Below are 56,156 nucleotides of genomic sequence, written 5' to 3' on the forward strand. Positions count from 1 at the left end.
CTCGGCAAGGTGGTCACCACCGGGGACGACGTCTCGCTGCTGCCGCAGGACGTGCTGCCGGACGCCGCCGTGCGCGGCCTCATCGAGGCCGCGCGGCGCAGTCTGGCGAGTTCCGTCGGGTACGCCTGGACGAGCACGCTGCTCACCGTCGTGTCGGCCGAACCGGCGGTCGGCGCGCTCGTCACCATGGACACGGTGGTGGGCTGGGAACACGGTCCCGCCACCCGCGGCTCCGGCCCGGCGTCCTCCGCCGCCACCGCACGCGTCTCCGCTCCCGCCACGCCGCCCGGGACGGAACCCGACGGGGATCTGCTCGGTCCGGAGGACGCGCCCGACGTGGACGAGCTGCCCGGCCTGCGCGCCCAGGCCGAGGAGCTGACCGAGCTGCTGGACCTGGGCTTCCACCACCGTGAGGTGCTGGGCCGGCTCGGCACCACCGTCTCGCTCGGTGTGCTGGTGGAGGGCCCGGCAGGCTCGGGCAAGTCCGCGCTGGTGCGTGCCGTCGCCGCCAGGGTCGGCGCGGGCGTACGGCCGCTCTGGGCGCCCGAGCTGGCCGCGCTCAGCAACGACGCGGCGGCCCGCCGGCTGCGCGAGGCGGCCTCGGCGGTACGCGCCGGCGGTCCAGCCGTGCTGCTGGTCACCGACGTGGAGTCGATCGCCCCGGCCGACGAGCCGGGCCCGCTGGCCACCGTGTTCCGCCAGGTGGTGGCCGAGACGCTGCGGGCCGGTGCCGCAGTGGTGTGCACCAGCGGACGCCCCGAGGCGGTCGATCCGGCGCTGCGCGGCCCGGACCTGCTCGCGCTGCGGATCACCGTGCCGCTGCCCGACGCGGCGCTGCGCCGGGAACAGTTGACGGTGCTGACCCGGGAGGTGCCGCTCGCCGGTGACGTCCGGCTGGACGAGGTGGCCGGCCGTACCCCCGGTTTCGTCGCGGCCGACCTGGCGGCGCTGGTCCGCGAAGCCGGGGTACGCGCGGCCCTGCGCCAGAAGACGGCGGAGACGCCGACGGTGGCGATGTCCGACTTCACCGCCGCGCTGGAGGTGGTCCGGCCGACCACGATGTCCGCGTCCACGCTGGAGCTGGCGTCGGTGACGCTGGACGACGTGGGCGGGCTGCACGAGGTCAAGCAGACGCTCACCGAGTCGGTGCTGTGGCCGCTCACCTACCCGGACACGTTCGCCCGGCTGGGCGTGACGCCGCCGCGCGGGGTGCTGCTCTACGGTCCGCCCGGCTGCGGCAAGACCTACCTGGTGACCGCGCTGGCGGGCTCCGGGCGGGCGAACGTGCTGTCGGTGAAGGGCGCGGAGCTGCTCTCGAAGTGGGTGGGTGAGAGCGAGCGGGCGGTCCGGGAGCTGTTCCGCCGCGCCCGCCAGGCCGCGCCCACGCTGGTGTTCCTCGACGAGGTGGACGCGCTGGCCCCGGTACGCGGGCAGGCCACCGACGGCGGTACGACCGACCGGGTGGTGGCGGCGCTGCTGACCGAACTGGACGGGGTTGAGGCGCTGCGCAACGTGGTGGTGGTCGGCGCGACGAACCGCCCGGAGCTGGTCGACCCGGCGCTGCTGCGTCCCGGCCGGCTGGAACGGCTGGTCTACGTGCCGCCGCCGGACGGTCCGGCCCGCACGGAGATCCTCCGCGCCTCGGCCCGGGACGTCCCGCTCGCGCCGGACGTGGACCTCGACGCGCTCGGCGCCGAGCTGGACGGCTTCTCCGCCGCCGACTGCGCCGCGCTGGTCCGGGAGGCGGCGCTGGCAGCCATGCGGGAGTCGCTGCAGGCGAGCACCGTGACCGCCGCGCACGTCGAGGCGGCCCGGAACCGCGTCCGCCCGTCCCTGGACCCGGTGCAGCTCGCGCACCTGGAGTCGTACGCCGCCGGCCGGTCCTGACCGGTCAGCGCTCGTCGCGGCGGCGGACGGCCGGGCGGCGGGGCCGCTCCGGGACACGGCGGCGGCGCTCGGGTTCGCGCTGCCCGCGTGCCGTCCGGCTGCGGCCTCGCTCCGGCTCGGTCAGGACCGGCTCGCCGGCGTACTCATCGTCGTCGAAGTCGTTGCCCTCGTCGTAGGCGGCGTACTCGTCGTCCGCCGGCCCGGCCTCTCCCCGCTCCTCCCGCAGCGCGGTCTCGTGGTCCTTGACCACCTGGGAGTCCTCGATCTCGCCGCGCCAGCCCTCGACCGCGTCCGGGTCGAGCACGGTCCGGGTCATCACGTGCCGGACGAAGTGCTTCAGCTCCAGCCGGACCCGGCGGCCCTGGGCCCGCCACAGGTTGCCGGTGTGCTCGAAGAAGCCCTGCGGGTGGTACTCCAGCACGACCAGGATGCGGGTCAGCTCCGGACCGACCTCGTGGAAGCTGACGGTGCCGTCGACCGAGCCCTTCTCGCCCTTCGACCGCCAGTGGATCAGCCGGTCCGGGATCTGCCGGACGATCGTCGACTCCCAGCTCCGGTGCGACCAGAGCACCTGCGCCTTCCAGGTCATCTTCTCGTCGGCGCCGCAGTCGGCCTGCTCGACCTTCTTCATGAAGCTCGGGAAGTCGCCGAACGTCGTCCACTGGTCGTAGGCGACCCGGACCGGCACGCCGACCTCGACCGTCTCGACGATGTTCGTGACCTTGAGCTTCTGGCCGCCGTCCCGGCCACGCCTGCGACCGAACGCCGCCATCAGCTTCTCCTTACCGCCGGCCAGGCCGGCCTTGACCATGGCAGTCACCGGCGAGGCACCCTCGGCGAGCCGTTGCGCACCGGTGGCGGCGGCGACCAGGCCCGGGTCGCCGCCCCGCTTCGCGTACTCGCTCAGGCGTCCGGTGGCGTCGGTGACCCGGTCGGTGACCACCTGCACGGCCCGTTCGCCGAGCGCGGTGGCGAGGTTGCGCAGCTCGCCGCCGATCTGGTCGCGGGCCCGGTCGGCCAGGCTGCCCGTCGCCACGGCTCACCGCCCCCGGTCGGCTCGGGCCGGCACCGGCGCGGCGGGCTGGTCGTCCAGTTCCTGCTCCTCGTCCGGCGCGGAACGCTCGGCGCCGGGCCTGGAACGGTCCTCGTGCGACGCGGCACGCTCGGCGTCCGGCCGGCTCGCGCCGGTCTTGCGGCGCAACGCGCCGGCGCCCTCCCGCAGTCTCCCGCCGATGGCGTCGATGCCGTTGCCGGCGGCGGCCGTCGCGGCCGCCCGGCCCGCGGCCACCAGCGGCGGTGCCAGCCCGCCGAGGTTGCGCAGCTGCGGGTTCGCGGCCATCAGGTCCGCGCCGAGCTGCTTCAGGCCGCCCGGGCGCCGGCTGGCCCGCCCGGCGGCGACCGCCGCCGCGAGCGTCAACGCGGTACGCATCTTCTTCCGGCGACCCAGCAGGTAACCGAACCCGACGGCCAGCGCCACCCGTGATCCGCTCTTCATCCGCTCTCCTCCGCGCTCCCCGGGAAGTCGGGTCCCGGAGACGCGGGCAGTACCCGTCACCCCCTCGGCAAAACACTTCCGCAGCAGCGCGAAACCGCCCACCGAGGCAGCTCTGGGCAGGAGAAACGTGGACCGGGGAGGAAACGGGTCAGCGGATCGGCAGGGCCGAGTCCAGGGACATCCGGGCGTGCAGTCGTCCGCCTTCGGTACGCAGTTCCGCGCCGCATTTGCGCAGCACCGAGATCGCGCCCGCGTTGTCCGGCGTGGTGTCCGCGACCACCGTGTGCATCCCGGCCGCGGCGGCGGCGTGCAGCAACTGCCGCAGCGCGGCGGCACCGAGGCCCCGGCCGCGCGCCGACCGGCCGAGCCACATGCCTGTCTCCACGGTCCCCGGCTCGTCCCGGCGGGTCATCCGCACCATGCCGACGACCTCACCGCCGGAGACGATCGCGTACATGGCGGTGCCGGTCGGGCCGTTCAGCCCGCCGAGGTTGGCGCGGTGGAACTCGCGGAACGCGTCACGGCGGGCCAGCGACCAGCCCGCCGGGGCGTCCACCGGAGGCATGACGTCCTCCGGTTCCGCCTCAGCCGCCGCTACGGAGAGCAACGGTTCCAGGTTCCGTTCGTCCACCGGCTCCAGCCGTACAGCACCCGTCACGTCGCGCAGTCTGCCGCGCGTGGTCCGGACCGTCCACCCCTTTGGGGAGGGATTGCCGCTATGGCCGACCGCCTCGTCCGGTCGTACCCCGGGGGTGTTCCCGCCTCACGCTGCGTTGTCATCCGACCGGACGTTCCGGCGTGAGCGTGGTCACGGCCGGCTGTCGAACTCGCAGAGCACGGCCGACGCGTCGTCGGTGCGCTTGCGTCGCCGCAGCCGGTCCGGGTGGTCCCGCTCTGCCACCCGGACCCGGTCGATCAGCCCGTCCGGGCCCTCCACCGTCAGCACCTCCAGCAGCCCGGCCCAGTCGAACAGGCCGAACTGGTCGACAGCGCAGGAGGCGCCGTCGCTGAGCAGCGCGGCCCGCCGCAGCGCACCCGGACCGCGCAGCGGAAGCGTCCCGGTCAGCGCGTGGTACGCCGCGTCCGGGTCGCTCGCCGCCGCCCAGTAGCCGTGGGTGCGGTTCATCCGGGTCCGCTGCACAGTCGTCGCGCGCCGGAACCGGGTCGCCGGGTCGGTCTCGCCGTCGGGCAGCGCGGCGGCGCTGCGACGCAGGTCCGCCACCGCGTCCGCGAGCCGATTGTCGGTGACCACCTCGATCCCGCGGTCGGTGTCGAGCACCAGCGGGCTGTCGCAGAGCACCAGGTAGTCGACCCGGTCGCCGCCGGCCCGCAGCAGGCAGACGGTGGACGACGGGGTGCCGGGATGGTCGAGGTCGCACGTCCCGCCGTGGTCGGCCCGTACCGCGAGGATCGCCGCCGCGAGGCTGCTCATCAGCGTGGCGGCGGGACGGGCCGCGACCGCCAGGCCGATCCGGGCGGCCAGGTGGCGGACGTACCAGGCGGGGCCGTGCGCGCAGCCGGTGTCGAAGCCCTCGGGCACCGTGGCCCCGTCGAGGACGCCGACGAGCGGGCCGAACCGGAAGACCACGTCCTCGTTCTCCGGCCGGCCGGGGGCCGGGTCGGAGGCCGAACGCACCCGCATCACCGGCGCCCGCGCGGCCGGGCGGGCCGGGCTGCTGCCGATCGCGTACCTGCGGTCTGGTGCCCCCATCGTCGGCCTCCGTTCGTCGTCGCCGGCCGCCTACCCGGACCGCGCCGGGTCATCCGCCGCCGACCCCGATCGCGGTAACCGTGCGTCATCTTCCCCGGACCTTCGGTAGCGTCGAACGCGACCGGGTCGGTCCCTGTGACAGGGGGTACGAGATGTTGGAGCGGTTGCACGAGGGCGGCATCCGGGCGGAGCACGCCTACCTCGCCGGATTCGTCAGCATCGGCCTCTCGGTCACCAGCTGGTTCCTCTCCAAGCACATGGAGCGCGCCGGGGTGGCGCGGGCGGACCGCTGGGGCATCTTCATCGGCGAGTGGGCGCCGACGTTCTTCGCCATCGGCAACGGGCTGCGCACCTACGAGAAGTGACGCCGGTCAGCGACGCCGGTTGCGGGCGCGCGACGACCGCAGCCGGCGCAGCCGGCCGATCAGCACCGGCTCGGAGGCGAGCGCGGCCGGGTGGTCGAGCAGGGCGTTGAGGAGTTGGTAGTAGCGGGTCGCGGAGAGCCCGAAGGTGTCCCGGATGGCCTGTTCCTTGGCGCCGGCGTGCTTCCACCACTGCGCCTCGAAGGCGAGGATCCGCTGCTCCCGCTCGGTGAGGCCGGCCGGCGTCGGGCCCGCACCGGCCGCGTCTGCCGCATCCGGACCGGCCTGCTCGACGGGCGCGGCGGACTCGACGGGCGCGGCGGACTCGACGGGCGCGGCGGACTCGACGGGCCGAGCGGACTCGACGGGCCGAGCGGACTCCGACGGCTCCAAGGGTGCCGTGGACTCGACGGGCGGAGCGGTGCGCGGTGGCGGAACGGTTCCGCCCGCGTGGCGCGTACCCGCTGCCGGGCCGGACCGGTCGACGGCGGCCCGCTGCGAGGCGTCGGCGGACATGGCGCTCCTCTCCGACGGCGGGTGACCGGCACGCGGAGCGCGCCGGCCGGGGGAGCCCCAGCGTAACCAGGGCCGCCCCCGGCCGCATCGGACGCGGGGTCCGCGCCGCCGGGGGGAGCCGGCGGCGCGGACCAGGTCAGGCGATGTCCCGACGCCGCATCGCCCAGAACGCGGCCACCACCGCGCCCAACAGCGCCACGCCGAACACCACCGCCGACTGCTGCCAGGTGACCACGTACGTCGCAGGCTCGCAGGCGCCCTGGGAGAACTGGCAGGTGTCGTAGTCGAACAGTTCCGCCTGCTTCAGGAACCACGACTGGGCGTACGTGGACAGCACGTACCGGTCACCGAACTGGACGCCGAGCACGGCCACCGCGATCCGGATGCCGATCTCGCTCACCGCGAAGATGCCCACCGCCGCGCCGAGCGCCATCGCCGTGTGCCGGCCGAGCGAAGCCAGCGCGAACCCGACCGCCGCCACGAGCAGCGTCATCCCCAGCGCCCGCAGACCGTCCAGCCCGATCGACTGCCACACTCCGGCGGTCATCTTCGCGGTGCTGCCGCGCTGGCTGGCGATCAGCCAGAACGCCGCCGTCCAGAGCGCGCCGAGCACCACGGTCAGGCCGAACACGGTGGTGAGCAGGGCGGCCAGCTTCGTGCCCAGCACGGTCAGCCGTTTCGGCCGCCAGAGCAGCAGGTTCATCATTCCGCCGGTGTTCCACTCGGCACCCACGAAGGAGGCGCCGACGATGAAGCCGAACAGCGCCACGGAGGCGGCGAACACGGCGATGAACAGGGGGAACTCGGCCCGGAAGTCGAACTGGTACGGCAGGTACCACTTCGCCTCGAACATGTCGGGCTGCGGCTGGTAGTCCTTGCCGCAGTTCGGGCCGTACCGTTCCTCGGTCTTCTCGCCGCGCGCCTGGGCCGCCTCGCACTCCGCGATGGTGCGCTTCCAGTCCGTCATCGCGGACTGGTAGTCGTTGTTCGCCTTGGCCTCGGCCTCGGCCACCACGACGGGCGAGAGCTTCTCGCTGGAGAAGCTGAACGCGGTCGCGACGGTGGCCAGGCCGAGCACCAGCAGCACGAGCATCAGCCGGGTCACCCGGCGCTTGCCGAGCCGGCGCAGCTCGGTGACGAACAGGCTCATGCGCCCCAACCTCCTGCGGTGCCGGTCTGGTCGACCTTGGCGGACTGATCGACCTGACGGTGCTGGCCGGGGACCGGCGCGGTGGCGGTCAGTTCGAGGAAGACGCTCTCCAGGTCGACAGCGACCGGGGTGAGCTCGCTGACGTACAGGCCCTGCTCGGCGAGCAGCCGGCTGACGGTGGCCGGCTTGTCCACGCCGGACAGCATCAGGTGGTCCGGCTCGGCGGCCACGTGGACCCCGGCCCGGGTGAGCGCGTCGGCGGCCTGCGGCAGGTCGCTGACCGCCTCCAGGCGTACCCGCACGGTGCCCTGGGAGTGGGCCGCGAGCACCTGGTCGACCGGCCCGAACGCGACCCGGCGGCCGAGCGAGATGATGGTGACCGAGTCGCAGATGAGCTGGATCTCGCCCAGGATGTGGCTGGAGAGCACCACTGTCATCCCGGCCTCGGACAGCTCCCGCATCAGCCCGCGCATCTCCCGGATGCCGCCCGGGTCGAGGCCGTTCGCCGGCTCGTCGAGGATCAGCAGCTTGGGGTTCTTGAGCAGCGCGGAGGCGACCGCGAGGCGCTGCTTCATGCCGAGCGAGTAGGTCTTGACCCGCTCGCCGGCCCGGTCGCGCAGCCCGACCAGCTCCAGCACCTCGTCCACGCGCTGCTTGGGCAGCTCACCGGCCTGGGCGAGCAGGCCGAGCGTGTCCCGCGCGGTGAAGTGCGGGAAGAACTGCGGACTCTCCACGATGGCGCCCACCTGACCGGCGACCGCCGGCAGCGCGTGCGGCAGCTCCTGGCCGAGGATGGCCATCCGGCCGCCGTTCGGCTTGATCAGGCCGAGCAGCGTCCGCAGCGTGGTGGTCTTGCCCGAACCGTTCGGGCCGAGGAAGCCGTGCACCTGGCCGGCTTCCACTCGCATGTCGAAGCCGTCGAGCGCGTGGCGAACCCCGCGTTTCCGGCTCCGGTACGTCTTGCGGAGACCTTCGATCTCCAGGACAGCCGACACAGCTGACCTCCCCCGATAAGTAGGCGTCAGCGACACCATACGCGGTATGCACCGGAAGGCAATACCCGGTATGCAGTGTCGGCGCGTTAAAAAGGGGCCCCTCCTCTACCGCAGGCGTCAAGAAGGGGCCCCTCCTTGCCCGTCAGGCGCAGACGACGTGGACGCCCGCCTCGCGGAACGCCGCCACCACGTCCGGCGACGCGCCGGAGTCGGTCACCAGCGTCTCGACCCGGTCCACCGGACAGATCCGGGCGAACGCGTGCCCGCCGAGCTTCGACGAGTCGGCTATCACGACGACCCGCTTGGCCCGGGCCACCATGAGGCTGTTCATGGCCGCCTCGCCCTCGTGGTGCGCGGCGGCGCCGAGCTGCGGGTCGATCGCGTCCACGCCGAGCAGCGCCACGTCCAGCGTGACCTCGCGCAGCAGCGCCCCGCCGAGCGGGCCGACCAGCTCGAACGACTTCGGCCGGACCACGCCGCCGGCCACCACCACCTTCATCCGCGAGCGCACCAGCAGCTCGTTTGCGATGTTCAGCGCGTTCGTGACCACTGTGAGCTGGGCGCCCTCGGCGCTGGTGTTGAGATCAGGGCGGACGGCGAGCGCCCGCGCCACCTCGGTGCTCGTGGTGCCGCCGTTGAGACCGACGACGGTGCCCGGCGACACGAGCGCGGCGGCGGCGGTGCCGATCCGCTGCTTCTCGGCCGAGTGCTTCGCGGTCTTGTAGCGCAGCGGCAGGTCGTAGGAGACACCGTTGGCGACCGCGCCACCCCGGGTACGGGTGATCATCTGCTGCTGGGCCAGCTGGTCGAAGTCGCGCCGGATGGTGGCCTGGGAGACGTCGAGCCGCCCGGCCGCCTCCTCGACGCTGACGCGGCCGCTGTCGGTCAGCATCTCCAGCAGCGCGTTCCAGCGCGCGTAGCGGTCCACCGCGGGGCCCTCCCCAGACTGTGCGTGAACGGTGATCGGTTGCGTGCACACTAGTGCGCGAAACTGGGTCCGCGCAAAACCCTGCTCTGCGCGAACGGGGAGACGGTTGCCACGACCACCAGGTTTCGCGCAGAATGACGCGCGAAAGGCGGCCGTATCGCGCCGTATTGCGCAAGGTCTCCCCTGGGGAGGAGTTGTCATGGCGTACGTGCACGCGGAGATCGCGAGCCAGCCCGACTGCTGGCGGGAGGCGGCGCGACTCGCCCCGACCGTCGCCGAGCACCTGCCGCGCCCCGGCGAGCGGGTCGCCGTGGTCGGTTGCGGCACGTCGTGGTTCATGGCGATGGCGTACGCCGGGCTGCGCGAGGCCGCCGGCCAGGGCGAGACCGACGCCTTCCAGGCCAGCGAGTTCCCGGCCGGCCGCCACTACGACCGGCTCATCGCGATCACCCGCTCCGGCACCACCACCGAGGTGCTCGACCTGCTCACCGCACTGCGCGGGCGGATCCCCACCACGGTCCTGGTCGGCGACCCGGACTCGGCCGCCGTCGCGCTCGCCGACGCCACAGTCGCGCTGCCCTTCGCCGACGAGCGGTCGGTGGTGCAGACCCGCTTCGCCACCACCGCGCTCGCGCTGCTGCGCGCCCACCTCGGCGAGGACCTCGGGCGACTGGCCGCCGACGCCGAGGTCGCCGTCCGCGCCCCGCTGCCGATCGACCCGGCCGGCATCGAGCAGGTCACCTTCCTCGGTCGCGGCTGGACCGTCGGGCTGGCCCAGGAGGCCGCGCTGAAGTGCCGCGAGGCGGCCACGTTCTGGGCCGAGGCGTACCCGGCGATGGACTACCGGCACGGCCCGATCTCGGTCGCCGCACCCGGCCGGCTGGTCTGGGCACTCGGCGAGATCCCGGACGGCCTGTCCGAGGACGTGGCCGCGACCGGCGCCGCGTTCGTGCACAGCCGCACGCACGGCTGGCGCACGGTGCTGACGAGCTGGTCGGCGGGCCGCAACCCGGTCGACCCGATGGCCGACCTGATCCTGGCCCAGCGCTTCGCGGTCGCGCTCGCCACCAGCCGCGGTCTCGACCCGGACGCGCCGCGTCACCTGACCCGGTCCGTGGTCCTGGCATGAGCGAACGCACCGAGCGCAGCGAGGGCCGTGAGCGCATGCCCAGCCGGCACCGCATGAGCGAACGCACCGAGCGCAGCGAGGGCCGTGAGCGCATGCCCAGCCGGCACCGCATGAGCGAACGCACCGAGCGCAGCGAGGGCCGTGAGCGCATGCCCAGCCGGCACCGCATGAGCGAACGCACCGAGCGCAGCGAGGGCCGTGAGCGCATGCCCAGCCGGCACCGCATGAGCGAACGCACCGAGCGCAGCGAGGGCCGTGAGCGCATGCCCAGCCGGCACCGCATGAGCGAGCGAAGCGAGCCCATGTCATGAGCGAACGCGACGAGGTCGTCGTCGCGCTGGACGTGGGCGGCACCGGGATGAAGTGCGCCCTGGTTCGGCCGGACGGCACGACTGTGCACACCGAACGGCACGCCACCGGTGCCCAGCGCGGCCCGGAGGCGGTGGTCGGCACGATCCTCGACGTGGCCGAAGGGCTCGCCGGCAAGGCCCGCGCCGACGGCCGTACGCCGGTGGCCTGCGGCATCGCCGTACCCGGAGTGGTCGACGAGGCGCGCGGCGTCGCGGTCTGGTCGGCGAACGTGGGCTTCCGGGACGTACCCCTGCGGGAGCTGGCGGGCACGCGGCTGGGACTGCCGGCGGCGCTCGGCCACGACGTGCGGGCGGGTGGCCTGGCCGAGGCGCGGCTCGGCGCCGGGCGGGACGCCGGCCATGTGCTGTTCGTCGCGATCGGCACCGGCATCGCCGCCGCCCACGTGGTCGACGGGTCGGCCGCCACCGGCGCGCACGGCGCCGCCGGGGAGATCGGCCACATCCTGGTACGCCCCGGCGGCCCGCGCTGCGGATGCGGGCGGACCGGCTGCCTGGAGGCGGTGTCGTCGGCCTCGGCGATCGGGCGCCGGTACGCCGAGCTGTCCGGTGCGCCCACCACCGCCGCCCAGGTGGCCGACCGCGCGGCGGCCGGTGAGCCGCTCGCCGTGGAGGTGTGGCAGGAGGCGGTCGAGGCGCTCGCCGACGGACTCGCCACCGGGCAGGCGCTCTACGATGTCTCGACAGTGGTGCTCGGCGGCGGGCTGGCCCAGGCCGGTCCCCGGCTGTTCGACCCGCTGCGGACGGCGTTGCGGGAGCGGCTGACGTTCCACCGCGAGCCGCGCCTGGTCGCGGCCGACCTCGGTGACGAGGCCGGCTGCCTGGGCGCCGCCCTGCTGGCCCTGGACACCCTGGCGAAGGAGAGTCGATGACCCGGCGCGTGACCGGCAAGGTGGTGACCCCGACCGGTGTCATCCGGCAGGGTTGCGTGGAGATCGCGGACGGGCGGATCACCGCCGTGGCCGAGTATCCGTCGGTGCGCGACGGCCACTGGATCGTGCCGGGCTTCGTGGACATGCACACCCACGGCGGCGGCGGGCACACGTTCACCACAGGCGACGCGGATTCGGCCCGGCAGGCCGCCGCGTTCCACCTCGGGCACGGCACCACCACACTGCTGGCGAGCCTGGTCAGTTCCCCGTTCGAGCTGATGCGCGATGCGACCGCCGCCTACCGTCCGCTGGTGGAGTCCGGCGTGCTCGCCGGCGTCCACTTCGAAGGCCCGTACCTGTCCGCCGACCGCTGCGGCGCGCAGAACCCGGAGTTCCTGCGCGATCCGTCGACCGCCGAGCTGACCGAGCTGATCGAGCTGGGCGGCGGCGCCGTACGCATGGTCACCATCGCTCCCGAGCGCGACGGCGCCACCAAGGCGATCGAGCTGCTGGTGTCGCACGGCGTGGTTGCGGCGGTCGGGCACACCGACGCCACCTGGGAGCAGACCCGGGCGGCGGTGGCGGCGGGCGCGACGGTCGGCACCCACCTGTTCAACGGGATGCGCCCGGTGCACCACCGCGAGCCCGGCCCGGTGGTGGCGCTGCTGGAGGCCCCGAACGTGGTGTGCGAACTGGTCGCCGACGGCGTACACCTGCACGACGGCATGCTCGGCTTCGCCACCTCGGTGGCCGGACCGGAGCGGGCCGCGCTGATCACCGACGCGATGGCCGCCGCCGGGATGCCGGACGGCGAGTACGAGCTGGGCGGCCAGGCGGTCACCGTGTCCGGCGGGGTCGCCCGGCTCAGCCGCGACGGCGCGATCGCCGGCAGCACGCTCACCATGGACGCGGCGCTGCGGCACGCGGTCGGCGCGGGCGTGGCCCTGCCGGACGCCTGCCGGATGGTCGCCACCACGCCGGCTCGGGCGATCGGCCTGGGCGACCGCGTGGGCGCGCTGCGCACCGGCCTGCGCGCCGACCTGGTGGTGCTGGACGACGACCTGAACGTGGTGCGGGTGATGCGCGGCGGCGACTGGGTGGAGTGATCCGCCCGGGCGTCAGACGGTGGGCACCTCGACGCCGAGCACCGCCTGCTCGTCGGGGCGGTGCACCAGCACGTCGGCCAGGTACGACTGCACCGCCCGGCGCATTCCGACGTCGCGGCCGGCCTGCTCGGAGAGCAGCCACTTGTGCTCGATGATCTGGGCGAACAACTCCTGCGGCTCCAGCTTGCGGCGCAGGTGCGCCGGCACCGCCCGGACCACCGGCTCGAAGACCTCGGTCAGCCAGCGGTGCGCCGCCTGCTGCTCGTCGGTCAGGTCGCTCTCCAGCCGGTAGGCGTCCAGGTCGTTGAGGAGCCTGCGGGCCTGGTTCTCCTCGGCGTCCAGACCGGTCAGGCGCAGCAGCCGCCGGGTGTGGTAGCCGGCGTCGACCACCTTCGGCCGGACCAGGTAGCGCCCGTTGTCGACTGTCGACATGGCCACCTCGGCCACGTCGAAGCCCAGTTCGTTGAGGCGGCGGATGCGCCCCTCGATGTCGTGCCGGGCCGTGCGCTCGACCTGCTGCTCGTAGGTGATCTCGTGCCAGAGCCGCTCGTAGCGCCGCACGACCTCCTCGCAGACCACCTCCGGGTCGATCGACTCGTGCAGCAGGCCGGCGGCCTGGAGGTCGAGCGCCTCGCCGAAGATGTTGACCCGGGCGATCTCCAGGTCCTCGCCGCGCTGGCCGTTCGACAGCGACGGGTACAGCGCCCCGGTCTCGGCGTCGACCAGGTAGGCGGCGAACGCGCCCGCGTCGCGCCGGAACAGCGTGTTGGACAGCGAGCAGTCGCCCCAGAAGAACCCGGTGAGGTGCATCCGCACGATCAGCGCGGCCAGCGCGTCCAGCAGCCGGTTCATCGTCTCCGGGCGCAGCGTGTTGGAGAACAGCGCCCGGTAGGGCAGCGAGAACTGGAGGTGCCGGGTGATCAGCACCGGGTCCAGCGGCTCCCCGTCGTCGGTCTGCCGGTCGGCGACGATCGCGATCGCCTCGACGGACGGGAAGTCGATCCGTTCCAGCGCCCGCAGCAGGTCGTACTCGCGCTCGGCGACCCGCTCGCCGGTCTCCTTCACCGCGTAGACGTACCCGCCGAGCCGGACGAACCGCACGATGTGCCGGGAGATGCCCTGCGGCAGCGCCACCAGGTGTTCGGCAGGCCACTGCTCCAGCGGGGTCGACCAGGGGAGGTCGAGCAGCGCCGGGTCGACGAGAGCCGAGGTGATCCGCACGGCAACCAGTGTGACCGCTGACCCCCGCGCCGCGCTTCCCTTCGTGGTTGGGCACACAGCCGCCGATGCCCGCGCCGCCCGGCCACCGTCGGCGGCCGGTAGCGTGGTCGCGTGCGTCAGACCTCGGGGGTACGCGGTGACCTGCGGCTGCGGCCGGTCCGGCCGGCCGGTTGGTGGTTCGACGGACTGCTGCTCGCGGCAGTGGTGGCGCTGACCGTCGCGCTCGCCTCCGGTCACCTGTTCGGCCTCGACCGGGCGGTCGCCGACTGGTCCGACGAGAACCGCCCGGCCGCCGCCCGCTGGGTGGCGATGACGCTGAACCTGCTCGGTCAGGGCACGCCGCTGACGCTGCTCGCGGCCGGGCTGGGCGTTCTGCTGGCGTGGCGGGTGCGCTCGGTACGGCCGCTGCTGCCGCCGGTGGCCGGTTTCGTGCTCACGTTCTTCACGATCGGCCCGTTGAAGGTGTGGACGGCCCGGCCGGCGCCGAGCGCCTCGGTCAAGGAGCCGTTCCTGTCGCCCGAGCAGACGCTGCCGCTGTTCCAGCACGACCTGCCGGTGCGTTTCGCGCAGTCGTACCCGTCCGGGCACGTCGCCAACGCGATCGTCTGGTACGGCGTCCTGGCCCTGCTGCTGGCCCCGCTCGTGCGCACGCTCGGCCGTACCGTGCCGCCCCGGCTGGTCACAGTGGTCCGGGTGGTGCCCCCGGCGGTGGTCTTCTGCACCACCGTCTACCTGGGCTGGCACTGGCTGACCGACTCGGTCGCCGGGCTGCTGCTCGGCCTGCTGCTGGACCGCCTGCTGCACCGGGTGCCCTGGAACAGCCTGCCGCTGCCGGCGCGTCTCCACGGCTGGGCCCGGCCGGCGGAGCATCTCGACTAGCAGTCCGCCTCTTGTCTCGGCGTATCGACGCCGGTATACATTTAGCAACCTTAACAGTTAAGTTTGTTAAATGTAGGAGGTGCGCGTGCTGGCGAAACGAATCAGCCGCTGGCTGTCGGCCGGCGCCGCCGGTCTGCTGACCGCGATGACTGCGGTGGTCGTGGCCGCCCCGGACGCCCGGTCGGCGGCCGCCGACGACGAGGCGTGCCGGCCCGACGGGCTCTACCGCACGCCCGGGGTGTCGGTGCCCTACTGCACCGTCTACGACACCGCGGGCCGGGAGAAGATGGGCGCGGACCACACCCGCCGGATCATCGGCTACTTCACCAGCTGGCGGACCGGCCGCAACGGCGCGCCGGCCTACCTGGTGAACCAGATCCCCTGGCAGAAGATCACCCACATCAACTACGCGTTCGCCCACGTCGACGGCGGCAACCGCATCTCCGTGGGCGACCCCAGCGCCCCGAACAACCCGGCGACGAACATGACCTGGCCCGGCGTGGCCGGTGCCGAGATGGACCCGGCTCTGCCGTACACCGGGCACTTCAACCTGCTCAACAAGTACAAGAAGCAGAACCCCGGAGTCCGCACGCTGATCAGCGTCGGCGGCTGGGCCGAGACCGGCGGCTTCATCGACGACAGCGGCAACCGCATCGACTCCGGCGGCTTCTACCGGATGACCACCACCGGCACCAACACGGTGAACACCGCCGGCATCAACACGTTCGCCGACTCGGTGGTGACGTTCCTGCGCACGTACGGCTTCGACGGGGTGGACATCGACTACGAGTACCCCACCTCCAACAACAAGGCCGGCAACCCGCTCGACTTCGCCCAGGCCGACGCCAAGCGGGCCGGTCTCAACGCCTCGTACCAGGTGCTGATGCGCACGCTGCGGGAGAAGCTCGACCGGGCCGCCGTCACCGACGGCAGGCACTACCTGCTCACCGTGGCCGCGCCCGCGTCCGGCTGGCTGCTGCGCGGGATGGAGTCCTACCAGGCGTTGCAGTACCTCGACTACGTCAACGCGATGTCCTACGACCTGCACGGCGCGTGGAACCACTTCGTCGGGCCGAACGCGGCGCTCTACGACAACGGCGACGACGCCGAGCTGGCCGCGGGCGGTGTGTACGGCGCCTACTCCGGCATCGGCTACCTGAACACCGACTGGGCGTACCACTACTTCCGGGGCGCGCTGCCCAGCGGCAGGGTGAACATCGGCGTGCCCTACTACACCCGGGGCTGGCAGGGCGTCACCGGCGGCACCAACGGCCTGTGGGGACGGGCGGCGCTGCCCGACCAGACCAAGTGTCCGGCCGGCACCGGCGGCTCGATCGGCTCCACCACCCCCTGCGGCAACGGCGCGGTCGGCATCGACAACCTCTGGCACGACCTCGACGCCGCCGGCAACGAGGTGCCCGGCGGCGCCAACCCGATGTGGCACGCGAAGAACCTCCAGGCCGGCATCACCGGCGACTACCTGGCCGGATACGGTCTCACCCCGGCCACCGACCCGGCCGACCGGATCAGCGGCAGCTACGCCCGGAACTACTCGGCCGCGCTGGTCGCGCCCTGGCTGTGGAACGCGGAGAAGAAGGTCTTCCTCTCCACCGAGGACGACCAGTCGCTCGCCGCGAAGGCCGACTACGTCGCGGCCAAGGGCCTCGGCGGCGTGATGATCTGGGAGCTCGCCGGCGACTACGCCTACGACTCCGCCACGGGCCAGTACGGCATGGGCGACACGCTGACCACGCTGCTCTACGACCGGCTGAAGGCCGCACCGGCCTACGGCGCCCGCAAGGCGGGCATCACCATGCCCACCCGGACGCTGGACGTGGCGGTCGGCATGGGTGGTTTCGCGCTCGGCGACAACAACTACCCGATCAACCCCGAGCTGCGGCTGACCAACAACACCGGCGCGCCGATCCCGGCCGGCGCGCACCTGGAGTTCGACTATCCCACCACCACCCCGGCCACGCTCAGCCAGCAGTCCGGCTGGGCGCTCACCACTGTCACCACCGGCCACACCGGCAGCAACGTGGGCGGCCTGAAGGGCGACCACAACCGGGTACGCCTCACCGTGCCGGCCGCGATCGCGCCCGGCTCGTACGCCGAGGTGACGCTCAACTATCAGCTCCCGATCTCCGGCCCGGCCAACTTCACGCTCGCCTTCGGCGGCCAGACGTACGCGCTGGCCGGGGACTGGGCACGTGGTGGCGAGGTGGTCACGCCGTCGCCCAGCCCGACCGGTTCCGTCCCACCCGGCGGGGGCACCTGCACCGCGCCGGCCTGGTCGGCGGCCACCGCGTACTCCGGCGGTGCGACCGTCTCGCACGCCGGACGGACCTGGAGCGCGAAGTGGTGGACCCAGGGCGAGACGCCGGGCAGCGCCGCGGTCTGGGCCGACCAGGGTGCCTGCTCGGGCTCCCCGACGCCGACCACCTCCCCGACGCCCACCGGCTCGCCGTCACCCACCGGCGGTGCATGTGCTGCGCCGGCCTGGGCCGCGGGCACCGCGTACCCCGGAGGTGCGGTGGTCTCCTACGGCGGACACCGGTGGACCTCCCGGTGGTGGACGCAGGGAGACGTGCCGGGGACCAACAGCCAGGGCGTGTGGACCGACAACGGGCCCTGCTGAACCTCGATCCCGGTGCCGCCGGCGGATCCGCCGGCGGCACCGGCCGTTCACCCGGGACTCCGGTGTGCGGAACGGCCGGCAGGTGCTCAGCCGGCCGTCCGGATCTCCACGATGCTGATCCGGGTCCGGGTGCTGTAGGTCAGCCTGCGGCGGTGGTCGTCGTCCCCCGGCCGGACCGCCACCTGGATGCGGATCTGGGTGCCCTTCGGCAGCTCGACCCGTTCGTCCGGCGTGCTCACCACGAACACCCCGCCGGTGGTCTCCGGGTCGATCGACACCCGCTCCTGCCGCAGCAACGGGGTGTCGTTCTCCGCGTCTCCGGGCCGGGTGTACTCGGCGCGGATCCGGACCAGGTCGTCACGCCGCAACCCGCGCAGATCGATCGTCGCCTGGATGCTCACCAGCCCGGTCTCCGGCACGGTCCAGTGGTACAGGCCGGTGGCCCAGCGGATGGCGTGGAACCGGTCGGTGGTGTCGAGCGTGTCGTCCGCGTGCGCGGTGCTGTGGAAGGTGGCGATCACGTCCCGTTTCGTAGTCGTGGACGTCTTCTCCCCGATCATCGTCGCGAAGTCGTCAGTGGTGCCGCGGAACGCGTCCGCGTCACAGGTGTGCTGGCGGCCGATGATCGCCGAATCGGTGAACTGCCAGATGCGCGGCGTCTCCGCCAGCTTGCCGTAGCGCGTCCAGCCCGGCCCGGAGTCCCCGCCGGCCCGCGCGTACGCGGCCTTGAAGTCCTCGGCCACCCGGTACGGGTAGTCGGCGTTCCAGCGCGGGAAGTCACCCAGATCGTCGTCGCCGTACTGGCCGCGCGACGCGTACATCACCGCCACCTTGCCGGTGCGTTCCTCCAGTTCTCGGCCCACGTCGACGCCGATGTGCGGGGGCACGTCGTCGGTCGGCCAGCGCTCCAGGTCGATCTGCCAGAAGAACCCGTCGTACGTACGCCACCAGGGGGTGTGCTTGTCGGCGTAGTCGATGGCGGTGATGGCCTGGTCCTCGATGGAGACGTCGGAGTGCACCACCACGTACATGCCCAGGAACGGGATGCCCGCGTCCTTCGCGGCGGTGAGCATCACCCCGTAGTACTGGCTGTGGAAAGTGCCGTCGCGCGACTGCTCGGTGCCCTTGTAGGTCATGAAGTCGATGCCCGCGGCACGGGCCTCGCGGATCCGGTCGGCCGTCAACCCACGGTCGACGTCGTAGTCACTGGCGTCCCAGCCGAAAAGCGTCATGTGCGGCACCTCCCGCGTTCGCGGAGAAGACTTTCCCGAAATTGCCGGAGCCGATTCGTGGGCACCATTGCCCGATCGACGCAGGAAGAATCTGATCATCGCCATCGGATACATCGGACAGTCGACGCGGAACATTCGCAAGCTGCTTGACCTGCGTAAACGACTCTACCCAGGCTCTCCGCAATCAGCCATCGCCGAACACCGGTTAAATTATGCAAATCATCTTCGTCAATTTGTGGGCCGCGGGCACCCGCCGTTCACCTGAGCACCCTAGGCTGCCGGGTGTGGAACAACTGGCGCGGCGACTCGGCGTACCCGATGCGGTGGTCATCGGTCTGGGCTCGATGCTCGGCGCGGGCGTCTTCGTGGTCTTCGCACCGGCCGCGGCGGCAGCGGGCGGTCCGGGCCTGCTGGTCGCGCTGGCGGTCGCCGGCTTCATCGCCTACTGCAACGCGACCAGCTCGGCCCGGCTCGCCGCCCGCTACCCCGAGTCCGGCGGCACCTACGTCTACGGCCGGGAACGGCTGCACCCGTTCGCCGGTTTCCTCGCCGGCTGGGGATTCGTGGTCGGCAAGACGGCGAGCTGCGCGGCCATGGCGCTGACCGTCGGGGCGTACCTGTGGCCGGGGCGGGCGCGGCTCGTCGCGGTCCTCGCGGTGGTGGCGGTGACGGCGGTGAACCTGCGCGGCATCGGCAAGACCGCCACCGCCACCCGGGTTCTCGTCGCGGTGGTGCTGACGGTGCTCGCCGTGGTGGCGGTGACCGGCGCGCCGCAGGTGGCGGCCGACCGGCTCACCGCGCCCACCGGCATCGGGGTGGGCGGCGTGCTGACCGCCGCCGGCCTGCTGTTCTTCGCCTTCGCCGGGTACGCGCGGATCGCCACGCTGGGCGAGGAGGTCCGCGACCCGGAACGCACCATCCCCCGGGCGGTGCCGTTGGCGCTCGGCGCGGTGCTGGCGATCTACCTGACGCTCGCGGTGGTCGCGCTCGGCGTGCTCGGCGCCGACCGGCTGGCGTCCACCGACGCGCCGCTGGTCGAGGTGGTGACCGCCGCCGGGCACCCGGGCCTTGCCTGGCTGGTCCGGGCCGGTGCCGCCGTCGCGGTGACCGGCGTGCTGCTGTCGCTGCTGGCGGGCGTCGGCCGCACCATGCTGGCGATGGCCCGGCGGCACGATCTGCCGGGCGCGCTGGCGGCGGTCCATCCGCGTCACCGGGTGCCGCACCGCGCCGAACTGGCGGCGGCCGCCGTGGTCGCCGTCGTGGTGACAGTGGGCGACATCCGGGGGGCCATCGGCTTCTCCAGCTGCACCGTGCTGGTCTACTACGCGATCACCAACGCGTCGGCGCTGACGCTCGGCCCGGCCCCGGACCGGCGCGTCCCGGTACGGCTGCTCGCCGCGCTCGGGCTCGTCGGCTGCCTGGTGCTGGCGGTCAACCTGCCGCTGCCGAGCGTCCTCGCCGGGTTCGGCGTGCTCACCCTCGGCGCGCTCGGGTACGCGGTCCGCAGCCGTCGTCGCCCTGCCGGACGCGGCCCGGCCGCCCGTGACGCGCCCGGCCGCCCTTGATGCGCTGGCTGCCCTTAATGCGCCCGGCCGTCTTGACGCGCCCGGCGGCCCTGACCCCTGACGCGTCCGGTCACTCCTGCGGGCGGCGCGCGGCGGGCGGACCGGTGGGCGCCGGCGGCGGCGCGGGCGTGGTCTCCCGGAGCAGCGCGGTCAGCCCGGCCCGCCGGGCCACCACCGTGAGCCGGTCACCGGCCTGGATCACCACGCGCGGATCGGCCGACCAGTCGGCCTTCTGGCTCGGCCGGGTGTGCGCGAGCAGGCGCACCTCGCCCGGCCGGGCCACCGCGCTCAGCGGACGCCCGTCCAGCGGCGAGCCGGCCACCACCGGCACCTCCGTGACCAGCAGCGCGTGCCGGTCGACCGGGATGGTGGCCACCACCGCGCGATCCAGCAGGGCCGCCGCGAACGCCGGTGCGGCCAGATAGGACACGCTGCGCGAGATGCCGATGCCGAACGCCTGCTGGATCCGCTCGGCGAAGTCGCCGTCGAACAGCCGCAGCACCACGCGCAGATCCGGGTCGAGAGACCGGGCGATCAACGCGGCCCGAAGGTTCGTCCCGTCGTCGGTGGACACCACCACGAGCGCCTGGCAGGTGTCCACCGAGGCGGACCGGAGCGTCTCCTCCCTGCCGGCGTCGCCCACGATCAGCGGCACCCCCAGCCGGCGCGCCAGCGCGGCGCCGCGCGCGTCCGGGTTCTTGTCGATCGCCACCACCTCGACGCCGAAGTCGTGCAACTGCGCCATCACCCGGGTGCCGATGTTGCCCAGCCCGACCATCACCACGTGCCCGGAACGGTCCGGCTGGACCCGGCCCGCGTGCAACGCCAGCCGGGCGTTGACGACGCCGTCGACCACCGCGGCCGTGATCAGCGGGATCAGCGCCAGCCCGGCCAGGTTGAGCACCACCTGCATCACCTGGGCCGCTACCGGCTTGCCGACGTCCGGATCCTGGCCGGTGAGCGTGGTGACCAGCGTCAGGTAGATCGCCTCGCTCCAGCTCACGTCGGCGGCCCGCGCGTTGAGCCAGCCCAGCGCCGCGATCACCCCGAGCAGCACCAGCACCGCGATGCCGATCTTGCGGGTGGCGAAGTGGCGGACCGCGCGCAGCAGCACCGCCACCGGCTGCCGGCGCCGCCGCGCCCGGACCAGCCGCCGCGCGGCGACCTCGGTGCCCGCCGGCCGGCCGGTCGCCTCGGCCAGCACCACGTCGGCCGCCGCCTCGTCAGCGGGCAGCACCCGGACCAGATCCGGATCCGTCGTCACGGCCAGGCCGCAGACCACGTCCTGCGGGCGTACGTCGTCCCGGCGGGCCACGTAGAGCGTGCGCCCCGCGTGCCGGAAGTGGGTCGGCGCCACCTCACCAAGCGCGGCGGCCACGAAGGCGGGCGCGGCCATCGAGGCGTCGGAGAGCACCGCCGAGTCGGGGAAGAGCTGCCGCAGCCCGTCCGCCAGGTTGGTGTTGAACATCCGCACCACCAGGCGCAGCCGCGACTCGACCTCCTGGGCGCAGAGCGCGGCGTGCATGTTGCCCACGTCGTCCTGGTGCAGCAGGGCCAACCCGGCCGCGCCGGCCAGCCCGGCCCGGCGGAACGCGGCCTCGTCGAGACGTTCCGCCGTGACCACCCGTACCCCCGGCACGTCCCGGCCGTCGGGGCCCTCGGACCGGCGGCGGCCAGGCACCACGAGCGTGACCCGCACCCGGCCGTCCGCGTTGTCGGTGGCGAGCAGCGACCGGACCACCCAGTAGGCGAGCGGGTCCGAGCCGCAGACCACGTAATGGGGGCGTTCGTCACCGTTCATCCGGAGCCGCCAGCCGGTCGCGCGGCGCGCGCGGTCGCGCAGAGGCTCGGCCATGTCCGGATCGTAGTCAGCCGCTCGCGATCCGCGCAGCCCCGGCGATCATGAGCGCATGGTGGGGCCGGGTACGGGTAGAGCACCGGCATGCAGACGTTCCTGCCGTATCCGGACTTCCTGGCCAGCGCGCGCACGCTGGATCAGAAGCGGCTGGGCAAGCAACGCGTGGAGACGATCCAGGTGCTGCGCGGGCTGACCCGGCCGGACTACGGCTGGCGCAACCACCCGGCGGTGAAGATGTGGGCCGGGTACGAGGAGGCGCTGACCCGGTACGGGCTGGACATGTGCGCGGTGTGGTGCGAGCCGGGCCGGGCCGACACCTGTGCCGGGACGCTCGCCACCGACCTCGCCGCCGCCTGCGGCATCACGCTGATCCGCACCCAGGACGAGCTGGCCGCCGCCGGTGAGCTGCCGCCCTGGCTGGGCCGCGACGACCTGCACCGCAGTCACCGGTCGTCGCTGCTGCGCAAGGACCCCGCCCACTATGCACGGTTGTTCACCGACGTCTCCCCCGACCTGGAGTACGTCTGGCCTCCGTCCGACCGCCCCCGCCGCTGCCTGCCGTGAAAGGAAGGGCCCCTTGTTAACGCCTCCGGTAGAGGAAGGGCCCCTTGTTAACACCTCCCACCACGCCCCCGCGCGGCGCACGCAGCGCGGGGACCGCCCGGCGTTAAGAAGGGGCCCCGCACATCCGTATGCGTTAAAAGGGGCCCCTTCCTTTCACCTCGGGCAGACTGGGAGGACCGCTGACTGGAGGATGCCCCCGTGAGTCTGTCGCAAGTGGTAGGTCGTCTGATCGGCGTACGCGAGCACCTCGTCGACCCGGGCGGCGGTGGCGCCGACCGTGTGCCTCGACCGGTCCCGGCGCTGGTGGTCGGCGGCGGCATCGCCGGCATGTCGGCGGCGGTGGTGCTGGCGGAGCGCGGCGTGGCGGTGACGGTGCTGGAGGCGGCGCCGCACCTCGGCGGGCGGCTCGGCGCCTGGCCGGAGGAGCTGTCCGACGGCGTCCAGCGCAACGAGCACGGCTTCCACGCGTTCTTCCGGCAGTACTGGAACTGGCGGTCGATCCTGCGCCGCGTCGATCCGGCGCTGGGCTTCCTCAAGCCGATCCCGGGCTACCCGATCCTGTCCGAGCAGTGGCCCACGGAGGAGTTCGGCAAGCTGCCGCCCGCGCCGCCGGCGAACCTGCTGGCGCTGCTGCTGCGCAGCCCGAGCCTGCGCCTGGCGGACCTGCGCACGATGGACCGCGACGCGGCGCTGCCGCTGCTGACCTACGACCCGGTACGCACCTACGAGGAGTTCGACGAGCGGACCGCCGACGAGTTGCTCACCTCGCTGCGGCTGCCGGACCGGGCGCGGGCCATGCTGTTCGAGGTCTTCTCCCACTCGTTCTTCAACCACGAGGCGGAGATGTCGGCCGCCGAGATGATCGCGCAGTTCCACTTCTATCTGCTCGGCAACCCGGAGGGGCTGGCCTTCGACTGCCCGGACCGGGACTACGGCACGGCGATCTGGGAGCCGCTGACCCGGTACGTGGAGAAGCACGACGGCCGGGTGCTGACCGGCGCGGCGGTGGCCCGGCTGGACCGTACTCCGGCGGGGTGGCGGGTGACCGGCGCGGACGGCGACGTCTGGGAGGCGCCGCACGTGGTGCTGGCGGTGGACCCGCCGGCGCTCGCCGCGCTGGTCGGCGCCTCGCCCGGCCTGGTCGCGGCGGCACCCGAGCTGGTGGCGCGGATGCCCGCGTTCGGCACGCCCGGGCCGCCGTACGCGGTGGCGCGCTACTGGATGGACGGGGACGTCCGGGCCGACCGGGCGGTGTTCAGCGGCGTATCCCGGCAGCCCACGCTGGACTCGGTGACGCTCTACCACCGGCTGGAGGACGAGCCGCGCCGCTGGGCCGAGCGGACCGGCGGCTCGGTGGTGGAACTGCACGCGTACGCCTGCGAGCCGGACGTGCCGGCCGACGAGCTGGCCGCCCGGATGCTGCGGGAGCTGACCGCGCTCTGGCCGGAGGTGGCCGACCTGCGGGTACGCGAGCTGCGCGCCCGCGTCGAGGCGCAGGCACCGGCGTTCACGCCCGGTAGCCACGCCTGGCGTCCCGGGGTGGAGACCGACGCGCCGGGCCTCTACCTGGCCGGGGACGGCATCCGCACCGAGTTCCCGAGCGCGCTGATGGAACGGTCGGCGGCCACCGGGATCATCGCGGCGAACCACATCCTGCGCGCCGAGGGGGCGGCGGCCGAGCCGGTCCGCTCGATCCGGCCGCGCGGCCTGCTGGCCGGGAAGACCGGACCGAAACGACTCTAAGCGGACAAAACCGCTCTACGCTCGACTGATCCGGTGACACGGGAGGTCGGGCGGTGAGCACCGCGACACGGGAGCGGCGCGACGAGGAGCACGGGACACCGCGGGACGAACGGACCGCGGTGGTCACCGCGCTGCGACTCGGCTGGTCCATGGCGGACGCCTACCACCACGCGCAGACCGCCGACCTGACCGAGGACGGGCACCCGCAGGCGCCCGCGCCGCCGAAGCTGTCGAACCTGACGGAGCTGGCCGGGCGGCACCGGCTCGGCATGTACCTCGACGGCGTGGACGTGGCGCTGGCCCAGATCGCGCCGCTGACCCCGCCCGGCGGTACGGTGCCGTCCACCGCCGCCGCCCGCCGTATCACCGGAGCCGGAGCCGACCGGGAACCGTTGCTGCGGGCGCTGGACGACCTCAACATCGACGTGCTGCGCTGGACGATGGCGACGAACCACCGGGTGGGGGTGGCGTACCGGCTCGGGCGCTCGCTCGCCGACACCGTGCGGCGCGGCGACGCCGACCAGCTCGCCGGGCGCTTCGGTGGCCGGCACATCCAGATCAGCAGGTGGCTGGACGAGCTGGCGAGCGTGCTGCCGCCGTACTCGGCAGCCGTTGTGCGCCGCTCACTGGCCGCCTGGGCCACTGCTGTCGGTCGCGCCACGGTGGGCGACCCGGGCGAGGCCGGGCTCGCCGAGCTGGCCCGCGAGCTGCGCAACCAGGGCGACCTGTGGCAGGACGTGCTGACCGGCGGCCTGCACCCGCGTGACCTGCTGGACGAGGAGAACTGGGCGGTGGTCGCCCGCAACGTCATCATCCGGGACCGGAAGCTGGTGGCGCAGGCGGCCCGCGGCATCTTCTGGCCGGTGCTGGCGCCCCTGCTGGTGGTGCTGCTCGCGGTCGTCGGGGTCAGCGCCGCCGCCGCGGCGGGCTCCCCCACCACCCGGGCGGCGGTGGCGCTCGTCGGCCTCGGCGCCGGGCTCACCGCGATCTGGCGGTCGATCTCCACACCGACGCTGTCGGTGGCGGCCGAGGTGAACCGCCCGCTGCTGGACAGCGAGCTGGTGGTGCAGATGACCGCCCGGATCGACCGGCCGCTCACCGCCGCGAGACGTGCCGGGCGGGCCGGACGGCAGCGGCGGCCCGCCGACGACGGATCGAAATACGTTGGCCACGAGTCCCGGATCGATCTACCGTGAGCGCGCAAGGTCAACCACCGTTCCAGGAGCCGTCGATGTCGCTGCGATACGCCACCACGATGACGTCGTGGCTGCTCGGCGACGACTGCCGGGAACACGGTCCCTGGCCCGGAGGGCACGACTGACGCGACTCGCGCGTCCCCGTCGTCGCCGCCCGGTCCCGTGGACCGGGCGGCTTTTTCGTCGCCGTACCGCCGATCGTGAAGGGAGAGCCCGGTGGACGCCGTCCTCGTCATCAACGCCGACCTCGGCCCGCTGCACCGGGTCACCGTCAAACACGCGATCCGGATGCTCTGCCGCCGGGTCGCCGAGATCCACGAGGCCGAGCCCGACCGGGTGATCGGCGTCTTCCCGCTGCCGCGGGTGGTCCGCCTCGTCCGGTACGTGGTGACCCGCTGGCGGTTCAGCGCCGGCCCGGCCTGGTCCCGGGCCGGGGTGCTGGCGCGCGACCGGCGGAAGTGCGCGTACTGCGACGGCGCGGCGAGCACGATCGACCACGTCCTGCCCCGCTCGCGCGGTGGCCGGAACACCTGGGGGAACACCACCGCCGCCTGCTACGCGTGCAACCAGCGCAAGGGCGACCGGACCCCGGCCGAGGCGGGCATGCCGCTGCGGCGGGAGCCGGTGACGCCGAGCTGGGCCGCGCTGGCGCGGTGACCGACGGCCGGCGGGCACAGGGGGCGGTGCCGGGGGTACGCCCCGGCGCCGCGCCCGCCGGTCCCACCAGGGTGCCTAGCTGTCGAGCCGCCGGGCCAGCCCGTCGAGCAGGAGGTCGAGCCCGCCGCCGAACTCGTCCTCCGGTGCGACCCCGCCGGCCTCGCGTGCGGTCGCGGCGAGCAGGGGGAACTCGTCGCGGGACAGCGCCGCGATGACAGCCGTGCCGGGGCCTGACAGCGCGCCGAGGTGTTCCATCTGAATCGCGCCGACCACGTAGCCGAGCAGGGCGCGGAACGCGATCACCCGTCTGACGCCGGTGAAGCCGGCCCGGCTCAGCACCGCGAGCACCGCCTCACCCCAGCGCAGGATCGTCGGCGAGCGGTGCCGGTACGCGGGGAGCAACGGGACTACCGCCGGATGGAGGCCGACCGCTCGGCGTACCCGCTCGGCCAGGTCGCGGATGCCGTCCGGCCACGGGACGTCGCCCGGAGGGCGGGTGTCCACCCGTTCGAGAACCCGCTCGACGACGAGCGCTTCCAACTCGTCGCGGTCGGCGACGTAGCGGTAGAGGCCCATCGTGCTGGTGCCGAGCTGCGCGCCGACCGCGCGCATGGTGAGGCCGGCGAGGCCGTCCCGGCCGAGCACCGCGAGCGCCGCGTCGGCGAGCTGGGCCGGGGTCAGGGAACGGGGACGGGGCATGGCCTTGACAGCGTACAAGATACGCCTACGGTTGTAGGAGTACGTCGTACGCCTACAACGGGAGCGCTCATGGACGTCGTCACCCCCCGCCACCTGACCAGCGTGACCGGCACCGGAGTCGACCTGCCGGATCCGGACCGCCTGATCCACCTCCAGTTCCGGCGCTTCGCCGGCTGCCCGGTCTGCAACCTCCACCTGCGCTCGATCGTCCGCCGGCACGCCGAGATCGAGGCGGCGGGCGTACGCGAGGTGGTGCTCTTCCACTCCCCCGCCGACGAACTACGCGAGCACGTCGCCGATCTGCCGTTCGCCGTGGTGGCAGATCCGGACCGGCGGCTCTACCGGGAGTTCGGTGTGGAGTCGGCGCGGCGGTCGCTGCTCGACCCGCGCGCCTGGCTGCCGATCCTGCGAGCCGTGGTGACCGGCACGTGGCACGTGCTGCGCGGCCGGGAGAAGCTGCCGTCCACCTCCCCGCACGGCGGGCGGCTCGGGCTGCCGGCCGACTTCCTGATCGCGCCGGACGGGCGGGTGCTCGCCGAGAAGCACGGCGAACACGCCTCCGACCAGTGGTCGGTGGACGACCTGCTGGCCCAGGTCAGCGGGAGCCGGTCGGCGCGGTGACCGCCGGATCGCCGGGGTGTTCCCGCAGGAACGCCTCGGCCCGGGGCACGTCCCGGAGGATCTGCCCGCAGGCGAGCGCGAACGCCACCCCGGTGACGCCGAACAGGACGAACCAGATCGGCGCCAGGCTGAGCAGCAACTGGCCGAGATTCATCGTCACCAGGCCACCGAAAAACGGCACGAGTCGCCGTTGCCGGACCATCTGCGCGGCGGTGATGCGCAGCCACGGCAGGTCATCCGCGGAGTCCACGACCCCGCGCCGGACGGCTCGGGCCAGTTCCCGGCGACGGCGGAAGCTCAGCGCCCAGAGCCGCGACTCGCGGTCGGCCCGGTAACTGCCGCCGCGGACCATGCGGACCAGCGCGACGACTTCGAGCCCCATACCCAGCACCGCGAGGACCAGGCCGGTCACCTCCACCCAGTCGGGTGGGTCGCCGCGTTCCAGCCAGCTGCTCGGGAACGCACCGTCCGCCATCAGCCCGACCAGCAGCGACGCCAGCGCGAACGTCAGCACCGTGCCGACAAGCAGCAGCCGCACACGACGGCGTCCCCGCTTGATCTCCTGACGTTCCGAATCACCGTCCACGATGGTCCCCCGTTCGACGGCCGGGACGTACCCGCCGGGGGATGCCGGTCAAACGGCGGTCAGCGCGTGGCGGGCGGGGTCCAGCCGAAGCGCGGCGGGCGGCGCTCGTTGATCGCCGCCACCCCCTCGCGGGCCTCGCCGCTGTCCCGCACCTGGCCGTGCCACCAGGCGAGCCGGTCGGCGTCGGCACGCCCGTCCACGATCTCCTTGGCGGCGGTCACGGTGAGCCGGGACCGCTCGGCGATGGTGGCGGTCAGCCCCGCCACCCGCCCGGCCAGCTCGCCGGCCGGCAGCACCTCGTCCACCAGGCCGATCCGCAGCGCCCGCTCGGCGTTCACCAGCTCGCTGGTGAACAGCAGGTGCTTGGCCGCCGACGGACCGACAAGCGCGGCCAGCCGCCGCGTGGTCGGCGCCGGGTAGACCAGGCCGAGCCGGGCCGGGGGTACGCCGAACCGGGCGTCCGCCGCGGCCAGCCGCAGGTCGCAGGCGACGGCGAGCTGGCAGCCGCCGCCCACGCAGGCGCCCTCGATCGCGGCGACCGTGGGGCGGCCGAACGCGGCGAGCCGTTCCTCGGCGGCCACCGCGATGCTGCCGTCACCGGCGGCAAGCAGCTCGTCCAGGTCGCCCAGGTCGGCGCCGGCGCAGAACGTGCCGCCCGCGCCGGTGAGCACCAGCACCCGTACCGCCGGGTCCGCCTCCAGGCCGTCGAGCAGCACCGGGAGCTGCCGCCACATGGCCGGGGTCATGGCGTTGCGCCGGGCCGGGTTGTGGATGACCACGGTTGCCACCGGGCCGTCCAGGGTGACTGTCAGTTCCGCGTCGGACATGGAGCGACCGTAACGGCCGGGGCCCGCCGGCCACCCGCGTGGGGTGGCCGCCGGGCCCCGGGATCGGCGGTCAGGTCAGGAGACGTTGAGCGCGGTGTCGTCGATCACGAACGAGGTCTGCAGCGAGCTGTCCTCGGTGCCGGTGAACTTCAGCGTGACGGTCTGCCCGGCGTACGCGGCCAGGTTGAACGACTTCTGGCTGTAGCCGCTGGCCTTGTTCAGGTTCGAGTAGGTCGCCAGCGTGGCCAGCACCGAGCCGGACGAGTTGAGCACCTGCACGTTCAGCTTGTCGTACTGGACGCTGGTGGTGCTCTCGGCCGAGTCGATGTGCAGCCAGAACGAGAGGTTGTACGCGGAGCAGCCGCTCGGCAGGCTCACCGACTGCGACAGCGTGTCGGTGCGGGTGGTGCCGTAGCCGTTCAGCCACGCGTTCCACGTACCGGTGCGGGTCGGCTGGCCCTGCGAGCCGTACTGGCCGATCACGCCGGAGGTGGTGGCCCAGACCGTGTTGCCGGACTCGAAGCCGGGGTTGCCGAGCTTCTGGCCGGCGCCGGTGCAGCCGCCGCCGACGCTGCTCACGGTCAGCGAGTACGTGGCGGTCTTCGTGCCCGACGCCGCGCTGCCGGTGACGGTCACCGAGTAGGTGCCGGCCGGGGTGCTGGAGCTGGTGGCGATGGTGAGCGTGGACGAGCCGCCCGAGGTCACCGAGGTGGGGCTGAACGACGCGGTGGCGCCGGTCGGCAGGCCGGACGCGGAGAACGTCACGGTCTGCGCGGTGCCGCTGGTGGTGGACGTGCCGACGGTGGCGGAGGCCGATCCGCCCGCGGTGACCGACCCGGAGGTCGGCGAGAGCGAGACGGAGAAGTCGTTGCCGGTCGAGCTGCACGGCGCGTCGTTGCCGGCCACGTTCACCGCGGTCCACGCGGCCTGGACGGTCTTGTACTCGGTGGAGCAGTTGCCGTACAGGTCGGTGGCGGCCCGCAGGGTGTACGCGCGGGCGGTGTTGGCCGGGTTGCTGGTGTTGACGTACGAGGTGTTCGAGGTGAAGTACACGTCGAGCGCCCGGTACCAGATCTTCTCCGCCTTGGCGCGGCCGATGCCGGTCACCGCCGGGGCCGAGCCGCAGACCGGCGAGGTGCCGTACGCGGTGGCGCCGGTGCCCTCGGCGAGGTTGAAGAAGAAGTGGTTGCCGACGCCGGAGGAGTAGTGCACGTCCTTGTTCTTCGTGCTGGTGGACCAGCAGGAGTCGGACGAACCGTCCAGCGACGGGTTGTACATGTAGCGCAGCGGCGTACCGTTGCCGTTGATGTTGATCTTCTCACCGACCTGGTAGTCGCCCGGGTCGCTCGGCGCGGCGGCGTAGAACTCCACCATGTTGCCGAAGATGTCACTGGTCGACTCGTTGAGGCCACCGGACTCACCGGAGTAGACCAGCCCGGCCAGCGCCTCGGTGACGCCGTGGCTCATCTCGTGACCGGCCACGTCCAGCGAGACCAGCGGGCGGGAGTTGCCCGAACCGTCGCCGTAGGTCATCTGGGAGCCGTCCCAGAACGCGTTGACGTAGTTGTTGCCGTAGTGCACCCGGCTCGGCACGCCCTGGCCGTTGCCGAAGATGCCGTTGCGGCCGTGCACGTTCTTGAAGTAGTCGAACGTCTTGGCGGCGCCGAAGTGCGCGTCCACGGCGGCCGACTGCCGGTTCGAGGTGGCACCGTTGCCCCACGCGTTGTCCGCGTCGGTGAACGTGGTGCAGGTGGAGGTTCCGTTGTTCATGTCGCAGGTACGGCCGTTGCCGCGTACCGGGTCGATCATCTGGTACGTGCTGCCGGAGAGCGTGGTGTCGATGGTGACCGAGCCGGTGTAGATGCCCTGGCCGGTGCCGGCCACCGACTCGATCTCGTCGTACGAGCCGATCACCTTGCCGGTGGTGGCGTCGGTGATGACGTGCAGCTTCGACGGCGTCTGCTTGTCCGCCTTCCAGCCGGTCGCGACGGTCTCCCAGGCGAGGCGGCCCTTGCCGCTGCTGGCGTCGACGAACAGCTCCGGCGCGCCGACCGAGGTGAGCGACCCGGAGAACGTCTTGCGGGCGCTGGCCTTGGCCGCGTCGGCGCCGACCTTCGCGGTGGTGCTCAGGGTCAGCGGAGCGGAGAGGCTGACCGACGCGCTGGTCAGGGTGCCGTTCGGGGCGGTGTGGATGACGAAGTCACCGCCGTACACCCGCAGGCCCTGGTAGGTGCGGCTGTAGCGGGTGTGCGCGGCCCCGGAGGGGTCGACCTTGGTGCGGACGGCCTGATAGGCCTCACCGCCGGCGCCTTGGACGACGCCGGGGTTGGCGCGCAGCAGGCTCGCGGCCTTGGCTGCGGCAGAGGTCTCGGGGCTGGGGGCGGTTGGCGCTGCCGCTTGCGCCGAGGTGGTGACGCAGGCCAGCACGCTGCTGGTGAGCAGCGCTGCGCTGACGGCGGCGACGGATCTTTTCACGGGCCCTCCTGGAAGGCGAAGTTGTGACGGGGGTAGTCACTGATGTAGATATAGCGATACATCGAAGAACGTAAAAGAGGCTGGCGAGAACCCGCCGGAGACACTGACCGAACGGATGAGGAGGAGCGGTGACCCGGAACCGGGTGGTCCCGTCGCGCGTCCGATCGGGTATGAGAGCTGCCTCCGCCGCGGCGGCCGTCGCCGCCCTTCTCCTCCCGCTCGCCGGCTGCGCCCGCACCGACGCCCCACCCGTCCTCACGGACGGACCCTCGCCGCTGGCCACCGAGGTCGTACTCGTGAAGTCGGGCGGCATCGCCGGGCTGTCCGACACCGTCCGGGTCGAGCCGGACGGCCACTGGACGAGGACCGACCGCGGCGGCGCCTCCCGCGAGGGACAGCTCGCCGCGGAGAAGCTCACCCGGCTGCGGCAGCTCGCGGCCGACCCCCGGCTCGCCGCCGAGGCCGCCGTCACCGTGCCGCCGACGATGTGCGCCGACGCGTTCACCTACCGGCTCACCATCGGGCCGAACCAGGTCGGCTACGTGGACTGCCCGCCGGAGACCACGCCACCGGCCGTCACCGCGCAGGTGGTGGACCTGCTCAACGGCGCCACCGGCTGACCCGGCCCGATTTCAAACCCGTTCCGGCTGTGACATCGGCCTATGGCCGGTCGGCGGGCGGCCGGGCCAGCATGGAAGGCATGACTCGCGCACTCATCGCCCTGACCAGTCACTCCGAGCTGGGCCGCACCGGCCGCTCGACCGGCTACTACGTCGGCGAGGCCGCCGAGCCGTGGGAGGTGTTCCGGGCCGCCGGGTACGACGTCGACCTGGTCTCCGTGGCCGGCGGGGAGCCGCCCGTCGACGGGCGGGACGAGAACGACAGCACCCAGAACGACTTCCTCGCCACCGCCGGCGTCACCGACACCCCGAAGGCCGCCGACGTCGACCCGGACGGGTACGACGTGATCCTCTTCGCCGGCGGCCACGGCACCATGTGGGACTTCCCCGACGACCCCGACCTGGCCCGGATCGCCCGCTCGGTCTACGAGCGCGGCGGCGTGGTGGCCGCCGTCTGCCACGGCCCGTCGGCGCTGGTGAACCTCACCCTCACCGACGGCTCCCGGCTCGTCGCCGGCAAGCGGGTGGCCGGGTTCACCAACAGCGAGGAGGCGGCCGTCGGCCTCACCGACGAGGTGCCGTTCCTGCTCGCCGACAAGCTCGGCGAAGCGGGCGCGCAGCACGTGCCGGCACCTGATTTCACCGAGCACGTGGTGGTCGACGGGCGGCTGGTGACCGGCCAGAACCCGCAGTCCGCCCGCGCCGTGGCCGACGCCGTGGTGAAGCTGATCGCCTGAGTCAGATCCGGTAGTCGTCGGGCAGGCCGGTGGCGCGCAGCTCGGGCGGCAGGTGGGCGACGTCGTTGAACGCGACGAGCGTCGGCGGCCCGGCCGCGCTGTAGCGGATCACGGTCAACCCGCAGTTCTGGTGGTTGAGCCCGATCCACCGGCGCGCCGGTGCCTCCAGCGCGTGCCGCACCAGCCAGGCGACCAGGAAGTTGTGGGTGACGACCAGCTCGCGCACGTCACCCTCCGCGGGAGCGGCGGCGAACCGCGCCACCGACTCCGCGGTCACGCGCGGTCCGTCTCGCCGCTCCCGCTCGGAGAAACCGGCCAGGAACGCCGCGTACGACTCCGGCAGGCCGGCCGGGTCGGTGTCGTGCGGCATGTGGTCGCCGGCGCGGTCGTCCTCGCGTACCGGAACACCTGGCAGCGACGCCGCGACCAGGGCGGCGGTCTCCGCGGCCCGGCGGGCCGGCCCATGATGTACGGCGGCGAAGCGCGTGCCGCGCAGCCGCTCGCCCAGCAGCGTCGCCTGCCGCCGCCCTCGCTCCGACAGCCCGGTGTCCGCCTCCTCCTCCGCGCGGACCTGCTCGCCGTGGCGGACCAGGTAGAGCAGGCGGCTGGGCATCGGCACCTCCACGGTCGGGGACCGCGAGACTAGCCCGCCGCCGCGTCGTTCACTGCCCCTGGCGCATCTGCCCGATCCGGATGCGATTGCCGAACGGATCCCGGATGCCGAAGTCGATGCCGTACGGCTGGTCGGTCGGCTCGTCGGTCACCTCCACGCCCTTCGCGACCAGGTCCGCGTACGTCTTGTGCGCGTCGTCCGTGGTGAAGAACAGGAACCCACCCGCGGCACCCTTGGTGAGCAGTTCCCGGACCTGCTCGGCGGTCTTCGGGTCCAGCGCCGGCGGGCCCGGCTTCTCCAGCAGGATCTCCCGGCCCGGGTCGCCCGGCACGTGCACGGTGAGCCAGCGCATGAAACCGAGATCCTGGTCGAGGCTGACCTCCAGGCCGAGCTTGCCGACGTAGAAGTCGAGCGCCTCGTCCTGGTCGAGAACGTAGATCTGGGAGCGGGAAGTCGAAGTCATCGTCATGCCGACGACGCTAGAGCAGCGCCCCGGCCTGCTGCTTATCCGAAACACGCAGTCCTGCCGCCCCCAGCACCCGGTCCGGCTTGCGTCGTTTGCCCACACGGGGACACCGTCTCGTCACCCGCTGTTAACGTCTTCGCGACGACATCGGGGGAAGTCGATGCAGTTGATGTTGGCCTGGGCCGCCACGGGCGCCCTTCCGCAGTCACGCCATGACGCCGCCGTCGACCGGTTCGACAGGGCCGCCGCCGAGCTGGTGCCGGAGAGCTGGCACCGCCGGCACCTCGGCGGCACCGACTGGGGTGTGCTGGTGCTGCACCCGGCCGACCCGGGCGGCTACCGGTGGCCGCCCGTCGCCGGGGACGACGACGTCACCGCCGTCTCGGTGGGCATCCCGGTCGGCGTCGACGGCGACGACCCGGTGACGCTCGCCCGCCACCTGCTCACCGGCGCGGACGTGCACCGCGACGTCGTACCGCCGTTCGCGCTGCTCGCCTTCGACCACGACCGCCTCGCCCTGCAACAGGACTGGCTCGGCATGGCCCGCGTGTTCACCGGCACCGCCGGCGGCGTCACCGCCTGGTGCACCCGGCCCGGCCTGCTCGCCGCCTTCCTGCACGGCGAAGCCCGCCCCGACCCGGCCGGCTGGGCGTCGTACCTGATCACCGGCCATTTCGGCGGCGACCTCTCCCCGCTCGCCGACATCCGGCTGCTGCGGCCGGGCGAGCGGATCACCGGCCGCCGCCGCGCCGGCGGCGGCTGGCAGCTCACCAGCGAGATCCGGTACGCCACCGACGACGTGGTCCGCAGCGGCCTCGCCGACCGGGACCGGCCGCTCGGCGAGCGGCTGGACCGGGCCGCCGACGCGCTGGCCCGGGCCGTCGCCGGTCTGCACCGGCTGCACGACGGTGAGGTCACGCTCGGCCTCTCCGGTGGGAAGGACTCCCGGCTCATCGCCGCGACGCTCGTCGCCGCCGGCCGTACGCCGAACCTGGCCACTAACGACGACACCGCCGCCGAGGGCGACGTGGCCCGCGAGCTGGTCCGGCTCGTGCGGGACCGGCGCGGGCTGGAGCTGCCGCACCGCCTGGTGCCGGCCGCTCCCCCGGCCACCGTCCTCGGCGTCGGCCTCCGGGACCGGGCGCGACGGCTCGCCGCGCTGCACGACCACCAGTTCCCCTCGAACTACCTGACCCGGCCGGCCGTGCGCACCCGGCTGCCCGAGGTGGTACGCGCGCCGAGCCTCACCGGCGCGGCAGGCGAACTGGTGGTCGGCTACTGGTATCCCCGGGCCGACGCCGACGCGGCACCCACGCCCGAGCAGGCGGGCCTGACCAAGCTGCTGGCCGGCGTACCGAACGCCGCGGCGGCACCGGAGGCGCTCGCCGCCGAACGGGACCGCGTCACCGCCCTGCTGACCCACGCCCGGGGCATCGGCCTGCGCGACGAGCACCTGATCGACTACCTCTACCTGGTCGAGCGGATGCGCCGGTGGTGCACCTCCGCGTACACCACCGGGATGGTCACCCCGTTCCTGGCGCCGGGCTTCGTCGCGGCCAGCTTCGCGTTCACCGTGGCGGAGAAGCGGGCGCGCCTGCCGCACACCGCGCTGATCGCCCGGCTCGTACCGGAATGGGCGGACGTGCCGTTCGTCAGCGCCGCCACCGGGCCGTCCCGGGCCACCCGGATCTGGGAGGGCGATGGTGTCGCCGCCGTCTCCGACCTGCTGGACACCGTCCACGGTCCGCTCACCGAGCTGATCCGACGTGCGGCCGTGGAGCGGGATCTGCGTACCGCCGCCCGGGGCGGCCGGCCCGATCCCCGGGTGCTCGCCCAGTTCACCGCGCTGGCGGTCGCCTCCGAACGGCTGGAACCCGGCTTCACCAGGCCGCCGACCGGCGCCACCTACGCGAGGGTCACCGCACCGCCGCGGCCGCGTACGCCGGCCAAGGGCCGACTGGCCGGCTTGCGCTGGGTACGGCGCAGCCGGCTCGGCGACCGGCTCTGGGTCATCGTGCGGCGGCAGGTGCGGGGGCGCTGACCTCGGCGGCTTGCTTCTTGCCCGCCGTGGCCGGCTCGGCGGCGGTGGCCGGCTTGCCCGCCGTGCTGCTCGGGCGCATCCAGGCCTTGGTGAAGCAGCCCGGGACACCGGCGGGCATGGTCTTGCGGCGCCGGTAGGCCGACGGCGACTCACCGACGATGCCGTGGAACGTCCGGCTGAACGTGCCCAGACTGCCGAAGCCGACCAGGTGGCAGATCTCCGTGACCGGCTCGTCGGTGCGCGCCAGCAGGTACATGGCGCGTTCCACCCGGCGGCGTTGCAGGTAGCGGTGCGGCGTCTCGCCGAACGTGGCCCGGAAGGTACGGATGAAGTGCGCCTCCGAGACGTACGCGATCCGGGCCAGCGCGGGGATGTCCAGCGGCTGCGCGTACGCCCGGTCCATCGCGTCCCGGGCGCGCAGCATCGCCCGGTTGGACTCCTCGACGGCGCGACTCATCGCTGGTCAGCCTACTGCGCGGCCCGCGCCTCCCGCCCCTACGGCTCGTTCGCGAGGCTCTTGGTCATGATGTGCTCGCGGCGCACGCCGTCGGGCATCAGGCCGCCGACGTCGCCGGTGTCCCGGAAGCCGTTGCGCAGGTACAGGCCCCACGCGTTCGGGTTGCCCTCCGCCACGGCGAGCCGCAGCGTCCGCGCGCCCGCCAGCCGGGCCCACTGCTCGACCGCCCGGACGAGGTAGTCGCCCACGCCCCGGCCGCGTCTCCCGGGTGCCACGTACATCGAGATCAGCTCGACGACCCCGTCGTGCTCGGTCGGCATCCCGCCGGCCATCCCGACCGGTTGCCCGTCGAGCAGCACCACGATGTTGTACGAGCCGGGGACGGCCAGCCGCCCGCGCCAGCGTTCCTCGCGGTCACCGTCGCCCTGCCAGTCCGCCAGCCGGGCGCCGAAGGCGTACCCGGCCTCGGTGAGCGCGGCGAGCCGCAGCTCCCGCCACACCTTCCAGTCGTCCTCGCCGAGGACGCGCGTCTCGAGCATGCGGAGAGGGTGGCGCAGGCGCCCCGAGCAGGCAATCGATATCCGGCGTGGGCGGGGTCGGGTGGCCGGGTCTGCACGCCGGCGCCGGATAGCCTGCACCGGCCGCGACGACCAGGGAGCCCGACCATGAGACTGCCGCCCGGGGCCACCGGATTCCACACACCCGGCGGACGAGCGGACGTCAGGGCCTTCACCGCCGTCTGTCACCACGCCGCCCGCGCCCTCGGTGCCACCGTCACCGGCGTGACCCCCGCCGGCGTCACACCCAGCTTCCACACCGTCGACATCGCCGCTGCCCGGCACCACGTCGCGGTGCTGCGGCACGTCACCGTGCCGTTCATTGCCTTCGCCCGCCCGCGAGCCGGCGGCGACGCCACCGTGACGTTCGTCGACCGTCCCGGCCTCGCCGCTGTCCTCGACACCCTGACCGACGCCAGGAGCCTCACCGCCGATCAGCTAGGGATCCCGCTGTCGCAGGCCGACCTGAGCGCCCTCGACCGCGCCGAACAAGACCAGATCGGCTACTGGGCACCGGCCACCGTCGGCGAGCTGCTGTTCAACTTCTGGGACTGACCATTAGTGGCCGAGCGCCGTGGCGAGTGCCCCTCGGTCCTCTCTAGGCTGAATCCGGCAGGCTCAGCCTGACAGCACCCAGCGGGGGAGAGATCATGGAACGCGTGACGGGCATCGGCGGTGTCTTCTTCCGGGCCCACGACCCGGACCGGATCAACCACTGGTACGCCACGCACCTCGGGGTCGACCTGGCACCGGAGTCCTACGACGTGTCTTCCTGGTGGCAGCAGCCCGGCCCTACCGTCCTGGCGGCCATGCCGGCGGACTCCGAACACTTCGGCGGCCCCGAGCACTCCTGGTCGCTCAACTTCCGGGTCGCGGACCTGGACGCGATGGTCGACCAACTACGTGATGCGGGTATCGACGTCGAGGTGGACGCCGAGGAGTATCCGAACGGCAGGTTCGCGAGCCTGCGAGACCCGGAGGGCAACGTGGTCCAGCTCTGGGAGCCCGCAGGTGCCGACAGCCGTGGGCCTGCCTGACCGCTCGTGCGGCACACCGTCGTGTCGCTGCTGACGGAGCCCGGCGTCCCGTGGCGGCATCGCCCGCGGAACGCCTTGTGAAAATGGAGCCCCCGGCCGGGATCGAACCGGCGACATCTCGCTTACAAGGCGAGTGCTCTGGCCAGCTGAGCTACAGGGGCGCGTGCGTCGCGCTCAGCATAGCGACTGGGCCCCGGAAATCCCGCCTCGCAGGGCTCCCGAGCACGGAAAACGTCGGTATCCCGACCGGTACGACCGATGGATCATCGTCGGGACGCGCTCCCAGGCGGGAGATTGATGCCTCGCCGTGCCCGACTGACCGTTATGCGTATGCCGTCCATCCCACCCGGAGCGACACGTCTTGGCACGATCGCGAAAGCCGTTTACCGTGCAGTGACACGGACGACACTCCGGTCGGCCTCGGCTGCCTGAGCGACGACCCCGTTGGCCGGTGCCTTGGGCGCCGGTCGCTCCTTCACTCGGATCGTCCGGCACGTTCCTGCCGGTGAAAGGAAGCGCTCCATCATGGCTACGGTCACCTACGCGAAGGCGTCCCGGATCTATCCGGGCACCGAGCGCCCCGCCGTCAACCAGCTCGACCTCCAGATCGGTGACGGGGAGTTCCTCGTCCTGGTCGGCCCGTCCGGCTGCGGCAAGTCCACCAGCCTCCGGATGCTCGCCGGCCTGGAGGACGTCGACGACGGCGCGATCTACATCGACGACCGGGACGTCACCCACCTCCCGCCGAAGGCCCGCGACATCGCGATGGTCTTCCAGAACTACGCCCTCTACCCGCACATGACGGTGTACGAGAACATGGCGTTCGCGCTCAAGCTGCGCAAGACCTCGAAGTCGGAGATCGACCGGCGGGTCAAGGAGGCGGCCGGGCTGCTCCAGCTGGAGGAGTTCCTCAGCCGCAAGCCGAAGGCGCTCTCCGGCGGTCAGCGCCAGCGTGTCGCCATGGGCCGCGCGATCGTCCGCGAGCCGCAGGTCTTCCTCATGGACGAGCCGCTGTCGAACCTCGACGCCAAGCTGCGCGTGCAGACCCGTACCCAGATCGCCTCGCTGCAGGCGAAGCTGGGCGTCACCACGGTCTACGTCACCCACGACCAGGTCGAGGCCATGACCATGGGTCACCGGGTGGCGGTCATGCTCGACGGCGTGCTCCAGCAGGTGGACACCCCGCGGGCGCTCTACGACACCCCGGCCAACGTCTTCGTCGCCGGCTTCATGGGCTCCCCCGCCATGAACATCAAGACGGTGAAGCTGACCGAGCAGGGCGGCGCGTTCGCCGAGATGATCGTGCCGCTGACCCGCGAGCAGGTCCAGGCGGCCAGCGCCGAGGGCGGCGACGGCAAGGTCACCGTCGGCTTCCGGCCGGAGGACTGCGACCTGGTCAGCCCGTCCGAGGGCGGCATGCCCGTTGTGGTCGAGCTGGTCGAGGACCTCGGCTCCGACGCCAACGTCTACGGGCACGCCGCGCTGGAGGGCCACAACGAGCGGTTCGTGGTCCGTACCGACCGGCGCAGCATGCCGAACATGGGCGACACCGTGTTCGTCAAGCCGCGTACCGGCCGCAGCCACGTCTTCCACGCCGCCTCCGGCCAGCGGATCTGACGTACGCGAGAAAGGGGCGGCCCGCCACGGCGGTCCGCCCCTTTCCGTTGCTCTCGATCAGGCCTCGACGGACCGGCGGCGGGCGACCTCGGCGAGCGTGACCGCAGCGGCGACGCTGGCGTTGAGCGACTCCACGTCGGAGACCATCGGGATGCTGACGGTCAGGTCGCAGGTCTCGCCGACCAGGCGGGACAGCCCGCGCCCCTCCGAGCCGACCACCACGACCAGCGGGCCGACGGCGGCCTCCAGGTCGTACAGGTCGGTCTGTCCGTCGGCGTCCAGGCCGACCACGACGAAGCCGGCCTCCTTGCACGCCTTGAGCGACCGGGTCAGGTTGGTGACCTGGGCGACGGGCACGCGCGCGGCCGCGCCGGCGCTGGTCCGCCAGGCGGTCGCGGTGATCCCGGCGGCACGCCTCTCGGGTACGAAGACACCCTGCGCGCCGAACGCGGCGGCCGACCGGATGACCGCGCCGAGGTTGCGCGGGTCGGTGACGCCGTCGAGCGCGACGAGCAGCGGGGCGGCCTGTTCCAGCGCGGCGGCGACCAGGTCGTCGAAGGGCTCGTAGGCGAACGGCGGCACCTGGAGGCCGACGCCCTGGTGCAGCACGCCGCCGGTCATCCGGTCCAGCTCGGCGCGGCTGACCTCGAGGATCGCGATGCCCCGGTCGGCGGCGGTGCGGACGATCTCCTTGACCCGGTCGTCGATGTCGATGCCCTGCGCGGTGTAGAGCGCGGTCGCGGGCACCTGGGTGCGCAGCGACTCCAGCACCGGGTTGCGCCCGACCAGCAGCTCCGGGCTGTCCTTCGCCGGGTTGGCCTTGCGGCCCGGCGCGACCCGGGGACCGCCACGGCCGGCAGCCGACTTGCCGCCCCGGCCCTTGGTCGTGGGCGTGCCTCGGCCACCGCCCTTGCCCCAGGTGGTGTCCTTGGTGCCGGGCTGACCGATCTTGGGTGCGCGACCCTCCTCGGCGGCGGCGCGGCGCTCCTTGTCCTGCTTCCAGGCGGTGCGCTGGGGCAGCTTCTCGGTGCCCGAGTACGCCTTGTGCCACGGCCGCTCGTCGGCGGGCAGCGTGCGGCCCCGCCCGGCGAGGGAGTCCTTGTTCTTGCCACCGGTGCCCTTGGGGGCGCCCGCCTTCGGCGTCAGTCGCCGGCCACGGCGCTGCGAGTTGCCGGCCATCAGTCCTGCTCTCCAATAGTCCAACGCGGGCCCTGGGGGGTGTCCTCGACGACCACGCCGGCCTGCTTGAGCTGGTCGCGTACGGCGTCGGCGGCAGCCCAGTCCTTGCGGCCGCGGGCCTGCGCGCGCTGCTCCAGGGCCAGCGCGATCAGGGAGTCCACCACGCCGCGCAGGTCGTCCGTGCGGCCGCCGCCGGTCCAGGCCGGGTCCAGGGGGTCGACGCCGAGGATATCCAGCATCGCCCGGGTGGCGGCGAGCGTCGTGCGGACGGTCACATCGTCCGCCGCGGTGAGCGCGGTGTTGCCGTCGCGGACCACCTCGTGCAGCGCCGCCAGCGCCGCCGACGTGTTGAGGTCGTCGTCCATCGCGGCCACGAAGGCGGGCGGCAGGTCGCCGGGCCGGCCCGCGCCGACCCGCTCGGCCGCCCGCTGCACGAAGCCTTCGATCCGCCGGTACGCCACTGCGGCCTCGCGCAGCGCGTCCTCCGAGTAGTCGATGCGGGACCGGTAGTGCGCGGCGACGTAGTAGTAGCGCAGCTCCACCGGGCGCACCCCGAGCGCGGCCACGTAGTCGAGGTCGAGCGTGTTACCGAGCGACTTGCCCATCTTGGTGCCGCCGATGCCGAGCAGGCCGTGGTGCACCCAGTAGCGGGCGAACGGCAGGTCGGCGGCCTGCGACTGGGCGATCTCGTTCTCGTGGTGCGGGAACGTCAGGTCGAGCCCGCCGCCGTGGATGTCGAACTCGGGGCCCAGGTAGCGCCAGCACATGGCCGAGCACTCGATGTGCCAGCCGGGGCGTCCGCGGCCCCACGGCGACGGCCAGTAGGCGTCGGCCGGTTCGCCCGGCTTGGCGCCCTTCCAGAGCGCGAAGTCACGCGGGTCCCGCTTGCCCCGGTCGGGGGCGTCGCCGGCGGGCTGCATGTCCGCCGGGGACTGGCCGGACAGCGACCCGTACGCGGGCCAGGAGGCCACGTCGAAGTAGACGTCGCCGGAGCCGTCGGTGGCCGGGTAGGCGTGGCCGGTCTCGATCAGCCGGGCGATCAGCTCGTGCATCTCCGGGATGTGCCCGGTGGCCCGCGGCTCGTAGGTCGGCGGGAGCACGTTCAACGCCCGGTAGGAGGTGGTCAGTATCTGCTCGTTGGCGTACGCGATCGACCAGAACGGCCGGTCCTGTTCCATCGCCTTGGCCAGGACCTTGTCGTCGATGTCGGTCAGGTTGCGGATGAACGTGACCTCGAAGCCCTTGCGGAGCAGCCATCGGCGCAGCACGTCGTAGTTGACGCCGGAGCGAAGGTGACCGATGTGCGGCGGGGCCTGGAGCGTGAGACCACACAGGTAGACCCCCACCTTGCCGGCTTCCCGCGGGACGAAGTCCCGCACCGATCGGGTGGCGGTGTCATACAGGCGTAGCGTCACCTCACAAGGGTAGCCGTCCGCACATTTCCGGGTTGGCCGGAGCCGGGTCGTACGCTGCGTGCTGTGGACACGGCGGCACGCACGGGAGAGACGGCACAGACCCTGGACCGGGGCCTGCGGCTGCTGCACCTGGTCGCGGACGCGCCGGGCGGGCTCACCGTCACCGAGGCGGCGCACCGGCTGGGCATCGGCCGGGCGGCCGTCTACCGGCTGGTCGGCGCGCTGACCGGCCACGGGATGCTCCGGCGCGACGGCGAGGGCCGCCTGCGCATCGGCGTGGGCGTGCTGCACCTGGCCCGCCGCGCCCAGCCGCTGCTGGCCGAGGGGGCGCTGCCGGCGCTGCGCCGGCTCGCCGAGGGCACCGGGGCGACCGCCCACCTGACCGTGGTCGAGGGCGGCGAGGGGGTGGCGCTCGCGGTGGTCGAGCCGAGCTGGACGTCGTTCCACGTGGCGTACCGCACCGGGACCCGGCACCCGCTGGAGCGGGGGGCCGCCGGCCGGGCGGTGCTGGCCGGGCGGGCCGGCGATCCGAGGCCGGTGAGCACCAGCGGCGAGCTCCAGTCGGGCGCGTACGGCGTGGCCGCGCCGGTGCTCGGCGTGCCGGGTCTGGAGGGCAGCGTCGGGGTGGTGTCACTGACCCCGCTCGACGTGGCGGATGTCGGCGCCCAGGTCACCGCCGCCGCCGAGGCGGTGGCCGCCGCGCTCTCCTGACCCGCCCTGTCCTCGCCGGTCCGCGCAGGCCCTCACGCCGCGGGTCCTCACGCCAGATCGGTCCTCACGCCAGATCGGCGAAGTGGCTGCATCAAACGGCCCGGATACCGCCACCTCCCCGAAGTGGAGTGGATCATGCACGGGCCGAAGGGCTATAGCACGCGGGCACGGTGGTGCGGGGGTTGTCCACAGGGCGCGTAGGGCGGCACGGCTGCGACTGTCCACAGGGGTACCGATCTCGACCCGTGCGCCGCCACGCTCGTCACATGCCACCTCATCCTCATCGACCACCGGAGTTGGCCTGGCAGGTCTTCCGGGGCTCGGAAGCGATCCGGCGCGGGCTGCTGTCCCGGCACCATCTGCGCGGCGCGTCCTGGATCCGGCTCCGGCAGGACGTCTACGCCGACGCGCGACTCGACCGCGACCACGCGCTGGCCTGCCGCGCGGCGCTGCTGCGCCTGCCACCCGGCGCGGCGATCGCCGGTCCGTCGGCGGCCTACCTGCACGGGGTCGAGCACGCCGCGGGCTTCACCGACGACGTGCACGTCCTGCTGCCGGCCACGGTCCGGGCCGACTCCCAGCCGGGTGTCCGGGTGCACCACGCCCCTATGTCGAGCACACACAGCGGTCTCCTGGTCCCCGTCGGCAGCGCCGCACCCGCCGGCACGCGCCCACCCGCCGGCACGAGGTCATCCGTCGCGGCACCCCTGGCGGCGGACCGCTCGTCCCCCGGCGCGGTGATGATCCTGGCCGGGCCTCCGCCACGCACCGAGCCGGCCGCCTGCGCCTGGGAGACCGCGGTCTGGGCCGATCCGGTGGAGGCGGTCGGCATCATCGACGGGCTGCTGCGTACCGGTTCGGTGAACCGGTCGGCGCTGGCGAGCGAGGTGGCCCGGAACGCCTGCCGCCCCGGTGGGCGGCGAGCGGCCTGGGTGTTCGGCCTGACCGACGGGCTGGCCCAGTCCCCGCCGGAGTCCCACCTGCGGGTCCGCCTCGTCCTCGCCGGCCTGCCCCGCCCGGTGGCCCAGTATCCGGTGCGGGTGTCGACCGGGCTGATCCTGCACCCCGACCTGGCCTGGCCGGAGTTCCGGGTCGCTGTCGAGTACGACGGTCAGTGGCACTCCGACGCGGACCGGATGCACCTCGACCGGCGGCGGCTCAACCAGCTCGTCGCGGCCGGCTGGCTGGTGCTGCACGTGACCGGCCGCCGTCTGCGCAAGGAGTTCCCCGCCCTGGTGCGGGAGATCCGCGCCGCACTGGTGGCCCGGGGGTGGCGGCCGTGACACCGGCCGCCGCCCCACCAGCCGCCACGCCACCAGCTGCGCAGGTCACCGGAACGCCGAAATGGCGGCGTCCGGGAACTCCGGACACCGCCACCTCGGGGAAACAGTCGTTACGGTCGAACGTTGGGCTTGACCGGGGTCTTCACCGCGGCGTAGGCGTCGACGATGCCGTAGCCGTAGAAGCCGTTGAAGTTCAGCGAGCCCGCGCAGTACGCGTCGAACTCGGCGTCCCGGCCCTCGTTGGTGTAGCTCTGCAGCCGCGGCTCCGGGCAGGCGTGCTCGGCCGCCGTCCGGTAGAGGTGCTGCTCGACCAGGTTCGGCGCCATGCCGTAGCCGTTGCGGCCCTCCTTCTTGCCGTGCTTGCTGACGATCAGCGCCGCCACGCCCGAGACGTGCGGGGACGCCATCGAGGTGCCCTGGAGGTAGGTGTAGTAGCCACACTCACCCTTGGCGGTGCACTGCTTGAACACCGAGTTCTCGAAGCCGGCGACGATGTCGCCGTTCTCGTCGACCGACCCCTCCTCCTGGAGCACCTTCTTCGGGTACGTGGAGAGGATCATGTTGGCGTCGGTGCGGTACGTGTCGGTGCCGAAGCCGTCGCGGAACCAGCCACCCGGCGCCGCCACCGAGATCTGCTCGGTACCGTAGTTCGAGTAGTCCGACTTCTTGCCGGACGGGCCGACCGCCGACACGCCGATCACGTGCGGGCCCTCGACCGGCAGGTCCCAGCAGGTCGCGTTGTCGATCGGGCGCGGGTACGGGTCGGCGCCGTAGTCCGGGCTGCTCACGTCGGTGCGCGGCGCGCCCAGGTCCTCGTGGTTGTTACCGAGCGAGCCGACGAGCGTGACGCCCTTGCGGTGCGCGAAGTTGAGCGCCCGCTTCATGGCCTCGATGACGGTGCGCTGCTCGGCCTGCGCCTCCGGCGAGTCGGCCGGGTTGGCGGTGCAGTTGTAGAGCCACGGGTCGACGTAGAAGGACATGTTCACCACGTCCAGCCCGGACCGGCCCGCGTGCACCAGGGCGTTCACCACCGGGTTGAGGAAGAAGTAGCCGCTGTCCTGGCCACCCTTCAGCTCGACCAGGGAGACGTTCGGAGCCACGCCGGACAGGCCGAAGCCGTTGGCGGCGGCGCCGATGGTGCCTGCGACGTGCGTGCCGTGCCCGCCGTCGTCGGTGCCGACCGGGTCGAGGCAGCTCGCCACCTCGCACGGTCCGTCGACCTCGGGGATGTCCGGCGCGAAGTTGCGCGACAGCGCCCAGTTGAAGTTCGGCGCCAGGTCGGGCTGGCTGGCGTCGACGCCGGTGTCCAGGATGCCGACGGTGACCCGGCGGTCGCCCGGCTCGATCTTGCGGGCCTTGTCGGCCCGGATCATGTCCAGACCCCAGAGCTTGTCGTCGAGCGGGTCCATCTTCTTGCCGTTGCCCTTGGCGGCCTTGCCCTTGGTCGCCGCGGCGGCCAGCAGGTGCTCCTGCTCGACCCGGTCCAGCTTCGGCTTGCGGCCGATCGCCTTCTCCTCGGCCGCGCCGACCAGCGCGCCGGCCGCGGTGGCCCGGCTGGCGAAGTCCGCCCGGTCGCTTCTGACCTGGAACAGGCCGACGTCGTCGGTGCGGGCGACGACCTTGCCACCGGCGGCGGTGATCGCGGCGACCGCGGCGTCGCTGGAGACGCCGCTCTCGGCCAGCACGGTGAAGGTCCGGAACTCCGACGGCGCGGCGTTCGCCGGGATGCTCAGGCCGGTCACCGTGAGTGCCAGCGAGGCCGCAGCCGCGACCGCGCCGACGGTGAAGCGCTTGCTCACCACATCAGATCCTCTCGTTGAGGGACGTGGTGTCATCCCACATCACGGGAGCCGGTTCCGCCAGATCGACGTCCGTTATCGGCGGCAACTAGGCATTCGCGTTCGTCAGGGTGGCGAGCACCGTGGACAGTCCGGCGAGCGTGGACACCTCGGCGTCCGGTTCGAGGCCGCGCGGGCGGGGCAGCCCGGCCCGGTTGAGCCAGACCACGCGCAGCCCGGCCCGCTGGGCGGCGGCCACGTCGTGCTCCGGCGAGTCGCCCACGTGGACGATGCGCGCGGCGGGCAGCCCGGACGCGGCCACCACCGCCGCGAAGAACTCCGGCGCCGGTTTCTTGGGCAGGCCGCCCTCGTGCGCGTACACCTCGAAGGCGAACTGCCCGGCGAGGCCGCAGCGTTCGGCGCGGCTGTTGCCGTTCGTGGCGAAGCCCAGCACGTGGTGCTGGCGCAGCGCCGCCAGCGCGGGCAGCACGTCCGGGAAGGGGCGGCTCAGCGCGTACCGGCGGGCGAAGAACAACGCCGCGAACTCGTCCAGGTCCGCCTTCAGCCCCGCCCGGGCCAGCGAACGGGCCAGCGCGGCCCGCCGGATCTCCTGCACCGGGGCGGCGCTGAGCGCGCCGAAGACCGCACCCCAGTCCCCCTCCAGGTCCGCGAGCGCCACGGCGGCCGCCGCCGGGGTCCGCCGCCGCATCTCCTCGAGTACGGCGACGAGCGCGCCGGTGACCGCCGGGCGCAGGTCGACGAGTGTCTCGTCGGCGTCGAAGACGACGGCGCCGCGCGGTCCGCTCATCGGTCGCCGGTCAGCACCGGCTCGGCCTGCGCCGCCTCCGGCACCGATGGTGTGCCGCGCAGCTCGTCGGCCCGGACCAGCGCGACGCCGCCGAGGATGAGCACGCCGCCGGCCAGTTGGATCAGGCTGGGCAGTTCGTCGAGCACCAGCCAGGCGATCAGCACCGCGAACATCACCTCGGTCAGCCCCACGAAGGAGGACAGCCGTGCCCCGAGCAGCCGGGTGCCGGCGACACCGGCGAGGTACGCGACCACGGCGGCGATCAGCGACAGCCCGGCGATCGGCACCAGCCAGCTCACCCGGTGCCCGCCGAAGGTGACGTCGGCGGTGCCGGCCGCGAGCGGCAGCGCTCCGAGGCCGCCGAGCAGCAGCAGCGCCATCGCGCCGACCGCCATGCCGCCGCTGGCCATCACCACCGAGGGCAGGCCCGCGTCGATCCGGCCGGCGATGACGAAGTATCCGGCGAGCCCGACGCCCGCGCCGAGACCCCAGAGCACGCCCACCGGGTCGAGTCGTCCGGCGCCGGTGAGGTCGAGGACGAGCACCAGCCCGCACAGGGCGATGACGGAGCCGGCCACCGTGAGCAGCCGGGGGCGCTGCCCGTGGACCAGCCACATCCATCCGACCACGAGCACGATGCCGAGGTATTCCAGCAGGAGCGCCACGCCGACCGGGAGGTAGCGGACCGCGTTGAAGAAGCACGCCTGCGCCGTGGCCACGCCGAGCAGCCCGAACAGCACCACGCTTCCCGCGTTGCGGCGCAGCACTGTCCACCTGCCGCGCAGTGCCAGCACGGCGGGGACGGCGAGCACCAGCGCGGCGATGCCGACCCGGGCGATCACCACGGCGACCGCCGACCACTCGCCGGTGATCAGCGGGCGGGCGAAGGTGCCCGAGGTGGCGAACGTGATCGCGGAGAGCAGTGCCAGGCCGAGCCCGACGCCGGACCGTTCACGCATCGGCATCTCCTGGTCATGAGTCAAGGGAGGTTATGCTGATGACGCTAGGCGTAGCCTCCGACAGGAGTCAAGTTGCTTTTCGCCCATGACACCGAATGCGCGCTGGTCAGCGTCGCCGCACTGGTGAACACCGCCGGCGACGACCGGGAGGGACTGCCCGACGTGGCCGCCCTGGACGCCTTCTTCACCGCCCACGGGTGGAGCGGCCGGCACGAGCACACCGACGCCGAACTGCGCCAGGTCCGCGCGCTGCGGCCCCGGCTGCGCCGCATCTGGTACGGCGACACCGACGAGGTGGTCGCGATCGTCAACGCGCTGCTGCGCGAGTCGCACGCGCTGCCGCAACTCGTCCGGCACGACGACGAGCCGTACCACCTGCACGCCGTGCCGCGGGACGCGCCGCTGGCGACCCGGATGGCGGTCGAGGCCGCGATGGCGATGGCTGACCTGGTCCGGATGGGCGAGCTGAGCCGGCTGCGGCACTGCGACCACCCCGACTGCGACAACGTGCTCGTCGACCTGTCCCGGAACCGGTCCCGCCGGTTCTGCGACGCCGGCTGCGGCAACCGGGCCGCGGTGAGCGCCTACCGGGCCCGCAGGGCCGCCGCGTCCCACTCCTGACGCGTCGCGGGCCAGGCGTCACGGCGCAGCTCGTACTCCACCTCGCCGTGCTCCATACCCGGGATCGGGTCGTCGAAGGCCAGGTGGAACGTGCGGACGTAGCGCAACCCGGCGCGGGCCATGACCGCCCGGGAGCGGTCGTTGACCGCCATCGTCTGGGCCCACACCCGGCGGACGCCCACCGTGTCGAACGCGTGCCGCACCAGCGCCCGCGCGCCCTCGGTCGCCAGCCCGTGCCCCCACGTGGCGCGGCGCAGCCGATAGCCCAGCTCCGCCTCGGCGCCGTCGTCGGACGGGTCGAGCGAGTGCCAGCCGAGGAACTCGCCGGTGAACCGGTCGAGCGTCGCCCAGCGGCCGAGCCCGGGATGCCGGGCGTACTGCGCGAGCACCCGGGGCAGCACCTCGTCCCGGTACGTCGCGGCCGGCGTCGGCGCGCCACCGGTCAGGAAGCGCATGACCTCCGGATCGGCGTCCAGCGCCACCAGCCGGTCCACGTCGTCCATCGTGAACCGGCGCAGCGTCAGCCGCGCGGTCTCCAGCAACACCCCGCCGTCGTCACGCACCGTCGGATCATGCCGCGCCCTTTGTGACGGGTCGAGGCAATTACCGGCGCCGGCTCAGGGGTGGGTCATCCGGAGCAGGTCCAGCGCCTCGTCCAGCTGGGTCTCGGTGAGCGTGCCCGAGTCGACGTGGCCCCGGGCGATCACCACCTCACGGATGGACACCTGCTTGGCCAGCGCCTCCTTGGCGATCGAGGCGGCCTCGTCGTACCCGAGGTGGCGGTTGAGCGGGGTGACGATCGACGGCGAGCCCTCCGCGTACGCCAGGCAGACCTCGGCATCAGCGACCAGGCCGGCCACCAGCCGCTCGGCGAACAGCCGGCTGGACGCGGCGATCAGCTTGATCGACTCCAGCAGGTTGCGGCCCATCACCGGGAGCATGACGTTCAGCTCGAAGTCGCCCTGCGACCCGGCGAAGGCTACGGCGGCGTCGTTGCCGATCACCTGGGCGCAGACCTGCCGCATCGCCTCGGCCACCACCGGGTTCACCTTGCCCGGCATGATCGACGACCCCGGCTGGAGGTCGGGGATGCGCAGCTCACGCAGCCCGGCACGGGGGCCGGAGCCCATCCAGCGCACGTCGTTGGCGATCTTGTAAAGGCCGACCGCGACGGTACGGAGCTGGCCGGACGTCTCCACCAGCGCGTCCCGGGCGCCCTGCGCCTCGAAGTGGTTACGCGCCTCGGTCAGCGGCAGCCCTGTCGACTCCCGCAGCTTGCCGATCACCCGGTCGGCGAAGCCCAGCGGCGTGTTGATGCCGGTGCCGACGGCGGTGCCGCCCAGCGGCAGCTCGGCCAGCCGGGGCAGCGCCGACTCCAGCCGCTCGACGCCGTAGCGGACCTGCGCCGCGTACCCGCCGAACTCCTGCCCGAGCGTGACCGGCGTGGCGTCCATGAGGTGGGTACGCCCGGCCTTGACCACCGTCTCGAACTCGGCCGCCTTCTCCTCCAGCGCGCCCGCGAGCTGCTTCAGCGAGGGGATCAGATCCTCCACCACGAACTGGGTGGCGGCCAGGTGGATCGAGGTGGGGAAGACGTCGTTGCTGGACTGCGACGCGTTGACGTGGTCGTTCGGGTGCACGTCACGGCCCAGCTCGCGGCTCGCCAGGGTGGCGATCACCTCGTTGGTGTTCATGTTGGACGAGGTGCCGGAACCGGTCTGGAACACGTCCACCGGGAACTGGTCGTCGTAGCCGCCCTCGGCGACGTGCGCGGCGGCGATGGCGATGGCCTGCGCCACGTCCGCGTCGATCACCCCCAGCTCACCGTTCACCAGTGCCGCCGCCCCCTTGATCTGCGCCAGGGCCTTGATCTGGGCCGGTTCCAGTCCGCGCCCCGAGATCGGGAAGTTCTGCACCGCGCGCTGGGTCTGCGCCCGCCACAGCGCCTCGGCGGGCACCTCCACCTCGCCCATCGAGTCGCGTTCGATCCGGTAGCCGGTCGCCTCTGGAGTCGTCACGCGTTCCATCCTGCCGCGCCTCCCGGCGGTGTGCAGGGAAAGTGGCGCGGCCCTCAGCCCAGCTCGGCCAGCAACTCCTCGGTCTCCCGCTGGTCCGGCGACTCGACCTGGCGGAACAGCGCCAGCGCGCGCCCGGCGTACCGGCGGGCCTGGTCGGCGTCGGTGTGCCGCAGGCAGCGGGCCATGCCGTCCAGAGCCCGGGCCTGCTCGTAGCGCAGGCTCAGGCGGGTGGAGTCGTCCAGCACCCGGCGGTACAGGTCGGAAGCGGCGTCGACATCGCCCAGATCGTGCAGGGCGCGGGCCAGGAGGTTCCGGGAGGCGCACTGCCCGATCCGGTCCCCCGCGTCGGTCATCGCGATCAGGGCGGCCCGGTGCTGGGCGGCGGCCTCGGCCGGGCGGCCCGCCTCACGCTCCATCATGCCGATCTCGTTGAGGATCTCCCCCTCACCGAACCGGTTCGCGGTGCTCCGCTTCAGGCGCAGGGCCGCCCGGAGCAGCCGGCGGGCCGGCCCGGTCTGGCCCAGGCGGTGCCGGATCATGCCGAGGTGGCCGAGCGCGTTCGAGGTGTGCCGCGGATCCCCCGCCACCCGCGCCAGGAGGATGTGCCGGCGGGCCGCTTCGAGGGCCAGGTCGTACCGGCCCCGGAACAGCTCGGCGACCGACAGCATGTTGAACAGGCTGGAGATGGTCGCCGCGTCGTCCGGGTAGCGGCTGATCCGCAGCGCCTCGTCGACGTACCTGACGCAGCGTTCCGCGTCGTCGGTCCCGAAACACACGGCGGCGAGGTTGCAGAGCGCCTGGACCTGCTCCCGGCGCAGACCGAGCCGGCGGTACCTGTCGACGCCCGCCTCCAGGAACCGGATCGCCTCCGGAAAGTCCCCGAGCCGGAACTTCGCCGAGGCGAGGTAGTTCATGGTGATCGCCACGGCCTCCTCGTCCCCCGACCCGACGGCGGCCCGCAGCGCCACCTCGTGCGTCTCGACCAGCTCGTCGAGGTGTCCACCGACGAAGTTGGACCACCAGCACGCCCGGGTCAGCTGCCAGCAGTACGCCGAGAGGCCCTCATACTCGGCCAGGTGCACCAGTCCGACGAGGGCCGCCCGGTTCTCGTCGAACCAGGACTGGCCCGGCCTGTCCGGAACCGGCAGCAGGTCGGGACGCCGCGGCGGCGGGAAGGCGACCTGGCTCAGCGCGCTCAGCTTCGTCTCGGCGGCGAGCGCCAGGCCGAGCGCCACCTGAAGGTGATGGTCGAGCAGGTGCGCCGCCGCGGCCCGTCGCTCGTCCGGCCCCTCGGTCTCGGCCAGCAGCCGGCGGGCGTACTCCCGGAGCAGGTCGTGGAGGCGGTAGCGGCCCGGTGCCGTCTCCTCGGCCAGGTGCACGTCCACCAGCTCGTCCAGCAGGTCCTGCGCCTCCGGCAGAGGCACGTCGGCGAGCGCCGCCGCCACCCGGTTGTCGAACCGTACGCCGGGGTGGAGTCCGAGCAACCGGAACAGCCGCCGGGCCGGCGCCGAGACCTGCGCGTACGAGAGCGTGAAGGCGTCCCCGACGGAGCGCTCGCCGACCGCCAGCTCGGCCAGCGAGTCCTGCGCCTCGGCCAGCCGCCGTGCCAGGTCGGCGACCCGCCAGTGCGGACGGTGCGCGAGCCGGGAACCGGCCAGCCGGATGGCGAGCGGCAGATGCCCGCACCGCCGGACCACCTCGGCGGCGGCGGCCGGCTCGGCGTCGACCCGGTCGGCGCCGACGATCCGGCCGAGCAGTTCCACGGCCTCGTCCGGGTCCAGGACCGGCAGCGAGTGAGGACGCCCCTCGTCCAGCCCGGCCAGCCGCCGCCGGCTGGTCACCAGAACGAGATTGTCCGGACCGCTGGGCAGCAGCGCCGCGGCCTGGGCGGCGCTCGCCGCGTTGTCGAGCACCACCACGGCCCGCCGGTCGGCCAGCTCGGAGCGCCACATCGCCAGCCGGTCCTCCGCGTCGACCGGCACCCGCTCGGCCGGCACGCCGAGCTGCCGCAGCAGGGTGGCCGCGGCCGCCGCAGGGGTCAGCGGGCTGCGCTCGCTGTACCCGTGCAGGTCGATGAAGAGTTCCGCGTCGGGGAACCGCTCGCGCAACCCGGTAGCGACCTGGACGGCGAGGGTCGTCTTGCCGCTGCCGGCCATGCCGTCGATCAGGTACAGCCGCGTACCCTCCTCGACGATGTCCTTGACCAGCCGCGCCATGGTCTGCTGACGGCCGGTGAAGTCCCGGATGGCCCGGGGCAACGTGCGTACCGGGGCCGCGGGGCGCGCGCCCGCCGCCTCGTCACCGGCCAGCACACGCTGGTGCAGCTCCTGCAACGCCGCGCCGGGCTCGATGCCCAGCTCCTCGGCGTAGATCCGCCGGCCCTCCCGGTAGACGGCGAGCGCGTCCGCCTGCCGGCCGACCGCCGAGAGAGCCAGCATCAACTGACCCCGCAGCCGTTCCCGCAGCGGATTGTGCTCGACCGCCTCGGTGAGTTCGTCGACCAGTCCGGTGCCCCGGTGCAGCCGCAGCTCGACGTCGACGCAGTCCTCCAGCACGGCGAGCCGCTGCTCGTCGAGCGCCTGGGCCCGCAGTCGTACCACCCGGGCCGGGATGCCGGCGAGCGCCGGACCGCGCCACAGCGCGAGGGCGGCCCGGTAGTGGCGGCGCGCCTCGGCCAGCCGGCCGGCGGCGGCCTCGGCACGCGCCGTCTCCACGGCGCGGGCGAACATGTCCGCGTCGAGGTCGTCCGGCTCGATCCGGATGCCGTAGCCCGCCGGGTCGGTGACGATCGTCCCGGCCGGCAGCCCGAGCACCGCGAACCGCTGACGCAGCCGCGAGACGCAGATCTGGAGCTGCGTGCGCGCGGTGGCCGGCGGGCGCTCCTCCCAGACGGCGTCGACCAGATCCTCCACCGGCACCACCCGGCCGGGGCGCAGCAACAGCATGGCGAGCACGGTGCGATCCCGGCCCGCGGTGACGGTGGCTTCGCCGCCGCCGACCCGCAAGGGCCCCAAGATCCCGAATCGCATTCGCGCCCCCGCCTGCCGCCATGCAACTTCCAGCAGCGTAGCCCGGTGGTCACCGAGCGGCGCGGCGAGGCGATAGCGATCCGATAGCGACGGCGCACAGACTCGTCAGCGGTTGTCGGTGACGACGTCCGACGGGGGCGGTGCGCCTGTCCGGCCACCCGGCCGGGCAGGCGCACCGATGTCGATGCATGACGAACACACCGAGGGGCGCCCGGACCATCCCGGGCGCCCCTCGTGTACGTCTGCCGTCAGCGCCGGCCGACGGTGAGGACCGGCTTGGTGACCTCAGTGTCAAGTCTTTAGGGGTACTATCCCCGCCATGCTTCACAGTCATGACGGGGAAGTTGTTGACCTCTATCTCCGCAAGAGCACCAAGGACGAGGGTCGCTCCGTCAAGCGCCAGCTTGCGGAGCTGACCGAGGGGGCCGAGCGGGAAGACCTCCGGATCGGCCGGGTGTTCGCGGACCCCGATTTCAGCGCGTCCCGGTTCGCCAAGCGCGCCCGGCCCGACTTCGCCGCGCTCCTGGAGCACATCCGCTCCGGCGCGTGCCAGGTGCTCGGCCTGTTCGAGGGCTCGCGGGGATCGCGCAAGCTCGGGGAGTGGGTGGCGCTCATCGATGAGTGCCGGGACCGGCGGATCAGGATCTGGATCTGGACCGATGAGCGGATCTACCGGCCGTGGCGGACCAACGACTATGACACCCTCGCTCGGGTCGGTGTGCAGTCAGCCACCGAATCGAACCTTCTCAGTGACCGAGTGCTGAGCGGCAAGCGCAAGGCCGCCCGGGAGGGCAAGCCGTCCGGCCGCCTCCAGTACGGGTTCACCAGGGTCTACGACGAGAAGGGGCGGTTCGTCCGTCAGGAAGCCCACCCCGAACAGGCCCCGGTGGTCCGGGAGATGGTCCGCCGGATCACCGAGGGGGACAGCCTCGCCACCATCGCGCGGGACCTCAACGAGCGGGGCCTGACCATGCCCGGCGGTGCCCCGTGGGCGGGCCGGTTCATCCGCCAGATGGTCCTCCGGCCCTCGTACGCGGGTCGGATCGTCCACCAGGGCCAGGACGTTGGTCCGGCGTCGTGGACGCCGATCGTGGACGTGGGCCAGTGGCGTAAGGCGGTCGCGTTGCTCACCCGACCGGAGCGGCGGACCACCACCCGGGGGACCGCTCTGGCGCACTGGCTGACCAACGCGGTGGCGTGCGGAACGTGCCGGACCACCAAGCTCCGGGCACGCACCGGCGGCACCAAGCGGCCCAGGGTGACGTACCAGTGCGACGGGTGCGGGATGGTGGTCTCGGCCGTGGCCCTGGAGGACTTCGTGGAGAAGGTGCTCCTGGCCCGCCTGGGGCGGCCCGACGCGGCGGCCCTCCTGACGCGCCGCACCGACGACGCGGCCACCAGAGCCGCCGAGAAGGAGCTGGAGGAGCTGAAGGGCCAGCTTGACGAGTGGAAGGCCCTAGCCAAGGCCCGGAAGGTCTCCCCGGCGTCGTTCGCGGAGTTCGAGGCGGACCTACTCCCCCAGATCGAGCGGGCCGAGGAGAAGCTACGGCGGTTGACCGTGCCGCCGGAGAACGCGGACCTGAGCATGGCCGGAGTCCCGGCGCGGTGGCCGGGCCTCCCGGCGGAGCTGAAGCGCCGGTACGTGCGCGCGCTGACGGAGCTGGTGGTCCACCCGGCGGCCCGGCGCGGCCCGGTGTTCGACCCGGCGCGGCTCGGGGCCTCCCGGTGGACCGGGGACGCGCTCACCTGGGCCGAGCACTGGGAGGCCGAGGGGCTGACCGCTTGACAGTCCACAGTCAAGTCAGTTGCTCGGAATCCGTTGTGTCGCAGCCGTACGCCACACTTCACAGTCATGAAGACGCCAGAGATCCTGTCCTTGATCGCCATCGTGATGAGCTCCATCACGCTCACCTGGCAGATCATCTCCTGGCGGCAGACCGGTGCGGTGGTCAGGGTGACCGCAACGGTGGCCTTCATCCCGGGGGAGAAAGACGGCTTCACAGTGATCCGGGCCAGCAACTCCGGCCGCACGGCAGTGACGGTGACGGGCTTTGGCCTGCGCCACCCGGACGGCGGGAACCAGCACCAGTTCAGGCCCTTGCCGATGTCCGAGCCCATCCCGTACCGGCTAGAACCCGGAGCCGAGGGGTCTTGGTTCATGCCGATCGAGGGGATCAAGGAGACGTGCGCTGCGTACGGCGATCGGCATCAGGATCTGACCGCTTGGGTGAGCCTGGGGAGCGGCAAGACCGTCATGGCGAAGAGGCGGGGAATCGGCCTGCGTAGGCCGCCTGGCTATTGACCGGGTGGCCGGAATCCGTTGTGGCGTAAGAACTTTGCCGTCATGACTGGTGACGCCGGGCACTCGGTCTGAACTTCCCAGGCGTTGGGGGTAGGACCTAACGTAGGTCCTACCTCCGGGAGAGATCCCGGAGAGGCTTAAGGCGCGAAGTGCGCCCCACCGTTCGGCCCGTATGGGCGAGACCGGAACCCGGCGGAATCACACGACCCGGGGAGCGGCGCGAGGTCCACGGAGGACCCGTGTCTACCTTGACCGGCAAGCTTGCCGATCCTGAGTTCCGGCGGGAGCGCGCCCGCAAGGCCAGCGCCGCCGCGCACTCGACCGACCGTTACATCAACGTGCTGGTGGAGCGCGCCCCCGAGCTGACCGAGAACCACCGCGCCCAGCTCCGCGCGCTCCTCGCCTCCCAGGACGGGGGTCAGCGGGCCGATGGCTGAGAAGACGAACGGCTCCCCCTCGCCCAAGGGGAAGCCGTCCCAGACCACTACCAAGACCACTGTGAAGTCTACCCGCTCGTTCGACCTGAGCCGGTGTGACGCGGGTTGCGGTCCGTGCTGGGTCACCCTCGTTGGGGACCGGCGTTACTGCGAGGTTGAGGCCACCAGCGCGGCGCGCCGGGACCTGGCCG

53 protein-coding genes and 1 tRNA gene (1 of these 54 only partly in view) are annotated in these 56,156 nt (G+C 73.0%); 26 read left to right on the plus strand and 28 right to left on the minus strand.

The window, feature by feature from the left end:
- Positions 1-1,887, plus strand: the 3' portion of a protein-coding gene (locus tag NMK34_RS28445; RefSeq protein ID WP_318335897.1) for an AAA family ATPase. The gene continues 354 nt to the left of window position 1, outside the view; only the last 1,887 of its 2,241 coding nucleotides appear in the window; the start codon falls outside the window, past its left edge; its stop codon occupies positions 1,885-1,887.
- Between the two features lie 4 nt (positions 1,888-1,891).
- Here the strand turns inward: NMK34_RS28445 and NMK34_RS28450 are convergent, their stop codons facing one another.
- The 4 genes from NMK34_RS28450 to NMK34_RS28465 form a co-directional block, all read right to left on the minus strand.
- Positions 1,892-2,923, minus strand: coding sequence for an SRPBCC family protein (locus NMK34_RS28450; protein ID WP_318335898.1), 1,032 nt, complete (start codon positions 2,921-2,923; stop codon positions 1,892-1,894).
- 3 nt (positions 2,924-2,926) lie between these two features.
- Positions 2,927-3,382, minus strand: a complete 456-nt coding sequence (locus NMK34_RS28455) for a hypothetical protein (protein ID WP_318335899.1) — start codon at positions 3,380-3,382, stop codon at positions 2,927-2,929.
- A gap of 148 nt (positions 3,383-3,530) precedes the next feature.
- Entirely contained in the window at positions 3,531-4,040 is a 510-nt protein-coding gene (locus NMK34_RS28460; RefSeq protein WP_318335900.1) for a GNAT family N-acetyltransferase, read from the minus strand.
- 150 nt (positions 4,041-4,190) lie between these two features.
- Positions 4,191-5,093 (minus strand): hypothetical protein, encoded by a 903-nt coding sequence (locus tag NMK34_RS28465; protein ID WP_318335901.1) that lies wholly within the window; start codon positions 5,091-5,093, stop codon positions 4,191-4,193.
- Positions 5,094-5,245: 152 nt separating this feature from the next.
- Here NMK34_RS28465 and NMK34_RS28470 point away from each other — a divergent pair, with 152 nt between their 5' ends.
- Entirely contained in the window at positions 5,246-5,458 is a 213-nt protein-coding gene (locus NMK34_RS28470; RefSeq protein WP_013288875.1) for a hypothetical protein, read from the plus strand.
- Between the two features lie 6 nt (positions 5,459-5,464).
- On the opposite strand, the gene NMK34_RS28475 is transcribed toward NMK34_RS28470, so the two are convergent.
- The 4 genes from NMK34_RS28475 to NMK34_RS28490 all read right to left on the minus strand — a co-directional run bounded on the left by NMK34_RS28475 (position 5,465) and on the right by NMK34_RS28490 (position 9,044).
- Positions 5,465-5,971 (minus strand): DUF3263 domain-containing protein, encoded by a 507-nt coding sequence (locus NMK34_RS28475; RefSeq protein ID WP_318335902.1) that lies wholly within the window; start codon positions 5,969-5,971, stop codon positions 5,465-5,467.
- Between the two features lie 136 nt (positions 5,972-6,107).
- On the minus strand, positions 6,108-7,121 hold the full coding sequence (locus tag NMK34_RS28480) for an ABC transporter permease subunit (RefSeq protein WP_318335903.1): 1,014 nt from the start codon (positions 7,119-7,121) through the stop codon (positions 6,108-6,110).
- On the minus strand, positions 7,118-8,116 hold the full coding sequence (locus tag NMK34_RS28485; protein WP_318335904.1) for an ATP-binding cassette domain-containing protein: 999 nt from the start codon (positions 8,114-8,116) through the stop codon (positions 7,118-7,120). The genes NMK34_RS28480 and NMK34_RS28485 overlap by 4 nt, the downstream gene beginning before the upstream one ends.
- Before the next feature lie 142 nt (positions 8,117-8,258).
- Positions 8,259-9,044: a DeoR/GlpR family DNA-binding transcription regulator gene (locus NMK34_RS28490; RefSeq protein WP_013288879.1), complete on the minus strand. Its 786-nt coding sequence runs from the start codon at positions 9,042-9,044 to the stop codon at positions 8,259-8,261.
- Between the two features lie 199 nt (positions 9,045-9,243).
- Between NMK34_RS28490 and NMK34_RS28495 the strand changes: the two genes are divergently transcribed.
- Genes NMK34_RS28495 through nagA form a run of 4 tightly spaced genes read left to right on the plus strand, consistent with a single transcriptional unit; the run spans position 9,244 to position 12,519 of the window.
- Positions 9,244-10,173, plus strand: a complete 930-nt coding sequence (locus tag NMK34_RS28495; RefSeq protein ID WP_318335905.1) for a sugar isomerase — start codon at positions 9,244-9,246, stop codon at positions 10,171-10,173.
- Positions 10,170-10,484: a hypothetical protein gene (locus NMK34_RS28500; RefSeq protein WP_318335906.1), complete on the plus strand. Its 315-nt coding sequence runs from the start codon at positions 10,170-10,172 to the stop codon at positions 10,482-10,484. Before NMK34_RS28495 ends, NMK34_RS28500 begins: the two co-directional genes overlap by 4 nt.
- Positions 10,481-11,413 (plus strand): ROK family protein, encoded by a 933-nt coding sequence (locus tag NMK34_RS28505; protein ID WP_318335907.1) that lies wholly within the window; start codon positions 10,481-10,483, stop codon positions 11,411-11,413. Before NMK34_RS28500 ends, NMK34_RS28505 begins: the two co-directional genes overlap by 4 nt.
- Positions 11,410-12,519 carry an N-acetylglucosamine-6-phosphate deacetylase gene (gene nagA, locus NMK34_RS28510; RefSeq protein WP_318335908.1) on the plus strand — a complete coding sequence of 370 codons (1,110 nt, stop codon included), beginning with the start codon at positions 11,410-11,412 and terminating at the stop codon, positions 12,517-12,519. The genes NMK34_RS28505 and nagA overlap by 4 nt, the downstream gene beginning before the upstream one ends.
- 12 nt (positions 12,520-12,531) lie before the next feature.
- Here the strand turns inward: nagA and NMK34_RS28515 are convergent, their stop codons facing one another.
- Positions 12,532-13,740, minus strand: coding sequence for a DUF4032 domain-containing protein (locus NMK34_RS28515; RefSeq protein ID WP_318335909.1), 1,209 nt, complete (start codon positions 13,738-13,740; stop codon positions 12,532-12,534).
- Positions 13,741-13,851: 111 nt separating this feature from the next.
- Between NMK34_RS28515 and NMK34_RS28520 the strand changes: the two genes are divergently transcribed.
- Both NMK34_RS28520 and NMK34_RS28525 read left to right on the plus strand, forming a co-directional pair.
- Positions 13,852-14,619, plus strand: coding sequence for a phosphatase PAP2 family protein (locus NMK34_RS28520; RefSeq protein WP_318335910.1), 768 nt, complete (start codon positions 13,852-13,854; stop codon positions 14,617-14,619).
- Between the two features lie 85 nt (positions 14,620-14,704).
- Positions 14,705-17,257, plus strand: coding sequence for a chitinase C-terminal domain-containing protein (locus NMK34_RS28525; RefSeq protein WP_318335911.1), 2,553 nt, complete (start codon positions 14,705-14,707; stop codon positions 17,255-17,257).
- Positions 17,258-17,343: 86 nt separating this feature from the next.
- Here the strand turns inward: NMK34_RS28525 and NMK34_RS28530 are convergent, their stop codons facing one another.
- Positions 17,344-18,489, minus strand: coding sequence for a hypothetical protein (locus tag NMK34_RS28530; RefSeq protein ID WP_318335912.1), 1,146 nt, complete (start codon positions 18,487-18,489; stop codon positions 17,344-17,346).
- Positions 18,490-18,773: 284 nt separating this feature from the next.
- On the opposite strand from NMK34_RS28530, the gene NMK34_RS28535 reads away from it, so the two are divergent.
- Positions 18,774-20,054, plus strand: coding sequence for an APC family permease (locus tag NMK34_RS28535; protein ID WP_318335913.1), 1,281 nt, complete (start codon positions 18,774-18,776; stop codon positions 20,052-20,054).
- A gap of 70 nt (positions 20,055-20,124) precedes the next feature.
- Here NMK34_RS28535 and NMK34_RS28540 read toward each other — a convergent pair whose 3' ends face one another.
- Positions 20,125-21,909 carry a potassium channel family protein gene (locus NMK34_RS28540; RefSeq protein ID WP_318335914.1) on the minus strand — a complete coding sequence of 595 codons (1,785 nt, stop codon included), beginning with the start codon at positions 21,907-21,909 and terminating at the stop codon, positions 20,125-20,127.
- Positions 21,910-21,996: 87 nt separating this feature from the next.
- On the opposite strand from NMK34_RS28540, the gene NMK34_RS28545 reads away from it, so the two are divergent.
- From NMK34_RS28545 to NMK34_RS28560, 4 genes are all read left to right on the plus strand, one after another.
- Positions 21,997-22,476, plus strand: coding sequence for an MSMEG_6728 family protein (locus NMK34_RS28545; protein ID WP_135242275.1), 480 nt, complete (start codon positions 21,997-21,999; stop codon positions 22,474-22,476).
- Positions 22,477-22,674: 198 nt separating this feature from the next.
- Complete coding sequence (locus NMK34_RS28550; protein WP_318335915.1) at positions 22,675-24,219, plus strand: FAD-dependent oxidoreductase; 1,545 nt, start codon at positions 22,675-22,677, stop codon at positions 24,217-24,219.
- Between the two features lie 53 nt (positions 24,220-24,272).
- The gene (locus NMK34_RS28555; protein WP_318335916.1) at positions 24,273-25,415 is read left to right on the plus strand and encodes a hypothetical protein; all 1,143 of its coding nucleotides are present in this window, start codon (positions 24,273-24,275) and stop codon (positions 25,413-25,415) included.
- A 216-nt stretch (positions 25,416-25,631) separates the two neighbouring features.
- Positions 25,632-26,072: an HNH endonuclease gene (locus NMK34_RS28560; protein WP_269697747.1), complete on the plus strand. Its 441-nt coding sequence runs from the start codon at positions 25,632-25,634 to the stop codon at positions 26,070-26,072.
- Positions 26,073-26,147: 75 nt separating this feature from the next.
- On the opposite strand, the gene NMK34_RS28565 is transcribed toward NMK34_RS28560, so the two are convergent.
- Entirely contained in the window at positions 26,148-26,771 is a 624-nt protein-coding gene (locus NMK34_RS28565) for a TetR/AcrR family transcriptional regulator (RefSeq protein WP_318335917.1), read from the minus strand.
- 69 nt (positions 26,772-26,840) lie between these two features.
- On the opposite strand from NMK34_RS28565, the gene NMK34_RS28570 reads away from it, so the two are divergent.
- Positions 26,841-27,392, plus strand: coding sequence for a peroxiredoxin-like family protein (locus NMK34_RS28570; RefSeq protein ID WP_318335918.1), 552 nt, complete (start codon positions 26,841-26,843; stop codon positions 27,390-27,392).
- On the opposite strand, the gene NMK34_RS28575 is transcribed toward NMK34_RS28570, so the two are convergent.
- The 3 genes from NMK34_RS28575 to NMK34_RS28585 all read right to left on the minus strand — a co-directional run bounded on the left by NMK34_RS28575 (position 27,367) and on the right by NMK34_RS28585 (position 31,280).
- Positions 27,367-27,978: a hypothetical protein gene (locus tag NMK34_RS28575; protein WP_318335919.1), complete on the minus strand. Its 612-nt coding sequence runs from the start codon at positions 27,976-27,978 to the stop codon at positions 27,367-27,369. The two genes, NMK34_RS28570 and NMK34_RS28575, sit on opposite strands and share 26 nt — an antisense overlap.
- A gap of 59 nt (positions 27,979-28,037) precedes the next feature.
- Positions 28,038-28,805 carry an enoyl-CoA hydratase/isomerase family protein gene (locus NMK34_RS28580; protein ID WP_318335920.1) on the minus strand — a complete coding sequence of 256 codons (768 nt, stop codon included), beginning with the start codon at positions 28,803-28,805 and terminating at the stop codon, positions 28,038-28,040.
- A 75-nt stretch (positions 28,806-28,880) separates the two neighbouring features.
- Positions 28,881-31,280 (minus strand): M4 family metallopeptidase, encoded by a 2,400-nt coding sequence (locus NMK34_RS28585; RefSeq protein ID WP_318335921.1) that lies wholly within the window; start codon positions 31,278-31,280, stop codon positions 28,881-28,883.
- A gap of 170 nt (positions 31,281-31,450) precedes the next feature.
- On the opposite strand from NMK34_RS28585, the gene NMK34_RS28590 reads away from it, so the two are divergent.
- The gene (locus NMK34_RS28590) at positions 31,451-31,900 is read left to right on the plus strand and encodes a hypothetical protein (RefSeq protein WP_041784183.1); all 450 of its coding nucleotides are present in this window, start codon (positions 31,451-31,453) and stop codon (positions 31,898-31,900) included.
- 80 nt (positions 31,901-31,980) lie between these two features.
- Positions 31,981-32,637, plus strand: a complete 657-nt coding sequence (locus NMK34_RS28595) for a type 1 glutamine amidotransferase domain-containing protein (protein ID WP_232236698.1) — start codon at positions 31,981-31,983, stop codon at positions 32,635-32,637.
- A gap of 1 nt (position 32,638) precedes the next feature.
- On the opposite strand, the gene NMK34_RS28600 is transcribed toward NMK34_RS28595, so the two are convergent.
- A complete protein-coding gene (locus tag NMK34_RS28600; protein ID WP_318335922.1) occupies positions 32,639-33,250 on the minus strand; it encodes a histidine phosphatase family protein in 612 nt (203 codons plus the stop codon).
- Between the two features lie 49 nt (positions 33,251-33,299).
- Positions 33,300-33,719 carry a VOC family protein gene (locus NMK34_RS28605; protein WP_318335923.1) on the minus strand — a complete coding sequence of 140 codons (420 nt, stop codon included), beginning with the start codon at positions 33,717-33,719 and terminating at the stop codon, positions 33,300-33,302.
- A 157-nt stretch (positions 33,720-33,876) separates the two neighbouring features.
- On the opposite strand from NMK34_RS28605, the gene NMK34_RS28610 reads away from it, so the two are divergent.
- On the plus strand, positions 33,877-35,757 hold the full coding sequence (locus tag NMK34_RS28610) for a hypothetical protein (protein WP_318335924.1): 1,881 nt from the start codon (positions 33,877-33,879) through the stop codon (positions 35,755-35,757).
- Here the strand turns inward: NMK34_RS28610 and NMK34_RS28615 are convergent.
- Positions 35,726-36,214 (minus strand): AraC family transcriptional regulator, encoded by a 489-nt coding sequence (locus NMK34_RS28615; RefSeq protein WP_318335925.1) that lies wholly within the window; start codon positions 36,212-36,214, stop codon positions 35,726-35,728. The two genes, NMK34_RS28610 and NMK34_RS28615, sit on opposite strands and share 32 nt — an antisense overlap.
- 38 nt (positions 36,215-36,252) lie before the next feature.
- Positions 36,253-36,753: a GNAT family N-acetyltransferase gene (locus NMK34_RS28620; protein WP_318335926.1), complete on the minus strand. Its 501-nt coding sequence runs from the start codon at positions 36,751-36,753 to the stop codon at positions 36,253-36,255.
- Between the two features lie 126 nt (positions 36,754-36,879).
- Between NMK34_RS28620 and NMK34_RS28625 the strand changes: the two genes are divergently transcribed.
- On the plus strand, positions 36,880-37,326 hold the full coding sequence (locus NMK34_RS28625) for a hypothetical protein (RefSeq protein ID WP_318335927.1): 447 nt from the start codon (positions 36,880-36,882) through the stop codon (positions 37,324-37,326).
- A 95-nt stretch (positions 37,327-37,421) separates the two neighbouring features.
- Positions 37,422-37,808 carry a VOC family protein gene (locus NMK34_RS28630; protein WP_318335928.1) on the plus strand — a complete coding sequence of 129 codons (387 nt, stop codon included), beginning with the start codon at positions 37,422-37,424 and terminating at the stop codon, positions 37,806-37,808.
- 84 nt (positions 37,809-37,892) lie between these two features.
- Here the strand turns inward: NMK34_RS28630 and NMK34_RS28635 are convergent.
- Positions 37,893-37,969: transfer RNA gene (locus tag NMK34_RS28635), tRNA-Thr, on the minus strand.
- 364 nt (positions 37,970-38,333) lie between these two features.
- Between NMK34_RS28635 and NMK34_RS28640 the strand changes: the two genes are divergently transcribed.
- The gene (locus NMK34_RS28640) at positions 38,334-39,425 is read left to right on the plus strand and encodes a sn-glycerol-3-phosphate ABC transporter ATP-binding protein UgpC (RefSeq protein WP_318335929.1); all 1,092 of its coding nucleotides are present in this window, start codon (positions 38,334-38,336) and stop codon (positions 39,423-39,425) included.
- 57 nt (positions 39,426-39,482) lie between these two features.
- Here NMK34_RS28640 and rlmB read toward each other — a convergent pair whose 3' ends face one another.
- Complete coding sequence (gene rlmB / locus NMK34_RS28645; protein WP_318335930.1) at positions 39,483-40,604, minus strand: 23S rRNA (guanosine(2251)-2'-O)-methyltransferase RlmB; 1,122 nt, start codon at positions 40,602-40,604, stop codon at positions 39,483-39,485.
- Entirely contained in the window at positions 40,604-42,019 is a 1,416-nt protein-coding gene (gene cysS / locus NMK34_RS28650; protein WP_318335931.1) for a cysteine--tRNA ligase, read from the minus strand. The genes rlmB and cysS overlap by 1 nt, the downstream gene beginning before the upstream one ends.
- Positions 42,020-42,082: 63 nt before the next feature.
- Between cysS and NMK34_RS28655 the strand changes: the two genes are divergently transcribed.
- The gene (locus tag NMK34_RS28655) at positions 42,083-42,730 is read left to right on the plus strand and encodes an IclR family transcriptional regulator (protein ID WP_318335932.1); all 648 of its coding nucleotides are present in this window, start codon (positions 42,083-42,085) and stop codon (positions 42,728-42,730) included.
- Between the two features lie 266 nt (positions 42,731-42,996).
- The gene (locus NMK34_RS28660; RefSeq protein ID WP_318335933.1) at positions 42,997-44,013 is read left to right on the plus strand and encodes a hypothetical protein; all 1,017 of its coding nucleotides are present in this window, start codon (positions 42,997-42,999) and stop codon (positions 44,011-44,013) included.
- A gap of 110 nt (positions 44,014-44,123) precedes the next feature.
- Here NMK34_RS28660 and NMK34_RS28665 read toward each other — a convergent pair whose 3' ends face one another.
- The 3 genes from NMK34_RS28665 to NMK34_RS28675 all read right to left on the minus strand — a co-directional run bounded on the left by NMK34_RS28665 (position 44,124) and on the right by NMK34_RS28675 (position 47,558).
- Entirely contained in the window at positions 44,124-45,812 is a 1,689-nt protein-coding gene (locus NMK34_RS28665; RefSeq protein ID WP_318335934.1) for a S8 family serine peptidase, read from the minus strand.
- An 88-nt stretch (positions 45,813-45,900) separates the two neighbouring features.
- Complete coding sequence (locus NMK34_RS28670) at positions 45,901-46,599, minus strand: HAD family hydrolase (RefSeq protein WP_318335935.1); 699 nt, start codon at positions 46,597-46,599, stop codon at positions 45,901-45,903.
- On the minus strand, positions 46,596-47,558 hold the full coding sequence (locus NMK34_RS28675) for an EamA family transporter (protein WP_318335936.1): 963 nt from the start codon (positions 47,556-47,558) through the stop codon (positions 46,596-46,598). Before NMK34_RS28675 ends, NMK34_RS28670 begins: the two co-directional genes overlap by 4 nt.
- A gap of 72 nt (positions 47,559-47,630) precedes the next feature.
- Between NMK34_RS28675 and NMK34_RS28680 the strand changes: the two genes are divergently transcribed.
- Positions 47,631-48,179: a CGNR zinc finger domain-containing protein gene (locus tag NMK34_RS28680; RefSeq protein WP_135242298.1), complete on the plus strand. Its 549-nt coding sequence runs from the start codon at positions 47,631-47,633 to the stop codon at positions 48,177-48,179.
- Here NMK34_RS28680 and NMK34_RS28685 read toward each other — a convergent pair.
- The 3 genes from NMK34_RS28685 to NMK34_RS28695 are packed head-to-tail and all read right to left on the minus strand — an operon-like array spanning position 48,143 to position 53,226.
- On the minus strand, positions 48,143-48,742 hold the full coding sequence (locus NMK34_RS28685; RefSeq protein WP_318335937.1) for a GNAT family N-acetyltransferase: 600 nt from the start codon (positions 48,740-48,742) through the stop codon (positions 48,143-48,145). The two genes, NMK34_RS28680 and NMK34_RS28685, sit on opposite strands and share 37 nt — an antisense overlap.
- A gap of 54 nt (positions 48,743-48,796) precedes the next feature.
- Positions 48,797-50,197 carry a class II fumarate hydratase gene (locus tag NMK34_RS28690; protein ID WP_412098931.1) on the minus strand — a complete coding sequence of 467 codons (1,401 nt, stop codon included), beginning with the start codon at positions 50,195-50,197 and terminating at the stop codon, positions 48,797-48,799.
- Positions 50,198-50,250: 53 nt separating this feature from the next.
- Positions 50,251-53,226 (minus strand): AfsR/SARP family transcriptional regulator, encoded by a 2,976-nt coding sequence (locus NMK34_RS28695; RefSeq protein ID WP_318335939.1) that lies wholly within the window; start codon positions 53,224-53,226, stop codon positions 50,251-50,253.
- 319 nt (positions 53,227-53,545) lie between these two features.
- On the opposite strand from NMK34_RS28695, the gene NMK34_RS28700 reads away from it, so the two are divergent.
- From NMK34_RS28700 to NMK34_RS28710, 3 genes are all read left to right on the plus strand, one after another.
- The gene (locus tag NMK34_RS28700) at positions 53,546-55,012 is read left to right on the plus strand and encodes a recombinase family protein (RefSeq protein WP_318335940.1); all 1,467 of its coding nucleotides are present in this window, start codon (positions 53,546-53,548) and stop codon (positions 55,010-55,012) included.
- A gap of 66 nt (positions 55,013-55,078) precedes the next feature.
- Positions 55,079-55,528 carry a hypothetical protein gene (locus NMK34_RS28705; RefSeq protein WP_318335941.1) on the plus strand — a complete coding sequence of 150 codons (450 nt, stop codon included), beginning with the start codon at positions 55,079-55,081 and terminating at the stop codon, positions 55,526-55,528.
- A 239-nt stretch (positions 55,529-55,767) separates the two neighbouring features.
- On the plus strand, positions 55,768-55,965 hold the full coding sequence (locus tag NMK34_RS28710) for a hypothetical protein (RefSeq protein WP_318335942.1): 198 nt from the start codon (positions 55,768-55,770) through the stop codon (positions 55,963-55,965).
- Positions 55,966-56,156 lie beyond the last annotated feature (191 nt).

This window comes from Micromonospora sp. BRA006-A (assembly GCF_033433935.1).
Taxonomy (GTDB): Bacteria; Actinomycetota; Actinomycetes; order Mycobacteriales; family Micromonosporaceae; genus Micromonospora; species Micromonospora aurantiaca.

Bases quoted from the DNA above. Each gene is read 5' to 3' on its own strand.
- NMK34_RS28455 (WP_318335899.1), bottom strand. From the start codon at position 3,382: ATGAAGAGCGGATCACGGGTGGCGCTGGCCGTCGGGTTCGGTTACCTG.
- NMK34_RS28465 (WP_318335901.1), bottom strand. From the start codon at position 5,093: ATGGGGGCACCAGACCGCAGGTACGCGATCGGCAGCAGCCCGGCCCGC.
- NMK34_RS28470 (WP_013288875.1), top strand. From the start codon at position 5,246: ATGTTGGAGCGGTTGCACGAGGGCGGCATCCGGGCGGAGCACGCCTAC.
- NMK34_RS28475 (WP_318335902.1), bottom strand. From the start codon at position 5,971: ATGTCCGCCGACGCCTCGCAGCGGGCCGCCGTCGACCGGTCCGGCCCG.
- NMK34_RS28480 (WP_318335903.1), bottom strand. From the start codon at position 7,121: ATGAGCCTGTTCGTCACCGAGCTGCGCCGGCTCGGCAAGCGCCGGGTG.
- NMK34_RS28495 (WP_318335905.1), top strand. From the start codon at position 9,244: ATGGCGTACGTGCACGCGGAGATCGCGAGCCAGCCCGACTGCTGGCGG.
- NMK34_RS28500 (WP_318335906.1), top strand. From the start codon at position 10,170: ATGAGCGAACGCACCGAGCGCAGCGAGGGCCGTGAGCGCATGCCCAGC.
- NMK34_RS28505 (WP_318335907.1), top strand. From the start codon at position 10,481: ATGAGCGAACGCGACGAGGTCGTCGTCGCGCTGGACGTGGGCGGCACC.
- nagA (WP_318335908.1), top strand. From the start codon at position 11,410: ATGACCCGGCGCGTGACCGGCAAGGTGGTGACCCCGACCGGTGTCATC.
- NMK34_RS28530 (WP_318335912.1), bottom strand. From the start codon at position 18,489: ATGACGCTTTTCGGCTGGGACGCCAGTGACTACGACGTCGACCGTGGG.
- NMK34_RS28540 (WP_318335914.1), bottom strand. From the start codon at position 21,909: ATGGCCGAGCCTCTGCGCGACCGCGCGCGCCGCGCGACCGGCTGGCGG.
- NMK34_RS28545 (WP_135242275.1), top strand. From the start codon at position 21,997: ATGCAGACGTTCCTGCCGTATCCGGACTTCCTGGCCAGCGCGCGCACG.
- NMK34_RS28565 (WP_318335917.1), bottom strand. From the start codon at position 26,771: ATGCCCCGTCCCCGTTCCCTGACCCCGGCCCAGCTCGCCGACGCGGCG.
- NMK34_RS28570 (WP_318335918.1), top strand. From the start codon at position 26,841: ATGGACGTCGTCACCCCCCGCCACCTGACCAGCGTGACCGGCACCGGA.
- NMK34_RS28580 (WP_318335920.1), bottom strand. From the start codon at position 28,805: ATGTCCGACGCGGAACTGACAGTCACCCTGGACGGCCCGGTGGCAACC.
- NMK34_RS28590 (WP_041784183.1), top strand. From the start codon at position 31,451: ATGAGAGCTGCCTCCGCCGCGGCGGCCGTCGCCGCCCTTCTCCTCCCG.
- NMK34_RS28595 (WP_232236698.1), top strand. From the start codon at position 31,981: ATGACTCGCGCACTCATCGCCCTGACCAGTCACTCCGAGCTGGGCCGC.
- NMK34_RS28600 (WP_318335922.1), bottom strand. From the start codon at position 33,250: ATGCCCAGCCGCCTGCTCTACCTGGTCCGCCACGGCGAGCAGGTCCGC.
- NMK34_RS28605 (WP_318335923.1), bottom strand. From the start codon at position 33,719: ATGACGATGACTTCGACTTCCCGCTCCCAGATCTACGTTCTCGACCAG.
- NMK34_RS28610 (WP_318335924.1), top strand. From the start codon at position 33,877: ATGCAGTTGATGTTGGCCTGGGCCGCCACGGGCGCCCTTCCGCAGTCA.
- NMK34_RS28615 (WP_318335925.1), bottom strand. From the start codon at position 36,214: ATGAGTCGCGCCGTCGAGGAGTCCAACCGGGCGATGCTGCGCGCCCGG.
- NMK34_RS28620 (WP_318335926.1), bottom strand. From the start codon at position 36,753: ATGCTCGAGACGCGCGTCCTCGGCGAGGACGACTGGAAGGTGTGGCGG.
- NMK34_RS28625 (WP_318335927.1), top strand. From the start codon at position 36,880: ATGAGACTGCCGCCCGGGGCCACCGGATTCCACACACCCGGCGGACGA.
- NMK34_RS28630 (WP_318335928.1), top strand. From the start codon at position 37,422: ATGGAACGCGTGACGGGCATCGGCGGTGTCTTCTTCCGGGCCCACGAC.
- NMK34_RS28640 (WP_318335929.1), top strand. From the start codon at position 38,334: ATGGCTACGGTCACCTACGCGAAGGCGTCCCGGATCTATCCGGGCACC.
- rlmB (WP_318335930.1), bottom strand. From the start codon at position 40,604: ATGGCCGGCAACTCGCAGCGCCGTGGCCGGCGACTGACGCCGAAGGCG.
- NMK34_RS28660 (WP_318335933.1), top strand. From the start codon at position 42,997: ATGCCACCTCATCCTCATCGACCACCGGAGTTGGCCTGGCAGGTCTTC.
- NMK34_RS28670 (WP_318335935.1), bottom strand. From the start codon at position 46,599: ATGAGCGGACCGCGCGGCGCCGTCGTCTTCGACGCCGACGAGACACTC.
- NMK34_RS28675 (WP_318335936.1), bottom strand. From the start codon at position 47,558: ATGCGTGAACGGTCCGGCGTCGGGCTCGGCCTGGCACTGCTCTCCGCG.
- NMK34_RS28695 (WP_318335939.1), bottom strand. From the start codon at position 53,226: ATGCGATTCGGGATCTTGGGGCCCTTGCGGGTCGGCGGCGGCGAAGCC.
- NMK34_RS28700 (WP_318335940.1), top strand. From the start codon at position 53,546: ATGCTTCACAGTCATGACGGGGAAGTTGTTGACCTCTATCTCCGCAAG.
- NMK34_RS28705 (WP_318335941.1), top strand. From the start codon at position 55,079: ATGAAGACGCCAGAGATCCTGTCCTTGATCGCCATCGTGATGAGCTCC.